The 57,671-nt window shown below is 59.9% G+C and carries 49 protein-coding genes (2 of these 49 cut by a window edge); 24 read left to right on the top strand and 25 right to left on the bottom strand.

Translation table 11 applies throughout. From position 1 onward, the window contains the following. The 3 genes from N434_RS20295 to N434_RS20305 form a co-directional block, all read left to right on the top strand. Positions 1-603: the 3' portion of a carbohydrate ABC transporter permease gene (locus tag N434_RS20295; RefSeq protein WP_225245840.1), read on the top strand. 276 nt of this gene lie to the left of the window's left edge; only the last 603 of its 879 coding nucleotides appear in the window; the start codon falls outside the window, past its left edge; it ends in the stop codon at positions 601-603. Next, complete coding sequence (locus N434_RS20300; RefSeq protein ID WP_065116512.1) at positions 596-1,471, top strand: carbohydrate ABC transporter permease; 876 nt, start codon at positions 596-598, stop codon at positions 1,469-1,471. Before N434_RS20295 ends, N434_RS20300 begins: the two co-directional genes overlap by 8 nt. 91 nt (positions 1,472-1,562) lie before the next feature. Then, positions 1,563-2,636 carry an ABC transporter ATP-binding protein gene (locus N434_RS20305; RefSeq protein WP_110760060.1) on the top strand — a complete coding sequence of 358 codons (1,074 nt, stop codon included), beginning with the start codon at positions 1,563-1,565 and terminating at the stop codon, positions 2,634-2,636. Between the two features lie 174 nt (positions 2,637-2,810). Here N434_RS20305 and N434_RS20310 read toward each other — a convergent pair whose 3' ends face one another. From N434_RS20310 to N434_RS20325, 4 genes are read right to left on the bottom strand one after another with little or no spacing between them, the layout of a single operon-like run. Further along, positions 2,811-3,593: a sugar phosphate isomerase/epimerase family protein gene (locus tag N434_RS20310; protein ID WP_110760061.1), complete on the bottom strand. Its 783-nt coding sequence runs from the start codon at positions 3,591-3,593 to the stop codon at positions 2,811-2,813. Continuing rightward, entirely contained in the window at positions 3,590-4,606 is a 1,017-nt protein-coding gene (locus N434_RS20315; protein ID WP_110760062.1) for a hydroxyacid dehydrogenase, read from the bottom strand. The genes N434_RS20310 and N434_RS20315 overlap by 4 nt, the downstream gene beginning before the upstream one ends. Continuing rightward, positions 4,603-6,480 carry a DUF2264 domain-containing protein gene (locus N434_RS20320; protein WP_110760063.1) on the bottom strand — a complete coding sequence of 626 codons (1,878 nt, stop codon included), beginning with the start codon at positions 6,478-6,480 and terminating at the stop codon, positions 4,603-4,605. The genes N434_RS20315 and N434_RS20320 overlap by 4 nt, the downstream gene beginning before the upstream one ends. Then, entirely contained in the window at positions 6,473-7,537 is a 1,065-nt protein-coding gene (locus tag N434_RS20325; protein WP_110760064.1) for a LacI family DNA-binding transcriptional regulator, read from the bottom strand. Before N434_RS20325 ends, N434_RS20320 begins: the two co-directional genes overlap by 8 nt. Positions 7,538-7,648: 111 nt before the next feature. Here N434_RS20325 and N434_RS20330 point away from each other — a divergent pair, with 111 nt between their 5' ends. The 7 genes from N434_RS20330 (at position 7,649) to N434_RS20360 (ending at position 15,868) form a co-directional block, all read left to right on the top strand. After that, complete coding sequence (locus N434_RS20330; protein WP_110760065.1) at positions 7,649-8,941, top strand: ABC transporter substrate-binding protein; 1,293 nt, start codon at positions 7,649-7,651, stop codon at positions 8,939-8,941. Positions 8,942-9,100: 159 nt separating this feature from the next. Beyond that, on the top strand, positions 9,101-10,030 hold the full coding sequence (locus N434_RS20335) for an ArsR/SmtB family transcription factor (RefSeq protein ID WP_110760066.1): 930 nt from the start codon (positions 9,101-9,103) through the stop codon (positions 10,028-10,030). Positions 10,031-10,150: 120 nt separating this feature from the next. Next, complete coding sequence (arfA, locus tag N434_RS20340) at positions 10,151-11,662, top strand: arabinosylfuranosidase ArfA (RefSeq protein WP_110760067.1); 1,512 nt, start codon at positions 10,151-10,153, stop codon at positions 11,660-11,662. A 7-nt stretch (positions 11,663-11,669) separates the two neighbouring features. Continuing rightward, entirely contained in the window at positions 11,670-12,743 is a 1,074-nt protein-coding gene (locus tag N434_RS20345) for an ABC transporter ATP-binding protein (protein WP_110760068.1), read from the top strand. A 72-nt stretch (positions 12,744-12,815) separates the two neighbouring features. Continuing rightward, positions 12,816-14,090 (top strand): extracellular solute-binding protein, encoded by a 1,275-nt coding sequence (locus tag N434_RS20350; protein ID WP_110760135.1) that lies wholly within the window; start codon positions 12,816-12,818, stop codon positions 14,088-14,090. A 69-nt stretch (positions 14,091-14,159) separates the two neighbouring features. After that, entirely contained in the window at positions 14,160-15,044 is an 885-nt protein-coding gene (locus N434_RS20355; RefSeq protein WP_065116501.1) for a carbohydrate ABC transporter permease, read from the top strand. Continuing rightward, a complete protein-coding gene (locus N434_RS20360; RefSeq protein ID WP_046800433.1) occupies positions 15,041-15,868 on the top strand; it encodes a carbohydrate ABC transporter permease in 828 nt (275 codons plus the stop codon). Before N434_RS20355 ends, N434_RS20360 begins: the two co-directional genes overlap by 4 nt. 18 nt (positions 15,869-15,886) lie before the next feature. Here N434_RS20360 and N434_RS20365 read toward each other — a convergent pair whose 3' ends face one another. The 6 genes from N434_RS20365 to N434_RS20390 form a co-directional block, all read right to left on the bottom strand. Then, a complete protein-coding gene (locus N434_RS20365) occupies positions 15,887-17,011 on the bottom strand; it encodes a sn-glycerol-3-phosphate import ATP-binding protein UgpC (RefSeq protein ID WP_110760069.1) in 1,125 nt (374 codons plus the stop codon). Between the two features lie 34 nt (positions 17,012-17,045). Continuing rightward, the gene (locus tag N434_RS20370; protein ID WP_110760070.1) at positions 17,046-17,930 is read right to left on the bottom strand and encodes an ABC transporter permease subunit; all 885 of its coding nucleotides are present in this window, start codon (positions 17,928-17,930) and stop codon (positions 17,046-17,048) included. 7 nt (positions 17,931-17,937) lie between these two features. Beyond that, positions 17,938-18,828, bottom strand: coding sequence for a carbohydrate ABC transporter permease (locus N434_RS20375; protein WP_110760071.1), 891 nt, complete (start codon positions 18,826-18,828; stop codon positions 17,938-17,940). An 87-nt stretch (positions 18,829-18,915) separates the two neighbouring features. After that, a complete protein-coding gene (locus tag N434_RS20380; protein WP_110760072.1) occupies positions 18,916-20,259 on the bottom strand; it encodes an extracellular solute-binding protein in 1,344 nt (447 codons plus the stop codon). A gap of 260 nt (positions 20,260-20,519) precedes the next feature. Beyond that, entirely contained in the window at positions 20,520-20,993 is a 474-nt protein-coding gene (locus N434_RS20385; protein ID WP_065116496.1) for a VOC family protein, read from the bottom strand. A gap of 160 nt (positions 20,994-21,153) precedes the next feature. Beyond that, positions 21,154-21,744, bottom strand: a complete 591-nt coding sequence (locus N434_RS20390; RefSeq protein ID WP_110760073.1) for a methyltransferase family protein — start codon at positions 21,742-21,744, stop codon at positions 21,154-21,156. 299 nt (positions 21,745-22,043) lie between these two features. On the opposite strand from N434_RS20390, the gene N434_RS20395 reads away from it, so the two are divergent. From N434_RS20395 to N434_RS20405, 3 genes are all read left to right on the top strand, one after another. Continuing rightward, positions 22,044-23,828 carry a methyl-accepting chemotaxis protein gene (locus N434_RS20395; RefSeq protein ID WP_110760136.1) on the top strand — a complete coding sequence of 595 codons (1,785 nt, stop codon included), beginning with the start codon at positions 22,044-22,046 and terminating at the stop codon, positions 23,826-23,828. Positions 23,829-24,042: 214 nt separating this feature from the next. Further along, positions 24,043-24,960, top strand: coding sequence for a lytic transglycosylase domain-containing protein (locus N434_RS20400; protein WP_110760074.1), 918 nt, complete (start codon positions 24,043-24,045; stop codon positions 24,958-24,960). A 174-nt stretch (positions 24,961-25,134) separates the two neighbouring features. Next, on the top strand, positions 25,135-25,548 hold the full coding sequence (locus tag N434_RS20405) for a hypothetical protein (protein ID WP_110760075.1): 414 nt from the start codon (positions 25,135-25,137) through the stop codon (positions 25,546-25,548). 75 nt (positions 25,549-25,623) lie between these two features. Here the strand turns inward: N434_RS20405 and N434_RS20410 are convergent, their stop codons facing one another. The 4 genes from N434_RS20410 to N434_RS20425 form a co-directional block, all read right to left on the bottom strand. Beyond that, on the bottom strand, positions 25,624-29,202 hold the full coding sequence (locus N434_RS20410; protein ID WP_286172357.1) for a TonB-dependent receptor domain-containing protein: 3,579 nt from the start codon (positions 29,200-29,202) through the stop codon (positions 25,624-25,626). A 156-nt stretch (positions 29,203-29,358) separates the two neighbouring features. Then, positions 29,359-30,285 (bottom strand): FecR family protein, encoded by a 927-nt coding sequence (locus N434_RS20415; protein ID WP_110760076.1) that lies wholly within the window; start codon positions 30,283-30,285, stop codon positions 29,359-29,361. An 87-nt stretch (positions 30,286-30,372) separates the two neighbouring features. Further along, positions 30,373-30,882, bottom strand: a complete 510-nt coding sequence (locus N434_RS20420) for an RNA polymerase sigma factor (protein ID WP_065116490.1) — start codon at positions 30,880-30,882, stop codon at positions 30,373-30,375. 160 nt (positions 30,883-31,042) lie between these two features. Then, a complete protein-coding gene (locus N434_RS20425; RefSeq protein ID WP_065116489.1) occupies positions 31,043-31,945 on the bottom strand; it encodes a hypothetical protein in 903 nt (300 codons plus the stop codon). A 183-nt stretch (positions 31,946-32,128) separates the two neighbouring features. On the opposite strand from N434_RS20425, the gene N434_RS20430 reads away from it, so the two are divergent. Next, entirely contained in the window at positions 32,129-33,109 is a 981-nt protein-coding gene (locus tag N434_RS20430) for a 3'-5' exonuclease (protein WP_110760077.1), read from the top strand. A 66-nt stretch (positions 33,110-33,175) separates the two neighbouring features. Here N434_RS20430 and N434_RS20435 read toward each other — a convergent pair whose 3' ends face one another. Then, positions 33,176-33,895: a GntR family transcriptional regulator gene (locus N434_RS20435; RefSeq protein ID WP_065116487.1), complete on the bottom strand. Its 720-nt coding sequence runs from the start codon at positions 33,893-33,895 to the stop codon at positions 33,176-33,178. A gap of 235 nt (positions 33,896-34,130) precedes the next feature. On the opposite strand from N434_RS20435, the gene N434_RS20440 reads away from it, so the two are divergent. From N434_RS20440 to chrA, 6 genes are all read left to right on the top strand, one after another. Continuing rightward, positions 34,131-35,216, top strand: coding sequence for an ABC transporter ATP-binding protein (locus N434_RS20440; RefSeq protein ID WP_110760078.1), 1,086 nt, complete (start codon positions 34,131-34,133; stop codon positions 35,214-35,216). Positions 35,217-35,245: 29 nt separating this feature from the next. Next, positions 35,246-36,535, top strand: a complete 1,290-nt coding sequence (locus N434_RS20445) for an ABC transporter substrate-binding protein (RefSeq protein ID WP_065116485.1) — start codon at positions 35,246-35,248, stop codon at positions 36,533-36,535. Between the two features lie 67 nt (positions 36,536-36,602). Further along, entirely contained in the window at positions 36,603-37,514 is a 912-nt protein-coding gene (locus tag N434_RS20450) for an ABC transporter permease (RefSeq protein ID WP_110760079.1), read from the top strand. Between the two features lie 3 nt (positions 37,515-37,517). Then, positions 37,518-38,336, top strand: coding sequence for an ABC transporter permease (locus N434_RS20455; RefSeq protein WP_065116483.1), 819 nt, complete (start codon positions 37,518-37,520; stop codon positions 38,334-38,336). An 11-nt stretch (positions 38,337-38,347) separates the two neighbouring features. Next, complete coding sequence (locus tag N434_RS20460; RefSeq protein WP_110760080.1) at positions 38,348-39,106, top strand: aspartate/glutamate racemase family protein; 759 nt, start codon at positions 38,348-38,350, stop codon at positions 39,104-39,106. A gap of 547 nt (positions 39,107-39,653) precedes the next feature. After that, on the top strand, positions 39,654-40,883 hold the full coding sequence (gene chrA / locus N434_RS20465; RefSeq protein ID WP_502695781.1) for a chromate efflux transporter: 1,230 nt from the start codon (positions 39,654-39,656) through the stop codon (positions 40,881-40,883). A 6-nt stretch (positions 40,884-40,889) separates the two neighbouring features. On the opposite strand, the gene N434_RS20470 is transcribed toward chrA, so the two are convergent. Then, the gene (locus tag N434_RS20470; protein WP_110760081.1) at positions 40,890-41,768 is read right to left on the bottom strand and encodes a LysR family transcriptional regulator; all 879 of its coding nucleotides are present in this window, start codon (positions 41,766-41,768) and stop codon (positions 40,890-40,892) included. A gap of 133 nt (positions 41,769-41,901) precedes the next feature. Here N434_RS20470 and ampC point away from each other — a divergent pair, with 133 nt between their 5' ends. From ampC to N434_RS20485, 3 genes are all read left to right on the top strand, one after another. Next, on the top strand, positions 41,902-43,059 hold the full coding sequence (ampC, locus tag N434_RS20475) for a class C beta-lactamase (protein WP_110760082.1): 1,158 nt from the start codon (positions 41,902-41,904) through the stop codon (positions 43,057-43,059). A 202-nt stretch (positions 43,060-43,261) separates the two neighbouring features. Then, positions 43,262-44,671, top strand: coding sequence for a diguanylate cyclase domain-containing protein (locus N434_RS20480; protein WP_110760083.1), 1,410 nt, complete (start codon positions 43,262-43,264; stop codon positions 44,669-44,671). A 196-nt stretch (positions 44,672-44,867) separates the two neighbouring features. Then, positions 44,868-46,196, top strand: coding sequence for a solute carrier family 23 protein (locus tag N434_RS20485; protein WP_110760084.1), 1,329 nt, complete (start codon positions 44,868-44,870; stop codon positions 46,194-46,196). Here the strand turns inward: N434_RS20485 and N434_RS20490 are convergent. After that, the gene (locus N434_RS20490) at positions 46,193-47,041 is read right to left on the bottom strand and encodes a LysR family transcriptional regulator (protein ID WP_181424034.1); all 849 of its coding nucleotides are present in this window, start codon (positions 47,039-47,041) and stop codon (positions 46,193-46,195) included. The genes N434_RS20485 and N434_RS20490 overlap by 4 nt on opposite strands. A gap of 104 nt (positions 47,042-47,145) precedes the next feature. On the opposite strand from N434_RS20490, the gene N434_RS20495 reads away from it, so the two are divergent. After that, positions 47,146-48,480 carry an aspartate aminotransferase family protein gene (locus tag N434_RS20495; protein WP_181424035.1) on the top strand — a complete coding sequence of 445 codons (1,335 nt, stop codon included), beginning with the start codon at positions 47,146-47,148 and terminating at the stop codon, positions 48,478-48,480. Positions 48,481-48,615: 135 nt separating this feature from the next. Here the strand turns inward: N434_RS20495 and N434_RS20500 are convergent, their stop codons facing one another. From N434_RS20500 to N434_RS20535, 8 genes are all read right to left on the bottom strand, one after another. Then, positions 48,616-49,575 carry a FecR family protein gene (locus N434_RS20500; RefSeq protein WP_286172358.1) on the bottom strand — a complete coding sequence of 320 codons (960 nt, stop codon included), beginning with the start codon at positions 49,573-49,575 and terminating at the stop codon, positions 48,616-48,618. Positions 49,576-49,634: 59 nt separating this feature from the next. After that, entirely contained in the window at positions 49,635-50,177 is a 543-nt protein-coding gene (locus N434_RS20505) for an RNA polymerase sigma factor (protein ID WP_110760087.1), read from the bottom strand. A gap of 365 nt (positions 50,178-50,542) precedes the next feature. Beyond that, complete coding sequence (locus N434_RS20510) at positions 50,543-51,337, bottom strand: ABC transporter ATP-binding protein (protein ID WP_110760088.1); 795 nt, start codon at positions 51,335-51,337, stop codon at positions 50,543-50,545. After that, positions 51,330-52,304 (bottom strand): FecCD family ABC transporter permease, encoded by a 975-nt coding sequence (locus N434_RS20515; protein WP_110760089.1) that lies wholly within the window; start codon positions 52,302-52,304, stop codon positions 51,330-51,332. Before N434_RS20515 ends, N434_RS20510 begins: the two co-directional genes overlap by 8 nt. Next, the gene (locus N434_RS20520) at positions 52,301-53,314 is read right to left on the bottom strand and encodes a FecCD family ABC transporter permease (protein ID WP_502695782.1); all 1,014 of its coding nucleotides are present in this window, start codon (positions 53,312-53,314) and stop codon (positions 52,301-52,303) included. Before N434_RS20520 ends, N434_RS20515 begins: the two co-directional genes overlap by 4 nt. A 35-nt stretch (positions 53,315-53,349) precedes the next feature. Further along, entirely contained in the window at positions 53,350-54,270 is a 921-nt protein-coding gene (locus N434_RS20525) for an iron-siderophore ABC transporter substrate-binding protein (protein WP_110760091.1), read from the bottom strand. A gap of 54 nt (positions 54,271-54,324) precedes the next feature. Further along, the gene (locus N434_RS20530) at positions 54,325-56,697 is read right to left on the bottom strand and encodes a TonB-dependent receptor (RefSeq protein ID WP_286172359.1); all 2,373 of its coding nucleotides are present in this window, start codon (positions 56,695-56,697) and stop codon (positions 54,325-54,327) included. A gap of 195 nt (positions 56,698-56,892) precedes the next feature. Continuing rightward, positions 56,893-57,671, bottom strand: partial view of a ferric iron reductase gene (locus N434_RS20535; RefSeq protein ID WP_286172360.1) — the 3' portion only. 106 nt of this gene lie beyond the right edge of the window; the window shows 779 of its 885 coding nt (coding positions 107-885); its start codon lies beyond the right edge, outside the window; it ends in the stop codon at positions 56,893-56,895.

A 57,671-nucleotide genomic window follows, 5' to 3' on the forward strand; every position in this document is an offset into this window, starting at 1 on the left:
CGCGGCATCAAGGGTTTGACGCTCTACCGGGCGATCTTCTATCTTCCGTCGCTGCTGGGTTCCAGCGTGGCCATTGCCGTGCTCTGGCGCCAGCTTTTCGCCTCCGACGGCCTCGTCAACATGATCCTCTGGCAGGCTTTCGGTTATGAAGGACCGAGCTGGATTTCCAACCCGGATTATTCGATCTACACGCTGGTCATCCTGTCCGTCTGGCAGTTCGGTTCGCCGATGATCATCTTCCTCGCGGGTCTGAGACAAATCCCGCAGGATATGTATGAAGCCGCCGAAATCGACGGTGCAAGCAAGGTGCGGCAGTTCTTCCGCATTACCCTGCCGCTCCTGACGCCGGTGATCTTCTTCAACGCCGTGATCCAGACGATCGATGCCTTCAAGGCCTTCACACCCGCCTTCATCATTTCCGAAGGCACCGGCGGGCCGATCAACTCGACGCTGTTCTACACGCTCTACCTCTATCAGGAAGCCTTTGGTTTCTTCCGCATGGGCTATGCCTCGGCGCTTGCCTGGATTTTGGTGATCATCATCTCGCTGTTCACGGCCTTCTCGTTCCTCAGCGCGAAATACTGGGTGCATTACGATGACTGACGCTGTTACCGCCCCTCGGCCCGGACAAGGCCCGCAACGTACGCCGCTGAAATCGGTGATGCTCCACACCGCGCTGATCATCGCTTCCTTTGCGATGCTCTATCCGATCCTGTGGATGATTTCAGGTTCGTTCCGGCCACAGGATGAGCTGTTCGGTTCTTCCTCGCTCATTCCCTCGTCGGTCGATATCGGCGGTTATATCCGTGGCTGGACCGGGCTGCAGGTGAGTTTCGGGCAGTTCTTCTGGAACTCCTTCTTCATCTCGGTGCTCGCCACCATCGGCAATGTGGTCGGCTGCTCGCTCACCGCCTTCGCCTTTGCAAGGCTGCGGTTCGGTGGGCGCAATTTCTGGTTCGCGCTGATGCTTGGCACCTTGATGTTGCCCTATCACGTCGTGCTCATCCCGCAATATATCCTGTTTCTGGAAATGGGCTGGGTGAACACCTCGCTGCCGCTGATCGTGCCGAAATATCTGGCGACGGATGCCTTCTTCATCTTCCTGATGGTGCAGTTCTTCCGCGGTATCCCGCGTGAACTGGACGAGGCGGCTGTCATGGATGGCTGCTCGCCCTTCCGCATCTACTGGAAGATCATGTTGCCCCTGTCGCTGCCGGTGCTGGCGACGGCCGCCATCTTTTCCTTCATCTGGACCTGGGACGATTTCTTCGGTCCGCTGATCTATCTGAACGACATCAACACCTACACCGTGCAGCTCGGCCTCAGATCCTTCGTGGATTCCACCGGCAGCTCGGACTGGACCTCGCTTTTCGCCATGTCCAACCTGTCACTGGTGCCGGTCTTCCTGTTCTTCCTGTTTTTCCAGCGGCTGCTGATCGAAGGCATCGCCACGACGGGAATGAAACGCTGAACCGAGGGAACCGGACCGAGAACGCATTTTATAAGACCATCAACACTGTCGCGGCCGCCCTTGGCGCGGCGCGACAGTCGGGAGAAACAGCATGGCAAGCAGCATTACTCTGGAAAAAATCGTCAAGCGGTTCGGCGCTTTTCCGGTCGTTCACGGCATTGATCTCAAGATCGAGCCGGGTGAATTCACCGTTTTTGTCGGCCCCTCGGGCTGTGGCAAATCCACGCTTTTGCGCATGATTGCCGGGCTGGAGGAAATCTCCGAGGGTGATCTTCGCATCGACGGCGAAAGGGTCAACGAAACAGCCGCCTCCAAGCGCGGCATCGCCATGGTTTTCCAGTCCTATGCGCTCTATCCGCATATGAGTGTCTACAAGAACCTCGCCTTCGGGCTGGAAACCGCGGGCTACAAAAAACCGGAAGTCGAGGCGCGGGTGCAGAAGGCCGCCGATATCCTGCAGATCGGCCCGCTATTGCAGCGCAAGCCGAAGGCACTTTCGGGCGGCCAGCGCCAGCGTGTCGCCATCGGCCGGGCCATCGTGCGCGAGCCGAAAATCTTCCTCTTCGACGAGCCTCTGTCCAACCTCGATGCCGAACTGCGCGTGCAGATGCGCGTCGAAATCGCCAAGCTGCACCAGACGCTCGGCAGCACCATGATCTATGTGACGCATGACCAGGTGGAAGCCATGACCATGGCCGACAAGATCGTCGTCCTGCGTGACGGCCGCATCATGCAGGTCGGCCGCCCGCTCGATCTCTACAATAATCCCGCCAACCAGTTCGTGGCCGGCTTCATCGGCTCGCCGAAGATGAACTTCCTCTCCGCCAAAGTGGTTTCAGGCGACAGTTCCAATCGCACCATCGAGGTGGCCGGCCAGCGCATCGTGCTGGAAAAGCCGGTTGCTGCCGGCGAAGGCGAACCACTGACCTTCGGCGTGCGCCCCGAACACGTCAACCCGCAGGCGCAATCCTCGCTCGGCGAGGCTTCCATCCAGCTCGTGGAACATCTGGGCGGCTCGACGGTGGTTTACACCAACACCCCCGACGGCCAACCGGCCACCGTGCTGCTGGACGGCCAGCGCCCAATCTGCATCGGCGAGACCATTCCCTTTGCGTTTGATCTGGCGAAGACGCATCTGTTCGGGGCGGATGGGCGGCGGATATGAGAGTGGGTGGGTGAGAGCTGTCTCACCACAGGGCGGCTAACGAAGTCCGCAAAGCTTGCGTTTATCATCCTCGGGCCTGTCCCGAGGATTTTCAAAGTGTTGATTTTGTTCAACGTGATTAGATTCCCGGCGCAGGGCCGAGGATGACGTCGCGTGTGAAGTTGCAATCGTGCACTAATCGGTATGACCTGCGAGGATCGCGCGTAGCGTCACCGCATCTTCCGCAAACTGGCCGACATCGTCACCTTTGACGAATTCCAGCATTGCATAAGCCGGTTTCGTCCATTCGCTCTGCGGTAACGCCTCGATACACGACCGCCAATAATCGGCGCGGTCGGCAAGCGGCAGACGGCTGGTGTCGGCAAGCCATGCAAAGACGTGCAGATGGCAGATGCGTGAGCCGATTTCCGATATTTCAGCGAGAGCCTTTTCGAGCGGCAGGCCGGGTGCCGGCTGCCAGTAGAAAAAGAGGTTGGGCATGGCCAAATCCTGTGCCAGTTGCAGGGCCGAAGACAGGGTGTCCGTCAGTGAATTGGGGTGATATTCGAGGCCAATCGTCATGCCGTAATCTTGCGCATGGCGGGCGATTTCTGCCAGTGCCTCGGTGGCCCTGCGGCGCTCGGCGGGAGAGTAGTCCGTGGAGGGCCGTTTGCGTTGGCCCGGCCAGATGCGGATATGGCCGGTGCCGAGTGCTTTGGCGGTTTCGAGAACGGCGGTCAAATCTTGCCGCGTAAAGTCTGGCGCGAAGATGTAGGAGCCGTAAGAGGAGACAGTGAGGCCCGCATTTGCCGTCCGCTCGGCCACATCCCTTGCATTGTCGAGATCGCCTGCCGGCACATGGATATCCGCGCCCCACTCGATTGCCTTGATGCCGTTTGCGGCGGCAAGGTCGATGACGGCCTGCGGAGACAGGGAGCGGAAGGTGACGGAGCACAGGCCCGGCTCGAAGATTCTCATGCGATCAGTTCCAGATGTTCCGGCCGCACCTGCTGTTCAAGTGCCGCGCCCTGGCAAAAGCGTTCGATTTCCGCGATTGCCATGTCGCCCAGCCTGGCGCGTTCGAGGCCTACGGCGCCGGCGATGTGCGGTGTCAGGAAGACGTTGGGCAGGCTGTAGAAGGCAGAATCGGGTGGCGGCACTTCCGGATCGGTGACATCGATGACGGCTTCGATACGCCCGGTTTTCAGTTCCGCCAGCAGCGCCTCTTCATCGACGAGCGCACCACGTGCCGTGTTGATCAGGGTTGCGCCGTCCTTCATCCGGGCGAGCGCTTCCGCGCCGATCATATGCCGGGTCTGCGGCAGCGACGGCGCATGCAGCGAAATGACGTCGCTCATTGCCATCAGCGCATCAAGCGATACCAGCCGCACGCCAAGGCGCTCCGCCTCTGTTGCGCTCAAAAACGGGTCGAAAAGGATGATGTCGAGATCGAAGGGTTTTAGCAGATTGATGACCCGACGCCCGATGCGCGATGCGCCGACCACCCCGACCGTCCGTCCGAGATTGCCGATGGCCTGCGATTGCAGGCGATCGACGTTTTCCCGCCCGCGATCGTTTCCATAAAGCCGTCGGAAGCTGAATACGCGCTTGCCGGCAAGCAGGATCATCGCCTGCGTAAATTCGGCAACCGGCTGCGCATTGGCTTCCGCCGCGCTGCACACGGTGATGCCGCGCTCAAAGACCGCCTGCGAGAGGAAATATTTCACCGTGCCGGCGGCATGGGAAATCAGCTTGAGCCGTGGCATCAAAGCCAGTTCCCGCGCGCCGATATCGGGACAGCCCCAGCCGGTCAGGAGAATATCCGTCCGTTCCAGCTGGTCTTTTACCGATGGATCGTGAAAGTCGCGGATCCGGCTGATACCGATGATTTCAACGCTCTGCGACAGCCTTTCGAGCGCCTGTGGTGTCAGCACATGCTGTGTCCGCTCCGGGTCCATGGCAAGGCTGAGACGCGGAAGCGGGCTCGTCATCGTGGCTCTCCCGTCGCCGCCATGCTGCTGACCGGGACGCCGTGCTCTGCAAACAGGCGGTCGAGCGCCTTGATATCCGGGAGCGCTGGAACAGCTGCCAGGGCTTTTTTGCTTTCTGGCCCGGCCAGCCCCACAAAGACGGCGCAGGCAAGCAGAGTTTCGCCGGCTGGAATGTCCCCGCGCAATTGCGGCACCGTGGTTTTGGCATTGACGAGGTTAGTATTGGGCAGCGCCTTCAGTGCGATGCCCTGGCGGGATATGGCGGAGCCGAGATCGATGATCGCGGAAATGTCGGTGCCGCAATCCGCCGATGCATGGCCGGCTGTCTCGGTTACGGCATCGCTGTCGCCGTCGTTGCGATTGATGGCGAAGCCGCCTTCGGTCACGGAAAGCGGCCGGGCGGTGGTGATCCGATGCAGCCGGATGTGCCAGTCGCCGGCGGCAACCAGCGTCGTTTCAACCTCGACATCGGGGAATGGTTTCCATGTCGCCCGCAGATTGTCCCCGGCCAGCAGAACCTTTTCGTTGGTTTCGCGCACGCGGTAATGCAGGCCGTCGTCAGAGAAGGCCAGCATATTGTCAAAACCATTGGTCTTGAAGCCGCGCTCATCCACTTCCACACCAAAACCATAACGGGAGGAATAGGCGAATTTGGCATATTTCTCCGACCCGCCGCGCATGGACAGGGTTTCCTGCCCGCTGGAAAGTGCCGTGACGTTGCCTTTGGTCCGCATTATCACCATGCCGGGGTGAATGAGCGGCCGTGGTTTGGTGGAGGTTTCGGGCAGCTTTTCTTCCGCCTGCCAAAAGGGGTGGCTTTCCGGCAAGGCGAGCGGCAGGAAGGCCTTGAAGGCCCAATAGGGCGAACCGGCCGAATTGTAACTTTCCGACATGGTCAGCTGCGGATAGGCGTAACCGATGGAGAGAACGCCGTCGCGATCGGCGATCGGCTTTTGCGCCCACCAGCGCAGATGCTGCAGATAAAGGCCCTTGATCTCGCCCCAGGGCAGGGCCTCTTCACCGGCAAAGGCAAGGCCGGCCCAGAAGCCGCCGCAGGCGAAACGATAGGTCATGGACCGGCCGAAGGCGAGCGCCCCGCCATCCTCATCGAACCAGCTGGCAAAATCCCCGGCAAACAGGCGGGCGCGTTCACGGTAACGGTCGGCATAAGCATCGTCAGGCTTGCTGAGTTTCGCGTAGATCAGGCCGTAAAAATGCATGGCGAAGGCGATATAGTGGTCGATGCGGCGATAATCGCCGTCCCGATACCAGCCGTCAGCAATGTAGAAGCCGTCCAGCTCCGCCTTGAAGGTTTCCGTCAGGCCGCGGTCGAAATCTATGCCGAGATGATCGAGCGCCATGTCGACCATCACCCGGAAGAACTTCCAGTTATTGTCGGCATAATTGCGCTCGCGCGCCGTCAGCAGATAGCGGCGGACATTGTCTTTCTGCGTGTCGGAGAGGGGTTCCCAAAGATGTTGCGGTGCAAGCCGAAGCGCGAAGCCCAGAGCTGCAAGTTCCACCAGCCGCTGATCCTTCTGGCGCACGTCGCCCCAATAATCGGGATGGGCGGGATCGGTGCCGTTGGCGATGCCTTTCGCCAGAAGCGGCCAATGCTCAAAGCTGTCGCCGCTGAGCGCCAGCGGCGCGATGCCCCAGAGCGGCCGGGCAAATCCTTCCAGATCGGCCGCTGCCCGGTCAAAATGCGCGGCAGTGCCGCTAAGTGTCACCCTTGCGCCGCTTTGCGAAAAATAGGGCAGAAGCGGTGCGAAACTGTCATCCAGCGCCTTCCTGACATCGGCGCGGGTTTTAAGCGGATTACCATGGAGCGGATTGAAACGGGTCATCGGATCATTGTTTGCCGCATCATGCATTACGTATCGCCTTTCCCGTCTTTTTCGCCTGTCCGGCGGTCTGTCCTTCCACCAGCTGCACGCCCAGCTGCACCTGCCGGGCATTGGCGGAAGGTTCCGTCAGCCGGCGGCGCATCAGTTCCACGGCCTCGCGGGCAATTTCGCGGCGGTCGACGCGGATGGTGCTGAGGCGAGGGGTGGAGAGTTCGGCAAAGGGCAGATCATCGAAACCGATGATGGAAAGATCATCCGGTACGCCAAGGCCAAGCTCCTGTGCTGCCCCAAGCGCGCCGAGCGCAATCGCATCATTCATGCAGAAAATGCCTGTCAGATCGGGGTTTTTGGCCAGTAGCTGGCGAACCGCGTCGCCCGCCTGTCCAAAGCCGCTATCCACCGTCGTCAGCAGGAACTCCTCATAAATGGCTCCCTCCTGTTCGAGGATGGTGTGGCGGAAGCCGCGCATGCGCTCGCGTATGGTGTGGCGGTGGTGCGGGCCGATATAGGCGACCTTGCGGTGGCCGAGTTCCAGAAGCCGCCGCGCCGCCATCGCACCGCCGTAAAAATTGGAGGGCGAAACACAATCCAGCGTCATCGAGGGGTCGGCGCTGTTGACCAGAACCGGCTGCAGCACACCCTGTGTGATGCGGTGGATGATTTCCTCTTCAGGGTCGAGGCCGATGGCAAGAAGGCCGTCCGCCTCGCAGACCCGCTGTGTCAGCGCGTCATCCACCTGTTTCTGGTGCAGCAGCCGGATATCGAGTTCAAACCCGTCCGTCTGGGCGAGGCTGCGCAACATGTCGAAAATATCGTGATAAAAAGCGCCGATATCGCCGGTTGCCCTCTCGGCGGACATGAGGGCGAGAACCTTCTTGCCCTCCAGCGGCACGCCGCCGGCCTGGCTGATGACCGGCCGCAGCGGATAACCGAGTTCCGCCGCAACCCCCAGAACCTTTGTCTGGATCGAAGCGCTGATGCCTTTTTCCCCGGCGAGAACACGAGAGACGGTGCTGATGGAAACACCGGCGCGCTGGGCGATATCCGACTGGCGCGGGCGGCTGATGTCGGGCGTATCGTTCATGTCGTCTCCTGCGCTTGCAAAAAAATCTATTATGATGCAAATATTGCAAATACAGAAAATTTGCAAGAATTAAGTAGTCAGTGAAAAATTTGCAAAACGCGGGAGGAGCAGATGCAAACTATCGACAGACGTGGATTTTTGGTGACGGCGGCGCTGGCCGGTCTTGGGGTTGCGGCGGGCGGTTTTAGCGCGCTGGCGGCCGAGACACGGCTTCGTTGCGTGTGGTGGGGATCAGCCGATCGCAACAAGCGCACCAATGACGTTATCGCCCTTTACCAGAAGGCCGATTCGCAGACGGTGGTGAGCGGCGAAATGATCGCCGGCTCCGACTACTGGACAAAGCTTGCGACCTCGATGGCCGGACGCAATGTCGCCGATATCTTCCAGCTGGAACCATCCACCATCGCCGATTATTCCGGCCGTGGCGCCTGCATGGAACTGGACCAGTTCGTCGGCTCGGCGCTTGATCTTTCCAGCTTCGGCAAGAGCGAGATCGATCTTTGCCGCATTGACGGCAAGCTTTACGGCGTCGGTCTGGGGCTCAACTCCTTCTGCATGATGTACGATGCCGAGACGCTGAAGGAAGCCGGCGTTTCCATGCCGGAAGGGCAGATCACCTGGACGGCGCTTGCGGAACTGGCGCGCGATTTCAAGAAGAACGGCCCGGCGCGGCGCAATTACTGGGCGGTGCCCTATGGTGCGCGTTACCACTATGTCTTCGATGTCTGGCTTCGCCAGCGCGGCAAGCTGCTGTTTCAGGATGGCACCATCGGCTTCAACAAGGAAGACGCCAAGGAATGGTTCGCCTATTGGGAGAAGCTGCGCGAGGACAAGCTCTGCGTTTCCGCCGATATCCAGACACGTGATGACAACACCATCGAATCCAACGCCTTGACGCTTGGCAATTCCGCCATCGGTTTTGCCTATTCCAACCAGCTTGTGGGTTATCAGGCGCTGAACAAGAAGACGCTGTCCATCGGCATGCTGCCGGGTGAGGGGGCTGGCAAGCCGACCGGGCATTATTACCGGCCGGGGCTCATCTGGTGCATTTCGTCCACCTCCACCAATCCGGAAGCGGCGGCGAAGTTTATCAACTTCTTCGTCAATGATCTCGATGCCGGCAAGGTGCTGGGTGTCGAGCGCGGCGTGCCGCCGGCAAAGAAGGTGCGTGAGGCGGTGTTGCCAAGCCTTAACGAGACCGAACGCAAGACGGTGGATTATATCGAGAGCCTGTCCGGCAAACTCGATCCCTATCCCGAGCCCGCCCCCATCGGCGCCAATGAGTTCGACCGCGGCGTGATGCGTCCGATTGCCGATTCGCTCGCCTTCGGTCGCGCCAGCGTGGATGAAGCGGCGCAGAATCTTGTCGACACCGGCACGCGGACCCTGCGCAAGCGCGGTTGACGACAAAGGGGCGTCGCCACGTGGCCTCCAGGCTGCGTGGCGATGCCTTTTTCATGTCTTTAACCTTCGGATATGCCCGAACGATAAACAACACTGGACAAGTATAGGGTATTTAAGCCAGAAATCCTGATCTGGATCGATAAATCTGAAGATTAGAGAATGGCCCCCAATTTCCTCCTGGTTGATGCTGAAAAAGAATTCGATGTCCTGAAAGCGGCCGCATCTTTGATCCGCGTGCAGATATTGAAGCTGCTGCACGAGACGAGCGGTCTGAATGTCAACGAGATCGCGCAGCGGCTGGATCTGCCGCAATCCACCGTTTCCGCCGGTGTGGCCGTTCTTGAAGAGGCGGGGCTGCTGCGAACCGAGACGCGCAAGGCGCGCAAGGGCAGCCAGAAAGTCTGCTTTGCCACCTGCGACGAACTCATCGTTTCCTTCCGAAAACCCGAGACGCCGGCGGCCTCCAATTACATTGCGGTGGCCATGCCGCTTGGTCTTTACACCCAGAGTTCGGTAACGGCACCCTGCGGCATCTGTTCGCCGGAGGGCATAATCGGGCTTCTGGATGTGCCCGATACCTTCATGGACCCTGACCGCATGAAGACGGCGCTCTTATGGCTGACCTCCGGCTTCGTGGAATATCAATTCCCCAATAATGCCAAGATTCAGGGCCGAAATGTCGAGGAAATCGAGTTTTCGATGGAGGTCAGTTCCGAGGTGCCGGGAACACACAGCAACTGGCCGTCGGACATAACCCTATCCGTCAACGGCAGGGAAATCGGCGTGTGGACCTCGCCGGGCGACTTCGGGGACAAGCGGGGTGTGTTTACGCCCGATTGGTGGAAACTTTCCGGTTCCCAATATGGCATGCTCAAAACCTGGCGCATCACCGCGCAGGGAACCTATGTCGATGGCACCCGCATTTCGGATGTGACGCTGGCGGATATCGATCTGGTGAGCCATCGTTCCATCCGCCTGCGCATCGAGGTCAAGGCCGATGCGAAACATCCAGGCGGGCTGAATATCTTCGGCCGGGGTTTCGGAAATTACGATCAGGACATTGTCCTGCGCCTGCGCACGGCAGACTGAGCCTTCAAATTTTAAAAGTATGATTTTCGCGGTTGACAGGCGCGGATTCCCTCGGCAACTATATTATCAAATATGGTTTATATCATATTTTATGATGTAAATGCGCAGGGAGGAGAGCCTATGAAAGCGCGGGTTTCAGTCCACCGGGACTTCCGGATTGGGCGTATCGACGATCGCCTGTATTCCGCCTTCATCGAACATATGGGGCGTGCGATCTATGGCGGGATTTACGAGCCCGGCCATCCGCAGGCGGATGAGAACGGCTTTCGCAAGGATGTCCTGAAATTCGTGCAGGACCTGAAAATTCCTGCCATCCGTTATCCCGGCGGCAATTTCGTTTCGGCCTATCGCTGGGAAGACGGCATCGGCCCGCGCGACAAGCGGCCTATTCGTCTGGACCTCGCCTGGCGGTCGAAGGAAACCAACCAGATCGGCATCAATGAATTCGCAGACTGGGCCTCTATGGCCGGCATCGAGATGATGCTGGCCGTCAATCTCGGCTCCCGTGGTCTGGATGATGCCCGCAACTTCCTTGAATATGTGAATTTTCCAGGTGGTACCGAGCTTAGCGATCTGCGCCGCAGCCACGGCACCGAGAAACCGCATGGCGTGAAGATGTGGTGCCTCGGCAACGAGATGGACGGCCCCTGGCAGATCGGCCACAAGACGGCGGTGGAATATGGCCGGCTCGCCAATGAAACCGCCAAGGCTTTCAAGGGCTTCGACCCGACCATTGAAGCGATCGTCTGCGGCAGTTCGAATGACGGCATGCCGACCTATCCCGAATGGGAACGCGAGGTGCTGGAAGAATGCTACGAGAATGTCGATCATATCTCGCTGCACAAATATTTCGGCAATAACAGCCGCGACACGCTGAATTATTTCGGCAAGATCGAAGAGACCGGTCGTTATATCCAGACGATTGCCGGCGTCATCGATTATGTGAAGGCCAAGAAGCGCGCCAAAAACGATGTTTCCATCTGCTTTGACGAATGGAACGTCTGGTATCACATTCGCGAAGACGACAGCAAACGCATCAAGAGCTGGGACTGGCCGGAAGCGCCGGCCCTGCTGGAAGAGACCTATAATTTCGAGGATGCGCTCTTCGTTGCAGGTCTGCTGAATGAGTTCATTCGCCGCTCAGACCGGGTGCGCATCGCCTGCATCGCCCAGCTCGTCAACGTCATCGCCCCCATCCGGGCGGAAAAGAACGGGCCGGCCTGGCGCCAGACGATCTATTACCCCTATCAGTTCGCCTCGCTTTATGGCCGTGGCGTTGCGCTGAATGTCGCGGTCGATTGCCCGACCTACGATTGCAACGCGGCTGACGACGTCAAATATCTCGATGTTGCCGGGGTCTTCAGCGAGGAAGAAGGCGTGGTGACGCTGTTTGTCCTCAACCGTCATCTCACCGAGGCGGCGGAGATCAATGTCAGCCTCACCGGATTTTCATCCGCCACCCTCAGCCTGCATCTTGCCATGGCGGGATATGACCTGCGGGTCGGAAACGGCCCCGACCAGCCCGACCGCGTCGTGCCGGTGCCGGGCAGTGGCGTCGCTGTCGAGGATGGGGCGCTCAAAGGCTCCGTGCCGGCCCTGTCCTACCATGTGCTGCGCCTGAAGGTTCAGTGAGGCGGTGATGGGTGTCCGTCTCAACAATATCGCCAAGTCCTTCGGATCGTTCGCAGCGATCCGGGACGTCTCGATGGAAATCCCGACCGGCAGTTTCGCGGTGTTCGTGGGGCCTTCCGGTTGCGGAAAATCCACCCTGTTGCGCATGATTGCCGGGCTTGAGGAAACCAGTGGCGGCCGCATCGCCATTGACGACCGCGATGTCACCGCGGTCGAACCGGCGGATCGCGGCGTTGCCATGGTCTTCCAGAATTATGCGCTCTATCCGCATCTGACGGTGTTCGAGAACATGGCTTTCAGCCTGCGGCTTGCCCGCCGGCCGAAGGCGGAGGTGAATGAGAGGGTGGGTGAGGCCTCCCGTATCCTGCAGCTTGACGAGCATCTGCACAAAAGGCCCTCCCAGCTTTCAGGCGGCCAGAGGCAGCGTGTGGCCATCGGCCGCGCCATCGTGCGGCAGCCGAAGGTGTTCCTGTTCGATGAACCCCTGTCAAATCTGGACGCCGAGTTGCGCGTGCAGATGCGGCTGGAACTGACGCGACTGCACCGCAAGCTCGGCGCGACCATGATCTATGTCACGCATGATCAGGTGGAGGCGATGACGCTTGCCGACAGGATTTTCGTGCTGAAGGGCGGCATCGTGCAGCAGGCGGGCGCGCCGCTGACGCTTTATGACGATCCCGACAATCGTTTCGTGGCGGGTTTTATCGGATCGCCGGCGATGAATTTCCTGCAGGCCGATGTGGTGGAGCAGCGCGATGGCCGCGTGACGCTGGCGCTCGAAGGCGGCGAGCGGCCTCTCGAAGCGCGGTTGTCGCAACCGGTGTCACCCGGCCAGAGGCTGGAAATCGGCATCAGGCCGGAACATCTGGCGATCACGGATGAGGGCGTCTTGCCCGTCATCGTCGAGGTGGCCGAGGAGCTTGGCGATCTGTCTTACCTCTATACCCGCACCGGGGCGGGAAAGGAGCTAATCGTGCAGCGGCAGGGCTCTCGCGAGCAGCTGGATGGCCGGTCCGTCTCGCTCAACGCCTCGCCCGACCGGATTCTGGTTTTCGACAGCGACGGCAAAAGGTTGCGATAGGCGCGAGGAGGCGCCTTTCGATGCAGCAAACCATCCCCTGACGGGGTGTTTCAAGAAACGGGAGGAATGACGATGCGATTGATCAAGACATTGCTTATCGGCACGGTTCTGGGTTTGACCGCCATGCCGGCGCTTGCCAAGCAGGATATCATCTGGTGGGACTTTCTGGCCGGAGGTGACGGCGTGCGCATGAAAGCGCTGATCGAGGCCTTCAACAAGGAACATCCCGATATCCAGATCAAGGGCACGACGCTGGAATGGGGCGTTCCCTTTTACACCAAGGTCAGAACGGCCTCTGCGGTGGGTTCAGGGCCGGATATCATGACCTATCACCTGTCGCGCGCGCCGCTTGGCCTTGAAGAAAAAGTGCTGAGCGAAATCACCGCGAAGGATCTTGAGGATGCCGGGCTGAAGACGGAAGACTTCTTCAGCGCGCCGGTGGAGGCGGCCACCCAGGATGGCAAGCTTTATGCCGTGCCGTTCGATATTCACGCCCTTGTCCTTTATTACAATGCCGATCTTCTGAAGGGCTCTCCCTATCTCGATGCCGAAGGCAAGCTGACGGGCATCAAGACGATCGAGGATTTCGAAAAGGCGCTCGCCTGGGCGAAGGAAAATGGCGTTGAGACGCCGATCACCTATCAGTCGGGCGGTGAAGGCGGAGTGTGGCGGGTGTTTTACACGCTGCTGTCGCAGCAGGGTGGCGAACTCGTCACCGGCAAGGAGGTTCTGGCCGGCGACAATGCCGAAAAGGCCGCAAAAGCCATCGACACCATGTCCAGATGGCGGGAAAACGGCTGGGCGCCGGAACAGGCGGAATATGAGGCCTCGGTGGCGCTGTTTTCCGCCGGCAAATCCGCTTTCCAATTGAATGGCGTCTGGGAAGTGCCGACTTACAAGGATCTGGAAAAGAACGGCAAGCTCGGTTTCAAATGGAGCGCGGTGGAAGTGCCGCCTTTGATGGGCAAACGCGCCACCTGGGCGGATTCCCACGCTTTTGCCATCCCCAATGAAGGCGACAAGACGGTTTCCGGCGAAAAACGCGCCGCCGTCATGACGGTGATCGGCTGGATGGAAAAACACGCCATCAGCTGGGCCGATGCCGGGCATATTCCAGCCTATAAATCGATCACCGAAAGTCCCGAATATAAGGCCATGCAGCCCAACGCCACCTATGCCACGCTGGCGGAGGCGGCGGTGTTTGACCCCAAGACCACGATTACCGGGGTTGCCTCTCCGGCCTATGACGCGGCACTCAACGTCATCGCACCGGCCATCCAGGGTTTTGTCGGCAGCGCGGAGGCCGTCGAGCAGATCCAGTCCGAACTTCAGGGCAAACTCAAATAATCCACGACTGCCCTCCGGCCCCAATGGCTGGAGGGCATCGCGCAATGCGCACAGGCCCGGAGGCATTCCATGGCAATGATTGAAAACCGGCGGAAGAAATCGCTGATCGCGCTGTCGATGGTGACGCCATTCATCGTCGTCTTCGCCACCTTCTTCCTTTATCCGCTGATCGAGATGGTGCGCATCAGCTTTACCGATGCGCCGCTGATCGGTGAGGGAAACTGGGTCGGGTTTGAAAACTACGCGAAACTGCTGGGCGACCGGCTGTTTGTCACCTCGCTGAAGAACAACGGTTATTTCGTTCTCTTGACCGTGGTGCCGACCACCGTCATCGCGCTGATGATTTCGCTTGCCGTCAGCCGGCTGTCGGGCATCGGGCAGACAATCGCCATGAGCCTGTTTTTCCTGCCTTACGTGCTGCCGGTTTCTGTGGTGACGGAGATCTGGGCCTGGATGCTCGATCTGCAGTTCGGTGTTCTGCAGCCGGTCATTTCGCTGCTGGCGGGCAAGCCGGTCGCCGTCTTCAAGAACCCCTATTGGGTGATGCCGATGGTCGCTGTCGTCACCATCTGGTGGACGAACGGTTTTAACGTGCTGCTGTTCATTGCCGGCCTGCGCAATATTCCGGCCGAGCTTTATGAAGCGGCGGCGCTGGATGGCGCCACCACCTGGCAACGCTTCCGCCGCGTCACCTGGCCGCTTCTGTGGCCCGTGACGGCCCTTGTCCTGACGTTGCAACTGATCCTGCAGCTGAAGATATTCGACCAGATTTATCTTCTAAGCGGCGGCGGCCCGTTCAATTCCAGCTTCGTGCTTCTCCTCAAGGTCTACCGGGAAGCGTTTCAGATGAACAATGGCGGTTATGCCTCGGCCGTCGCGACTGTGCTTTTCCTGTTGATCGTTATCGTTTCCGTTCTTCAGTTCCAGCTGCTGCGCATCCGGAGGAACTCATGAGCCCGACCCGAAAACTCGAGAATATTGTTCTCACCCTTTTGACCTTTTCGGCGGCGCTGGTGTGGATTTTTCCGCTTTACTGGAGTTTCGTCACGTCGCTTCGTTCCGATGAGAATGTTGCCGGCAACACATCGCTGCTGCCGGATGAGTTTCAGCTGGGCGCCTATGTGAACGCCATCTTCAACACGCGGCTGCTGACCTGGTATGTCAATTCCATCGGCACCGCCGTCATCGTCACGGTCTCCGTTCTGTTCATTTCCATGCTGTGCGCCTATGCGCTGTCGCAGATCCGCTTTCCGGGACGGCGGCTGCTCTATGGCATCGTGCTGGCAAGTTTCATGGTGCCGGCACAGACACTTGTCGTCACGCAATTCATCCTGATGAAGAACCTCAATCTCATCAACACCTGGGCCGGCATCATCCTGCCGCAACTCATCACCCCCATCGTCATCATCGTCTACAAGCAGTTCTTCGACAGCGTGCCGAAGGAGATGCGCGAGGCGGTGGTGCTGGATGGCGGCGGCGAATACACGATCCTGTTCCGGGTCTATCTGCCGCTCAACTGGGGGATCACGACCGCCATGGCGATCGTGACCTTCATTTCGGTGTGGAACGCCTTCTTCTGGCCTTTCCTCGTCGTCACCTCGGAAAACATGATGACGATCCCCGTCGGCATCACCCAGGTCAACGACGCCTTCGGTGTCGCTTATGCGCGCCTGATGGCTGTTGCGATGCTCGCAGCACTACCGGTCATCATCGCTTACGTCATCTTCCAGCGCCGTGTGACGGAGGCCATCATGATTTCGTCAGGCGTGAAGGGGTAAGCCGAAAGTCCTTGTCTTTTAGACCGCCAGCAATGCCTCCTTGCCGACGTTATTGGTCTCGGCTGCTCCTTCCGTTTCGATCCGCCTGCCGGTGGCCGGGTCGAAGAAATGCAGGTGCGCGGGTGGCATGGTGAGGTGGATGCGCTGGCCGGGTTTGACCGAAAGGTCTTCGCCGATTGCGGCGGAGAAGGTTTCGCCGGTGATCTCGGCATGCACGATGCGGCCGGAGCCGAGTTCTTCGACGAAATCGACGATTGCCGGTACGCCCGTGCCTTCTTCCGTGCTGACAAGGCACTGTTCCGGGCGAATGCCCACCGTCACGTCGCGGCCGCGCAGTTCAAGGCCGGTCTCCGGGAAGAGCTTGACCGCTGCGCCGCCCAGCATCACGGCAGGTGATTCAACTTCGACCCTTGTCGTGAACAGGTTCATCGCCGGGGAGCCGATGAAGGATGCGACGAAGGTGGTGGCCGGGCGATGATAGATATCGAGCGGATGGCCGACCTGTTCGACATTGCCCTTGTTCATCACCACCAGCCGGTCGGCCAGCGTCATCGCTTCCACCTGGTCATGGGTGACGAAAACGGAGGTGGCGGACAGGCGCTGGTGCAGCTTGCGAATTTCGGCACGCATTGTGACACGCAGCTTGGCGTCGAGGTTGGAGAGCGGCTCGTCGAACAGGAACACCTGCGGTTCGCGGATGATCGCGCGGGCCATGGCGACGCGCTGGCGCTGGCCACCGGAAAGGGCGGCGGGTTTGCGCTCCAGATAGTCGGAAAGGCCGACGATCTTTGCGGTTTCTTCGATGCGGCGCAGGCGCTCGGCCTTGGCCACACCGGCAACCTTCAGCGCATAACCGATATTGCCGGCGACCGACATATGCGGATAAAGCGCATAATTCTGGAACACCATGGCGCAGCCGCGTTCACGCGGTTCGAGCCTGTTGACGACGCGCCCGCCAATGACGATTTCACCTGATGTAATGTCTTCCAGCCCGGCGATCATGCGCAGAAGCGTGGATTTGCCGCAGCCCGAGGGGCCGAGGATGACGACGAATTCGCCGGATTGGAAAGAGAGATCCACGCCATGCAGGGTGGGTGTCTTGCCGTAGGATTTGCGGACCTGGCGGATATCGATCTGAGCCATGATGGGAAACCTTGTTGTTGAAAACCGCGCGCCGTCACTTCTCGGACGAAACGAGACCGCGGACGAACCAGCGTTGCAGGAAGGCCACGACGAGAAGCGGCGGTGTGATGATGATGAGCGAGCCGGCGAGCGTGACGTTCCAGTCCGGTGTGCCGTCTTCGGCGGGCAACAGCGCCCGCAGCGACATCATTACCGTCTTGTAGGAAGGGTCGGTGACCATCAGCAGCGGCCAGAGATACTGGTTCCAGGCATAAACGAACATGATGGTGGTGAGCGCCGCCATGTTGGTGCGTGACAATGGCAGGAGCATTTCCACGAAGAAACGTATCGCGCCCGAACCATCCATGCGCGCGGCCTCCGCCAGCTCGTCCGGGATGGTCATGAAGAACTGCCGGTAGAGGAAGGTGCCGGTGGCGGTGGCGACCAGCGGCAGGGTGAGCCCGGCATAGGAGTTGAGAAGGTTCCACTCCACCGTCACCTCGATGCCGAACAGGCCGAGAATGGAACGGAACGGCTGGAACAGATCGGCGGCCACCGAATAGGTCGGCACGACGCGCACTTCGAGCGGCAACATCAGGGTGATGAACACCGTCCAGAAGAACAGATGTTTGAGCGGCGAACGGAAGAAGACGATGGCGAAGGCGGTACACGCCGAAAGGGCTACCTTGCCGATCGTGACGAGCGTTGCCATGATCATGCTGTTCCACAACGCGTTGCCGAGATTGGCACGTTTCCAGGCCGTCTCGGCATTGGCGAAAAATTCGCCCTGCGGCATGAAGTTGAACGGTACGCTGTTGACCTGGGTTATCGTCTGGCTCGCTCCGGCGATGATGACGACGAAGGGGCCGATGAGCAGAAGGAAACCGGCGACCATCAGGATATAGGTCAGTGCGTCGGCATAGGGGGTGCGCTGGATCATCGCCGCCTCACTTGTAATGGACCTGCCGCTCGACAAAGCGGAACTGGATGAAGGTGAAAACCATGATGAGGCCGATGAGGACGAGGCTCTGCGCCGAGGCGCCGGAATAGTTCAGCCCCTCGAAGGCTTCGCTGACGATGCGGTAGACCATCACTTCCGTCGCGCGGTTGGGGCCGCCTTCGGTAGTGGTGGCGACGATGCCGAACGTATCCGCCCCGACAAAGCCTTCGGTCATCATGATGACGGTCAGAAAGAATAGTGTGGGCGCGAGCAGCGGCACCTGGATGTCGATAGCGCGACGGATGGGGCCCGAACCGTCCATGGCGGCGGCTTCCGTCAGCGAGCGCGGCACGGATTGCAGGCCAGCAAACAGGAAGATGAAGGTGTATCCCGCCCATTTCCAGATGAAGATGACGATGACGAGGATCAGCGCATGTTCGCCGTATTTGGCCGGGTTCCAGATATCCGGCCACCAGGCGTTGAGGGAGGCGGCAAGGCCGCGCTCGGGCGACAGGATGAAGCGGAAGGCCATGCCGGCGGCAGGACCCGCGATGGCATAGGGCAGGATATAAAGCACCCGGAAGAAACCGGAGCCGGGCAGGGCGCGATCGACGCACAGCGCCAGCACGAGGCCGATGAGGATGGTGAAGAACGGGCCGGCAACGGCGAAAACCATGCTGACCAGCACGGATTGCCAGTAAAGCGGATCGAGGAAGGTTTCCTCGAAATTGGCAAGGCCGACAAATTCCGCAGCGCCGCCGAAGGGTGGTTCGAGCGTGAAGGCCCAGTTGATGACCGCTGCCACGGGCCAATAGAAGAACAGGAAGATCAGCAGAAGCTGCGGCAGGGCGAACAGCACGGGCAACCACGTGCTTTTGAAGACGGCGCGCTTTTCCATGAAAAAACCGGCAATACTGGAGAGATGGGCGAACTTGCCCGCAATGCGCGAGGCGGTGCGGGCAAGTCCTTCGAAGGCGACGCGAGCTTAGTTCAGCTTGGCACCGGCATAGGTCTTTTCGAAGCGGCGCAGGCCGGCGTTGGAGCGCTCGACAGCCTTGTCGAGTTCAGCCTGGACGTCGGCATTCTGCATGAAGATGGCTTCGAGCGAGGTGGCGACTTCCTTGCGGATCTGCGTGAAGCCGCCAAGGCGGATACCGCGGGTATATTCCGAAGGCGGCGTGAAGGTCAGGCTTTCGATCGCCTTTTCGCGGCCCTTATAGGGAGCCTTGTCATAGAAGCCATTGGCTTTCATGGCGTCGAAGCCGGTCTTGGTGACCGGAATGTAACCGGTGACCGTAGACCACCACTGAACCATCTCCGGCTGGGCGATGAAGTTCAGAAACGCGGCTGCACCCTTGTATTCGGCATCCGGACGACCGGCCATGACCCACAGCGACGCACCGCCGACCAGCGAATTGTGGCGCTCGGTGCCTTTCCAGACCGGCAGCATCGCAACGTCCCACTTCACGCCTTCCGGCATGGTCTTGGCGACGGTGCCGTGATTGGCGATCGAGGTCATGAACATCTGGCAGGTCTGCGAGGTGAAGGCGGGCAGGATGTCCATGCCGAGCTGCTTGGTCTTGACGACGAACAGCTTCTCGTCCTGCATCTTCTTGAAGAATTTCACGTGATCGACGAATTTCGTCTTGTTGATCGTCAGTTCGGCGTCGAGGCCCTGGTAACCGTTGCCCTTGGTGGCGATCGGCTGGTTATGGATGGCGGAGAACTGCTCCATCAGCATCCAGGTGTCGAAGTTGAAGGCCAGCGGGCATTCAAAGCCGGCGGCCTTGAGCTTCGTGGCGGCTTCCTGAACCTCTTCCCAGGTGTCCGGCTTGAAGGTGATGCCGGCCTTCTCGAAAGCGTCGACATTATAATAGAACATCGCGGTGGAGGAGTTATAGGGGAAGGAGTTCAGCTCGCCCGCAGCGGTGGCATAATAATTGGCGATGCCGGGGAAATAATTGTCCCAGTCGATCTTGTAGCCGTTGTCGGCCATCAGCTTCTTGGCGGGAACGAAAGCCTTGGACAGCATCATGTCCAGCGTGCCGGCGTCGTAGATCTGGGTGATGGCGGGCTGCTTCTTGGCGCGGTAAGCGGCAATGGTGTTCTGCAGCGTGGCGTCGTAATCATTCTGCGAGGTGCAGACGATCTCGAATTCGGCCTGCGAGTCGTTGAACTTCTTGCAGGTATCCTGAACGCGGTCGCCAAGGTCGCCGGAAAGGCCGTACCAGAATTCGAACTTGGTCTTTTCTGCGTGGGCGGCTGTTGCGCCGAGAGCGGCGGCAATGGCGACGCCGGCCGCGAAAGAAGTCAGAGCGGAAGATTTCATGAGTTGAGCCCCGTTGATGGAATGATGGCCTGACCGGCAGGGACGTCATATCCTCAGCACGAAGCCACGGGCTCTGCTAACAGCCGTCTTTGACGGATGGCTTACACTTTGTTGAACGTTTTATGATGACTGGCCGCGCAGGACGATCTGCGCGGCAAAGCGAAAGGCAGAAAGGCTGCGAACCGGAATTTCCCGTTATCTTTCAGGTTATTACGGGGTCACGACCGTTTCTCTACTTGCTGCTGAACAGCTTGCCCGCATCAACCCCGACGTGCTGCCTCGATGGTGGCGACGTCGATCTTCTTCATGTCCATCATCGCGTCGAAGGCGCGTTTGGCCTCCGCGCCGCCGGCCGCCATGGCGTCCATCAGCACGCGCGGGGTGATCTGCCAGGAGACACCCCACTTGTCCTTGCACCAGCCGCAGGCGCTTTCCTCTCCGCCATTGCCGACGATGGCGTTCCAGTAACGGTCGGTTTCTTCCTGGTCTTCGGTCGATATCTGGAACGAGAAAGCCTCGGTCTGCTTGAAGACCGGGCCGCCATTGAGGCCGATGCACGACACGCCGGCAACAGTGAACTGCACCGTCAGCACATCGCCCTTCTTGCCGGAGGGATAGTCGCTCGGCGCGTGGTGAACCGCGGTCACGGCGCTGTCGGGAAAGGTCTCGGCGTAGAATCTGGCGGCGGCCTCGGCGTCCTTGTCGTACCAGATACAGATCGTGTTCTTTTTCATCTGCGTGCTCCTCCACGTTGGAACTGATTTTCGTATTGCCCCCGAAAGGGCAAGAAAATTCGCCAGCCACGGCCGGCCCCCCATCCGGCATAAAATGCCTGCGGGGGATGAATGTTCCGAAAAAGCCGAAGAGCCGCGGTCGGTCCCGGTCAGACGGCCGCTACAGCCAGCGCCTCACCCTGCGCCGATAGGCGTCATATTCCGGGCCAAGCTCTTTCGTCAGCACCCGTTCTTCAATAGTCACCTGCAGCGACACCGCGATGACAAGGGCGATGGCGACGGCAAGCTGCAGAATTGATGGAAACACCAGCACCAGCCCGGCAAACAGCACGATCTGGCCGACAAAGACCGGATTTCTGGAGAAGCCGAAAGGACCGCTATCCACGATCGTGCCGAGATGGCCCTCGGCCGCCCCGATGCGCCATGACCTGCCCATATGGTTCTGCGCATAAAGTGCGATCAGGCCGCCCGCCAGCACCATTACCATGCCGCCGATACGGATTGTCGCGCCGGGATTGCCGCGGCTCAGAAGCCAGACCGTCTCCTGTGGCTCCAGCCACAGGGTAACGAGAGGCAGAAGAGCGCCGAGCAGAAAGGCAAGGCGAAAGAGCGTGGCGGGCAGGGTTTGCCGCTCGCGGCCTTTTGCGAAAAGCCAGATCGGCTCTCCCGTCTTTCTTGCCAGCCGCGCCGTCAGAAACAGAAATCCGGCAATATAGGTCCATACGGCAAGCGCGGTTACGGCATCAATCATGGTTCCTCCCGAAGATGACGACAGGCCGGATCGTCTCGGCGAAGGACAGCCCTATCCGATTCGTCCGGCGTCTGAAGTATAAACAGCAATAATGCGTGATTGTTACGTTGCGTCTTCGCGCTTTATGCCGGACGGATAAAACTGCGAAAAGAAATGCAATACGGTTTGATGCTGGCACTCGCCTGTCGAACAAGTTTTCGAATGTCAACTTTATCATTAAATATTGTTTAACGATGTAATCGTAATATTATTGAATGATTTTCAACAGAAATCATTTATCTGTCATCGGAGAATTGCTCGTGAGTTTCATTGATCGTGGTGCCAATGCTTTCGCGGTTCTTACCGCGCTTTCCAAGTCGCAAGCCATCATAGAATTTGACCTTTCGGGGAAAATTCTCACCGCCAACGAGAATTTCTGTCGCGCACTCGGTTATGAGCTTTCGGAAATCGTCGGCAGGCATCACAGCATGTTCGTTGAACCTGCTGTTGTGTCTTCGCAGGATTACAAGGCCTTCTGGGCAAAGCTTTCGGCCGGTCAGTTCGACCAGCAGCAATACAAGCGCATCGGCAAGGGCGGCAGGGAAGTCTGGATCGAGGCTTCCTATAATCCGGTATTTCGCCGTGGCAAGCCGGTAAAGGTCATCAAGATCGCCACCGATATCACCGGGCGCAAACTGAAGGCGGCGGAAGATGCGGGCAAGATCGACGCCCTCTCGCGGGCGCAGGCCATCATTGAATTTTCTCCCAATGGCGAGGTCCTGACGGCCAACGAGAATTTTCTGGCGGCGCTGGGTTATTCGCTGGCGGAAGTGCAGGGCAGGCACCATTCGATGTTCTGCGAACCGGCCTATACGCAGTCCGTGCAATACAGGCAGTTCTGGGAAAGGCTCGCCGGCGGCGATCTCGTGGCAGATGAATTCATGCGTCTGGGCAAGGGCGGCCGCAAGGTCTTCATCCAGGCCTCCTACAATCCGATCTTCGATCTCAACGGCAGGGTGTTCAAGGTCGTCAAATTCGCGACAGATGTGACCGGCCGTGTCGAGAATGTCGAGAAGCTCGCGCAATGCCTCACCGATCTCGCCGAGGGTGATCTGTCGCAGAGCATCGACAAGCCATTCATCCCCTCGCTTGAGAGATTGCGGACGGATTTCAACGCGGCCTCGGAAAAGCTGAAGAGAGCGATGACGCTGGTATCGGAAAATGCCGGCGCGATTTCCTCCGGCTCGAACGAGATACGCTCCGCTGCCGATGATCTCGCCAAACGCACGGAACAGCAGGCCTCCTCGATCGAGGAGACGGCCGCCGCGCTGGAGGAAATCACCACGGCCGTCAACGATTCCAGCCGGCGTGCGGAAGAGGCCGGCAAGATCGTCGCCCGGGCCCGCGACCATGCCGAACATTCGGGCCAGGTGGTGCGCGATGCGATTGGCGCCATGGACCAGATCGAAAAATCATCGCGGGAAATCTCCAGCATCATCGGCGTGATCGACGAGATCGCCTTCCAGACCAACCTTCTGGCGCTGAATGCCGGCGTGGAAGCGGCGCGAGCCGGCGAGGCGGGCAAGGGCTTTGCCGTCGTGGCGCAGGAAGTACGCGAACTGGCGCAGCGTTCGGCAACGGCAGCGAAGGAAATCAAGAGCCTCATCAACGCCTCGGGGTCGCAGGTGGAAAACGGCGTCGGTCTGGTCACCAGAGCGGGATCGGCCCTGCAGGAAATCGCGGAGCAGGTGCGAGATATCAACACTAATGTCGTGGCGATCGTCGAAGCCGCGCGTGAGCAGTCCACGGCGCTTGCGGAAATCAATCAGGCGGTCAACACGGTCGATCAGGGCACGCAGCAGAATGCTGCGATGGTGGAGGAGCAGACCGCCGCCAGCCACAGCCTTGCCCGGGAAGCCACCGCCCTGTTCGAGCTTCTGGGGCAATTCAGGTTCGATGAGGCGCCGCGTTCGGCTTCGTCTTCGCGAAGCGTCCCGGAGGCGCGGCCGGCGCCGGTCCATCCGCGCCGTCCGGTATCCCGCCCCGTCGCGTCGCGTGGATCCGCCGCGCTGGCGGTCAATCATGACGAGTGGCAGGAATTCTAGAAGATTTCCTGTTAAAGCGGGTAAACCAGAGCTTCCAGCCAGTCCGGTAGCCGGGCTGGCTGGTTTTCTGTGACGAGCCCTACAATCGGTGCGGATGTCCGTTGATGGCGCCCGAAACAGAAACTTCCATTGAACAAGACCGAAGGTGCGGGCATATTTTCGCAATTGCCCGATAATCGGTGCTTCGCGTCAGGAATTTGCGGGGGTCGTTCGCTTGGCAGGGATATGGACAGGCCGTGTCGCTCTTGCCTTCTGCCTGCTGGCGACAGCCGGCGGCGGCGCTCGGGCCGGGGAGCCGGCGGAGGCGAAAAACGCCTGTGCCTACAGCCATGCCATTGCGCCGGAACTGTGCATTCGGGCGGACAGCTACAATAGTGACCTGTGCCGCGCGATCGAGGTTCTGGCCGCCCGCCATTCCGTTCCGCCGGATTATTTCGCCCGGCTCATCTGGCGCGAAAGCCTGTTCCGGGCCGATGCGGTCAGTCCCAAGGGTGCCGAAGGCATCGCCCAGTTCATGCCCGGAACGGCAAGGTTGCGTGGCCTCGAAGACAGCTTCAACATCATTGCCGCCCTTGAGGCATCGTCGCGTTATCTTTCCGAGCTGAATGCCCGGTTCGGCAATTTCGGCCTTGCCGCCGCAGCCTATAATGCCGGCGAGGCGGGCTTGCGGACGTTCATCGCCACCGGCCGCCTGCCAATGGAAACCCGCGATTACGTGTTTGCCATCACCGGATATCCCGTTGAAAACTGGAAGGACAATCCGCCGGAAAAGGCCGCCCCGGCGCTGGATGACAGCCGGTCCTTCATCGATGCCTGTCTGCGTCTGGCAGACACCCGCACCATGAACGATCCGGTCCTCGTCTCCTCGGCCGACTGGGCACCCTGGGGTGTGCAGCTTGCCGCGCACTACAATCCGGCGGTGGCGAACCGGCTGTTTACCCGCGCGATCGGCGGGTTATCGGAGCCGCTCAATGCGGAGCGGGCCCTCATCATCAGGCAAAGAGGCGGGAATTTCGGTTCACGCCCGCGTTATGCCGCCCGCATCGGCCGCGAGACCCGCGCCGAAGCCAACCGGCTTTGCGGGGAGATCCGGCAGGCGGGCGTGCCGTGCACGGTGTTCCGCAACCGGTAGCGGAGGGCCAATGTCCGGCGTGGACCACCACCGCCCCGTGCAAGCCGATCATAACAAGTTGATCGGCATTTCGTTCGCCGCTTCTTTCGGCGCAAAACGATCATGCCTAGATTTGCACTTTCGTGACGGCCGCAACGCCTGTGGCCGGCAATCTTTATGAGGGGATGACGTGGCATGAAATGGGTTGAAACTGGGTGTCTGGCTGCCGTGCTTGGCATTGTTGCGGCGTGCACCAGCGTTGGGGAAACCGAGATTTCCCGCACGGTCGCCGGCTTTGTGGGCCAGCCCCGTGATGCCGCCATCGCAAGGCTCGGCCGCCCCAACAAGGTCATCATCGAAAACGGCGCGACCGAATCCTACTGGCTGAAGGTCGATGTGGAGACTTATGCCGGCCTCAGCAACCGGCGCGAATACAAGACGGTGAACGGCGAGACCCGCATGACGGAAACGGAGGGCATGAAAATCAAGGAGCATCGCCGCGATTGCATCATCAAGATCACCGCGGATACGGGCTCCATCATCAGGACGAGCGAGATCATCGGCAATCCCGCGAGTTGCGAAACTATTCTCAATCGTCCGGCTTCGTGAGCGACCTTATGTGCCTGTGGGACACGAGCCGCGCACCCGGCAGGCGCACGGCTCGAAAGATTGCGGAGATTGTCCTTAGAACCGATAGTTCAGCCCGACCTTGATGGCATGCAGGTTCAGCGAGTTGGAAGCGTTGCGGCCATTGGTAATTCCGGAAGTCCCGACATGATCGACATATTCGTAGATCGGCGATTCATAGGGCTCGCAGACTTCCGGCATGGAATCGCAAAGCCAGGCCATGTTCGGATCGCCCTTTAAACCGGGATCGACCATCTCCGTGCCCGTCTGCTCACTGGTGCGATAATCCTTGCCGGTGCCGGCGCGGGCGTCCTTGAACTTGAACGATTTGGCACGGAAATGGCTGTAGCTGTAATCCGCACGGATCGACCAATTGTCGTTCAGCGCATATTCCGCACCGAGGCCGATGGTGAAGCCGGCACGGGTTCCGGAAGCCTTTTCCACGAAGAATGCCGTCGTTTCGGAGCCGAGAGGATTGGTCGCGCTCGCGCCGTCTGAAATATACTGGTCGCGCCACTGGGTTTCTTTCGCCAGCGCCAGGCCGGCGGTAGAGTAAACGAGCAGCCTGTCATTCACGGCATAACCGAGCTTCGCCCGCAGACCGGCCGTCCAGTCGATATCGTAGCTGGTCGTTGCGTCCACGTGGCCGCTCTTTGCCAGCACCGGATCGGTGGAACCGAACTTTTCGAGGCCACGAAGATAGGTCTTGGTGTAATCGGCCTCGACGCCGACGACAAAGCCGTTTTCCAGCTGCCGGTCATAACCGGCCTGCAGTCCGAACGCACCGCCCCGCAGGTTGAAATCGGCCGATTCCCGTGCGGCGGCATCGTTGAATGTGCCATCCAGCGAGGTCGTATTTCCGGCAAAATTCAGGAAATCGCCGCCGGCATGGGCACCCACATGGAAGCCGGTCCAGTCGCGCACGAAGGATGCGTCCGTCGGGCTGCTGAAGGGGGAAAGGCCGGGCAGGGCCTCGCCGCCGCCGATCGTCGCGGTAAGGCTGGCATAGATGGTGCGGCCGGGACCGGGCTGCGTGACGAGGCCGAGCGGATCGACATAAAAACGGTCGAACAGGTTCTCCACCCGCAGGCTCGCGGTCATGTTGTCGTTGATCTTGTATTCGGTAAACAGATCGACCAGCGTATAGGGCTCCCAGTCGACAAGTGCGATGAATTGCGACGCGCCCTGCGCGGTGACGTCGCCGTGGCCGATGGCGCGCGGGCCGACATAGGAGACGCGGCCGCCGACCGTCAGCCGGTCCTCGAGGAATTTCTGCGAAAGCGTCAGGTCGACCGTATATTCCGGCTGAACATGGTTCGTCGCGTAGTCGCCATAGAGAGACTTGCTGTCGCAGGTCTGGGTCGTGCGGCAATATTCGACATTCAGGAAGTAGTTGGCGGAAAGATCTGCCGAAAATCCGCCATTGGTATAACGGCCGGAAAGTTCGAGACCGGAAAATTTGGCGCGCGGAATATTGCCGATATTCAGGGTCAGCTGCGGTTCGGTCACGACGGTGCGCGAGATGTAATTCTTCACATCCCAGTTGAAATAACCGAACTTGATCATGGCGGTATCATCGTCGGAGAAGATGCTGTCGCGAATGATGTTGGTGCCGATTTCCCAGTTGCTGGAGCGCTCCGGCAGGACGCCGGCATTCGCGATGACGCTGTTGAAAGCCGAGACGGATTCAATGATGGATGGCGAGCGCAGCGTATTCGAATAATTGACGTAGAACTGGGTGTTGTCGAACGGTTCCAGCGTCACTCCGGCAGATGGGCTGAACCCGCCGTCATCCACTTTCAGGCCAACCGGCTTGTCCCGCGCCTGATAACGCTCATAGGGATCAAATCGGTCTTCTACCCAGTAATGGGAATATCGCAGGCCGCCATTAAGGGTAAGCCAGTCCACCGGCTTGTAAGCTGCCTTGGCAAAGGCTGCACCTTCATGGCGAATGGCGTCGCGCGGGGTCAGCCAGCCCTCCAGAACGGCGGTATGGTCGCTGCCCTTGGTGTCTTCGGCGCGGTAGGAAAATCCGTAATTCAGGTCGAAATCGCCGTAATCCAGGCTGAACTGCGAGCGGTTGGTAATCTCCGCTCCCCACATATTGGTATCGGTGCCGACCCGGAAGCCTGATGGCAGGCCGATCTTCTCCGGCGTCAGGCCACGCCCGCCGCGCACGGGGTTGCGGACTTCGAGATGGTTGAAATAGAAATTCGACTTGAAGTCGATGAGTTCGTTGTCTTCGGGGTTCCAGTTGTATCTGGCGGTAAATGTGTCGAGGCTGGTGCTGACGGTCTGTTCCTGCTGCTGCGCCTGTCCGGTATTCGAGGTCAGCCGCGAGGCAAGCCTGTCGCCGGCCTCGCTTCTGTATCCCATGTAACCGATCTGGAATGTCTGGTCGTCTGAGAGACGCGCCGTGACCTTCGCCAGAAGCGATTGCGTTTCCAGCTCGGTATTGAGGATTTCCTCGCCGCCGCGATAATTGGCCAGACCTTCATTGATCATCGTGTTGGGCAGAGTGCCGCCCCAATATTTCGTGTCGCCGATGTTTTTCGGGGACGCGACAGGACCATGACTGCCGGCGTGATAATTGCCCTGACGGCGATGCGCATATCCGGCGACGACATCGATATCCTCGCCCTTGTAAGCGCCGATGACGCTGCCGGAACCGGTCGTCGGTTTGAGGAAGGCGGGTCTGTCCATGCCATCGGCAGACGGGGTCGCGGTGCCTGCGCCAGACTGGTAGCTGTAGCCGCTCAATGCGCCTTCCGTCGGACTTGATGAATTGGTGCCGAAGCCGCCCTTGACCTTCAGCCCCCATTTCTCGCCCGGCTTGACGATGTCGTCGGCGCCGACCGTTCGCATCGCCACCGATCCGGCATTGCCGAAGGAAGCGGCATCGGCCCCCTTGGTAATGTCGACACCGGCGATGAAATCGGGATCGACATAGGTGCGGTTTGAGACGCCCTGATAACCCTGATAGACCGTCACGGAATTTTCGGCGCCGTCGACCGTCGTGGCGACGCGGCCCATTCCCTGCATGCCGCGAATGTTGACGTCGATGGCGCCGGCGCCGTTTCGCGCTTCGCCGGACATCACGCCGGCCGTGCCGCGAAACATGTCGGCCGGGCTTGAGCCGCGGAAGCGCTCGATATCCTCGCCCGAAATGAAGGCGGTCGGGGCATCGTTGCCATAAGGTGCGTCCGGGCTGCCATATCGTCCGGTCTTGCCGGTGACGGTGATTGTTTCGAGAACCAGCGAGCCATCCGCAGAGGTTGCTTCCGGTACCTGTGAGGCGTTGGAAACCGTCACGCGATCGGGCGCGGTGAAGCGGAAGCTGAGGCCGGTGCCGTCAAGCAGCCTGCCGAGCGCTTCCCGCGGCGGCAGGGAGCCGGCTGCGCCGGAGGTCTTGAGCCCTCTCGTCAAGGATGCGTCGTAGAAAATCTGTATGCCGCTTGCGGCGCCAAAGCGCGTCAGCGCCACATCGAGGGACCCGGCTGGAATGGAAAACTGGCGCAGCTCCTGCGCAACGGCCTGGGTATGGGCAACCAAGGATACGGAGCAGGCCAGTGATGCGCAGAATGCTGCAAGCCTCAAACGCCGTTCGCGACCACCGGATTTATGTCCCGTCGCCAATAAAGTCATCCCCGTATTCCCTTCCATTTCGCCGCCTTGCTGCGGCCTCTGATAGGGAAGACGACCGAGGCGCATGAACCCGAAAAGATTTGTGGAGTTTTTTTGTAATATTTTCGGATCGTCCGGAATCCAGCGCTGTCTCCGGTTCGAAAGACTTCAGACGAGCAGCAGGATTCCGCCTGCGCCGACCGCATGAAGATGCAGGGTTTCTTCAAGATGGGCGATAATGTCCTGCGGCCGGTTGAGCTGAAAGACGCCCGAGACGTGCAGGGAGCGCAGGCTTTGACGGGTAATGATGATCCTGCCGCGCCGGTGGCGGTTCAGGCTCGCAACGATGTCTTCCAGCGGACGGTTGTTGAAGACCAGCATGCCTTCACGCCATGCCGATGCCGTTTCGAGGTCGATCGCGGATTTTTCCCCAAGGCCAGCGTCCGAATAGACGATTGCCTCTCCGGGAAGCAGCTGCGCATCGCCGAGACAGTGGACGCTGAGCGGGCCGGACAGGCATTCCACGGTTACGCCGCTGGCATTATGGGTGACGCTGAAGGCACCGCCGGAGGCCTGCACGCGGCCATTGCCGGCTTTGACCACAAAAGGACTGTTCGCCGCCTGCTGGACGGTGAAGACCGCAGCACCTGCGGTGAGATCGAACTGCCGTTCGCCGCGCTCCAGCGACAGGGCGGAGCCGCCATCGAGAAAAGCGGTCGATCCATCCGGCAGGCTGACATTCTGCTGCTCGCCGACACCAGTTGAAAAATCCGCAAGCATTGCGCCGATGGAGGGCAGGTAACCGAGTTCCGGCAGCGCGACGGCAATACCGGCAAGGCCGGCGGCAAGGCTGCCGCCCACCAGAAAGGATCGTCTGGATGTGGCTTTGGCGCGGGTCTGCGCCTGCGCTTCCAGGGCGGGGCCAAGATCGCGCCAGAGCGCCGACGCCTCGACGAAGGCGCGTTCGTGATCGGCGCTGAGGCTGCGCCAGTGGCGGAGCGCCTCCGTATCCTCAACCGTGGCCGCGCCGGAGCGCAGCCTGACGATAAAGGTCGTGGCCTTTCTTCTGAGCGCATCGGATCCTTCGTTCAACACGCAACCCCTATCAAAAAAACCGTCTGGATGCCGGAATTTCACATGAACCTCATTAGCTCTAACGATCACAAACGGTAAATCCGAAAATTATCTGCGCCGCTCATGTCCCATTTTCTCGATGCAGTAGTTGAGGGCGCGATTGATCTCCATTTCCACCGTGCGGGTGGAGACATGGAACTCTTCCGCGATCTCGGCATAGGGACGAAATTCCAGCCGCGCCGCGACCAGCATCTTTCTCTGTCGATCCGGCAGCTCACCGATGACCCGCATGAGCTGCCGGATCTGGTCACGGTCGATCACCTGCTGGTCCGGACCCGGGCGCTCGTCGCGAATGGAAAGGGCATCCTCGATCTGTTCGGTCGTGGCGCGGTGCCTGCGGCCCCGCCCGTGATCGATGGCCAGCGACCTGGCGATGCGCTTGAGATAAGGCACCGGCGCGGCGGATGCGTTCGAGCTGTTTCTCGCCAGCTTGATCCATGCCTCATGGGCAAGATCCTCGGCATCCTCGCGCGAGCCCGTCATCCGCGTCAGGTATCGCTTGATATCCGACTGGGTTTTCAGGAATGCCGAAAGGAATTTGTCGTCGCGCTGCGTCATGACCGACCTGGAGATTGGACTTCAGGCGATACCCCGTGGCAGATGCGAATTCAATACTTAACTTAAATAATCATGTTAAGGCGCATGATCGATGATGGCGGCAGCGTGATGATACCGATGCCCATGCGGGGCGACGGGTCGCCCCCGGCTTCGGAATGCGTCACAGCTGCATCTTGATCGTCAGCATATATTCGGTGCCCTTTGCCCGGTCGCGGGTGCGGGACACTTCCAGGGTGATCTTTTCCAGCTTGTGTTCGAGGCTTTCCTTGATCGTTCCGCCGGGCGTGTCCTCACGGCGCAACGAGGTGTCGCCATAACCAAGGCCGATTTTGCGCGTGATGGCGTTTTCCGTATAGGTTCTTCCGAACATGGCTGAGGCCTGTCCGCTGCGGACGGTGGCTTCGAAACCACGGGTATCGATATCCCGGTAGGCCGAGCCGCTGATCGAATTGTCCGACTGGCTATAGCTGCCGCCCGCGCTTATTCTGGCAAGCCGGTGTCCGTCGTGCTCAAGCGAGACATTGCCGTCGGCCGAAGGTCCGAAAAGCCCGCCATTCATGCTGTCCTTGTAGGTGAAGCGGAAGCGGCCGCTGCGGGCATCGACCTGATAATTGTAGGAGGCGTCGCCGCTGCGCACCTGAATACCCGGGGCCGGTTCGCTGCCGAGGATCGGCGAAACCTTGTCGGCGAAATTAAAGAGGGGTCTGGTGACCTGTTCGAATTCCGTCTGCGACAGCTGCACGGTCTTGCCTTCCGCATCGAAACCGCCGACGGCGAGGCATGGGCGCTGATTGATGACGCTTTTCAGGGCAAACAGCGTGCAATTGTCGCTGGTCATGCCGGCAATGGCGGCGTGGACGGAGTTGCGCAGCGTATAGCTGCCGCAGCAGGAGAAGGCGTCGTTGTCCGCGCTCGCATCCCTCGTATAGCCGGTGAAAACGATGCCGCTCGCCCCGGTGGAGATATTTACATTGGCGAATTGCGGGCCGCTTTGCAGCGGAAACAGCTTCAACCGGCTCTGGTCAGCAAGCGTCTTCGGGTTGGAAAGCGATGGAATCGGCATTCTTCTTCTCTCCTGAAACACGGAACGGTATTTCCCTTCTATCATCGCAACGTGAAGGTGCAACCCGCAACCTGTGTGGGTCAGTTTCTGTGGATGAGAGCAACCGCTGTTGTTACCGTGAGCCTCTGCACATATGCTGGAGTACTTAAATCTCGATTTCCGGGCACGACGGACAGGCGCATAATGACCTCCCAGTTGGATTTTTTCGCTTCCGCGACAGCACGGCTTCCCCAGGGTGAACGCGGGCGAAAAGCGGCTGGTCGCGATACGGCAAAGACGAGTGTTGCGGATGACGAGACGCTTGCCGGGTATCTTGAATCCACAGGCAATTACCGCGTCTTACGCAGGCTCATGCCACGACCGGTCATCGAGCGGCCGCGGCCGGAGTTCCCCCGTCAGGGCATTATCCTCGATACCGAAACCACGGGCCTCAATCATCGGACCGACGAGATCATCGAGATCGGCGTCATCGCCTTCACATTCGACGATCACGGCGCGATCGGCGATGTTACCGGCGTTTATGGCGGCCTGCGGCAACCCGGTGTCGCCATCCCGGAAGAGATCACACACCTGACCGGGATTACCGACGAGATGGTCGCCGGACAGGCAATAGACATGGACCGGCTGAGCGCGCTTGTTGGCCGGGCGGATCTGATCATCGCCCATAATGCCGGCTTTGACCGCCCGTTCTGCGAGGCTTTTTCACCGATTTTCCGCGAGAAGGCATGGGCCTGTTCAGTGTCCGAGATCGACTGGCGGGCACGGGGTTTTGAGGGCAGCAAACTTGCCTATCTGATCGGGCAGTCCGGCTATTTTCACGACGGCCATCGCGCTGTCGACGATTGTTTCGCTCTTCTGGAGGTGCTGGGGCACGCGCGCCCGGGGCAGGGCGAAGCGCCCTTCGCGGAACTGCATCAGGCCAGCCAGCGCTCCCGGGCTCGCATTTATGCGGAAAACAGCCCCTTCGATATGAAGGATCACCTGAAAAAACGCGGTTACCGCTGGTCGGATGGTTCCGATGGCCGGCCAAAAGCCTGGTGGGTGGAAATACCGGAGGAAAAGCTGGACGAGGAACTGCATTTCCTGCGGACCGAGATTTACCGCTGGGAGGCTGATCCCCCGGTCAAGCACCTTACGGCCTTTGACCGGTTCAGGGCCAGCTGATCTGCCCGTATCGGGCCGGTGACGACAACAGGCGCCGTCTTACGTCGACATGCGGTGACTAAATGGTCACGATAGCGGTGTCAGAGCATTTTTCAGGCTGACGCCCTGCTTCGGCTGCAGGTCGAGATCGGCCTCGATATGGTCGAGATGATGGAGCATGAGGTCTGAGGCGCTTTTCGCGTCGCCCTTTGCGACGAGCTCGAGAATGGCGAGGTGCTCGTTGTGGCCGCAGCTCGAAACGCCTGAGCGGCCATAAAGGGCCACGACCAGTGAAGAGCGGGCGACCAGTTCGTCCATGAAACGCTGGAGGATGACATTGCCGGACAGCGCCGCCAGCATGAGATGGAAATCGCCCGAGGCCTTGATTTCCGCCCGGCGCGCGGCCGGCCCGCGCTCATTCATATATTGCGCTTCTTCGACCAGATGGTCCCGGAACCGCGCAATATCGGCAGGCGTGATGCGCCCTACCGCCGCTGCGATGATGCCCGGCTCGATCAGGCGGCGCGACGCGAAAATCTGGCGCGCCTCTTCCGGCGAAGGTGTGGAAACGAAGGCGCCACGGTTGCGCTCGGTCTTCACCAGCCCCTCGAAGGCGAGGATTTGCAAAGCGGCGCGCGCCACCGTGCGGCTGACATTAAAGAGCGCACCAACCTCGGCTTCCGACAGTTTGGTTCCCGGCGCCAGCCGCCGGTCGATGATGGCATTGCGCAGGGATTCTCGGATCACAAGCGAACGATCTTCGATTGTGGCATCCACGGCGGCAGAGGTTGTTTCTAGCAAGGTCATGTCACGGATCCGGTGTCGCTTCTTCTAACCCGGCGACGCCCATTTTCCTAGGGCGATATTTCGCAATCGATTGTTTAGATCGCATACAATTTGGCCAATAAATCGAAAACAATCGATGTAAATTTGAGCAGCTGTTTGCTGCCTTTCGCAAGCGTTTCAAAAATACTCTTTTATATCAATGGTAAAGCCGATTGGCACGCCGCCTGCATGACAAAGTCGTCGCAGGAGAGTGTTCATGAGCAAAGCCGCAGCAATCGACATCGCTTCCGTTTCCAAGGTTTATGGCGCCACCACCGCCGTCCATGCCATAAGCCTCAAGATACCGGCGGGAAGCTATTGCTGCCTGCTCGGCCCTTCGGGTTGTGGCAAGACTTCAACACTCAGAATGATTGCCGGCCACGAGAGCATTTCCAGCGGTGATATCAGGCTTGGCAATCTGGTGGTTACCGATCTGCCGCCTGCAAAACGCGGCACGGCGATGATGTTCCAGTCCTATGCCCTGTTTCCGCATCTCGATCTCATCGACAACGTCGCTTTCAGCCTCAAGATGAAGGGCGTGGACAAGGAAGCGCGCCGCGCCAAGGCGCTTGAGATGCTGCAACTGATGCAGCTTGAGCCCTATGCCAGCCGTCGTCCCGCCCAGCTTTCCGGCGGGCAGCAGCAGCGTGTGGCGCTGGCGCGCGCTTTGATTACCGATCCCGAAGCCCTTTTGCTGGATGAGCCGCTGTCGGCGCTCGATCCCTTTCTCAAGATTCGTATGCGCGCCGAGTTGAAGAAGCTGCAGACGTCGCTGGGCATCACCTTCGTTCACGTCACCCACAGCCAGGAAGAGGCCATGGCGCTGGCTGACGTCATCGTCGTCATGAATGACGGCCGCATCGAACAGGCGGCGACGCCGCGTGAGGTTTTCGAACGCCCGGCCACCGCTTTCGTTGCCCGTTTCATGGGTGACCACAATGTCATTTCCGGACGCTACCGGGAAAAGTCGGGGGGTCTCGTTACGCTGGAAGTGGCGGGCGGTGGCACCTTCACCGCAAGTGGCGATGCTCCCGATGACGGTGCGGTCGATATTGCGGTGCGCACCGACCGTGTGCGGGTGGGCGAGGCGGATCAGCCGGGGCTCGGTTTCACCGGCATCGTCTCGAATGTCGAATATCGCGGCGCGAGCGTGAAAATCGCCGTGACCGGCGCGGGCATCGAGGATTTCAACGTCATTCTCAGCGACGCCGCCTTTTTTGAAAGGCCGGTCAAAACCGGTGACGCCATACCGCTTTCATGGAATGCGGCCGATGCCATCGTGCTCGGCCGGGTAGAGAAGTGACCCCAAAATAACCAGAGGAGAACTTTGCAATGACCGATAACTCCAAGAACATGAAGGGCCTGTCCCGCCGTGGCCTGCTAAAAGCCGGCGCGGCCGCCACGGGCGCGGCGATAGGTTCCGGCCTCATCACCGGTTTCCCGACCATCTGGGCGCAGAACCCGATCACCATCCGCCAGTTCGGCACCGGTGTTTCGAACCTCAACGCCATTGCCGAAAAGTGCAAGGCCGACCTCGGCATCACGCTGGAGATGACGGCGACGGATTCCGATGCCGCCGCCCAGCGTGCCGTGACCCAGCCGAATTCCTACGATATCGCCGACATCGAATACTGGATCCTGAAGAAGGTCTATCCGGCGGGCGTCATCCAGCCGATGGAAATCAAGAAGCTCAAATATTACGACAAGATCGTGCCGCTGTTTAAAAACGGCAAGCTGACGCCTGACAGCGTCGTGGCGCAGGGCACCGCCCCGCATACGGTCGGTTTCGTCGAAAAGCCCGGCGACAAGACATTTGCGAAGGGCGAGACCGATTATTTCACCATGGTTCCGACCATCTATAACGCCGATACGCTCGGCATCCGCCCCGATCTCGTCGGCCGCGACATCACCAGCTGGGCCGATATCATGGACCCCAAGTTCAAGGGCAAGACCTCGATCCTCAACATCCCGTCCATCGGCATCATGGATGCGGCGATGATCATGGAAGCCATGGGCAACATCAAATATGCCGACAAGGGCAACATGACCAAGGAGGAGATCGACAAGACCATCGACTTCCTCATCAAGGCCAAGAAAGACGGCCAGTTCCGTGCTTTCTGGAAGAGCTTCGACGAAAGCGTCAACCTCATGGCCTCGGGTGAAGTCATCATCCAGTCCATGTGGTCGCCCGCCGTTGCCGCCGTCCGTTCCAAGGGCATCGCCTGCAAATACCAGCCGCTGAAGGAAGGTTATCGCTCCTGGGGCGGTGGCCTTGGCCTTGCCAAGCACCTTTCCGGCGCCAAGCTCGATGCGGCCTACGAGTACATCAACTGGTACACCTCCGGCTGGGTCGGCGCCTACCTCAACCGGCAGGGCTATTACTCCGCCGCCATGGAAACGGCGAAGGAACATATGTCCGCCGACGAGTGGGGTTACTGGGTCGAAGGCAAGCCCGCGCAGGGCGATATCATCGCTCCGGATGGCAAGATCATGGAAAAGGCCGGCGCGGTGCGTGATGGCGGCTCCTTCGAGGAGCGCATGGGCAAGGTCGCGTGCTGGAACTCCGTCATGGACGAAGACCGCTACATGGTTCGCCGCTGGAACGAATTCATCGCGGCCTGATGTCTCACGGACAAAACCGGCGGCCTTTGCCGCCGGTGCTTCAGCAAATCCAGCGAAAGGCATAACCATGGTGACGGTCAGACTCATCGGCGTCAGCGACAAAAAGGACAGGCCGCCCCGCAGCTTCGCGCTGCCGCAAAAGCTCGTATCCTATGTTCAGGCCACGCCGCTTTTCCTGATCTTCGGCTTTTTCTTGGCTCTGCCGATCGTCATGATCGCCATCGTCAGTTTCTGGGATTATGACTTCGCCCAGATGTATCCTGATTTCGTGACCTTCAACTATCTGGAAACGCTCGGTTCCTGGGTCACGTGGCAAACTTATGTCAATACCCTGAAATACGCCGCCATCGTCTGGGCGATCACGCTGTTCTGCGGTTTCTGGGTCGCCTATTTCCTGGCTTTCCATATTCGCACCACGACAATGCAGATGATCCTGTTTCTCGTCTGCACCGTGCCGTTCCTGACATCGAACATCATCCGCATGATTTCGTGGATACCGGTTCTGGGGCGCAACGGGCTGGTCAACGGCGCGCTGGTCAATGCCGGCATCGTGCCCGCGCCCGTCGAGTGGCTGCTCTACTCGGATTTCGCCGTGGTGCTGGCCATGGTGCATCTCTACACGCTGTTCATGGTGACGCCGATCTTCAACACGCTGATGCGTATCGATAAATCGCTGATCGAGGCGGCGCGCGACGCTGGCGCGACGGGCTGGCAGACGCTCTCAAACGTCATCATTCCGCTTGCCAAGCCCGGCATGGCCATCGGCAGCATTTTCGTGGTGACGCTGGTCATGGCCGATTTCTCCACCGTTCAGGTGATGTCCGGCGGGCAGAGCGCTTCCGTGGCGCTGATGATGAAGAACCAGATGTCGCTGCTGCAATATCCGGCGGCCGCCGCAAATGCGGTCATCCTGCTCATCCTCGTTCTTCTGATGGTCGCGGGCATCCTGCGCATCGTCGATATTCGCAAGGAGTTGTGAGCCATGCATCAGGAAAAACGCGGCCGCGAATTCTACGTCCTCGCCTTCTTTTTTCTTCTCTTCGTGCTGTTCCTTTACGGGCCGCTGTCGGCGATCCTCATCCTTGCGTTTCAGGGGCCGAATGGCGGGCTGACCTTTCCGCTGAACGGCGTTTCGCTACATTGGTTCGGCAATCTTTTCGAACAGCAGGCGGTGGGTGATTTCGGCGGATCGTTCCGCCGCTCTTTCGGGCTCGGCCTGATGGTCATGGCGGTCACCGTCATCGTTTCGCTGCTGGCCGGCCTTGCCTTCCGGCGAAAATTCATCGGTGCGACGCCGCTATTTTATCTCTCGGTTGCCAGCCTCGTGGTGCCGTCGATTATCATATCGCTCGGCATTGGTGTTCTTTTTCAGCAGCTTGGGCTTGAACCCTCATGGTATACATCAGCTTTCGGGGCGCATCTCACCTGGACATTGCCCTTCGGCGTGCTGATCATGCTGGCCGTTTTCAATCGCTTTTCACCTTCCTACGAGGAGGCGGCCCGCGATCTCGGCGCATCGTCCTGGCAGACCTTCGCCCATGTGGTACTGCCGATGATTGCGCCAAGCCTCATCGGTGTCGGCCTGTTCGGTTTCACGCTCTCCTATGACGAGTTCGCCCGCACTTTGATGACGGCGGGCACCTACAACACCCTGCCGCTGGAAATCTACGGCATGACCACCAATGTCACGACGCCGGTGCTTTATGCGCTCGGGGCTGTGACGACCCTGTTTTCCTTCCTGGTGATCGCGGCCACGCTTGGCCTGATCGTTACCCTGAACCGCCGCCATTCCCGCGGCTGAAGAAGCTGAACATGCGCATCCTCATCATCAATCCCAATACGACGCAATCCATGACGGCAACCATTGCCGATGCCGCAACACGGGTGGCCAACGCCGATACGCAAATCCTCGCCGTCACCTCGTCCATGGGTCCCGTCTCCATCGAAGGATATTACGATGAGGTTTTCGCTGTGCCCGGCCTTCTGCTGGAACTTGCCAAGGCCCCGGCGCTTGGCGCAGATGCCGCGGTCATCGCCTGTTTCGACGATACCGGGCTCGATGCCGCCCGGGCGCTCGCCGATATTCCTGTCATCGGCCTCTGCGAGGCTGGGGTTTCGAGCGCCGCTTTCATCGCGCAGAAGTTCACCATCGTGACGACCATGGAACGGTCGCGCCTGCCGCTGGAGCATCTCGTCCATCGTTATGGCATGTCCGCCCGCTGCAATGTGCGGGCCGCCGATATTCCCGTTCTGTCACTGGAAGATCCCGCTTCGAATGCCGGTGAAAGGCTGCGTGAGGAAATCTCGATGGCGCTGAGGCAGGATCGCGCCGAGGCGATCGTGCTCGGCTGTGCCGGCATGGCGGATCTTGCCGCCGAGCTTGGCGACGAATTCGGCGTGCCCGTCATCGACGGCGTCGCGGCCGCCGTGAAACAGGCCGAGTCGCTGGTGAGGATGGGGCTTTCGACCGCCAAACGCGGCGCTTATGCCGCGCCACTCTCCAAGCCCTATCGTGGATTGCTGGAAGCGTTCCAACCGGACAGGCTTGCCGGGGCATCCGCAAGTCCCTGATCCCGTCAGGTCCTCAAAGCCTCCAGCCACAGGACGACAAATGCCAGCTGGCAGGCCAGATCACGCGCACATTGTGAAGCGCGACCTCACTTGGAATTATCCTCGATCCGTTTCTCCTGGGGATATCCAGCCGCTCGGCCCTGGCCAATATGCCCGTGGCGTGCGCGCGACTGACCCCATAGGTCCGCGCGGCCGCTTTGCGGGAAAACTCGACAATCGCCGCATCGACGTCGCTGGTTTTGACCGCAAACACCCGCCCACAGCCCCGATGAGGCCCCTTATCGCGATGCACGCTTGCTCCGGCCCATCCGCTGCCGGCTTCTCCGGCGGCACAGGTGAGCGGGGATGGATATCCCATTTCTCTGAATTGCTGCCTCTAAAATAAGCTGTTCCCGTCGCATCACAGCGCGCCGGAAAGTCAGAACGACCATCTGGCGTTCATGCAGCCAGCCCCTTCATATCCCTGTCGTAATAGTGTCTGATATCGAGATCGTTTTTCGAGGCATATGTGTTGACGAACAGCCGTTGCACGCTCAGGGAGTTTGTCGTGAAGCCGTCAACGCAGGCGATAGGGACTGAAGTGGAAAACCGCGGGAACGGCACGCCGGGGGAAGTCTTTGCCGCCTTCCTGAAGCTCGGCGTCACCTCGTTCGGCGGTCCCATCGCCCATCTCGGTTATTTTCGCGATGAGCTTGTCGTGCGGCGCAAATGGATCGATGAGGCCGGTTACGCCGATCTCGTGGCGCTGTGCCAGTTTCTTCCCGGCCCGGCTTCCAGCCAGGTGGGGTTTGCGCTGGGGCTCCTGAGGGCGGGGCCGCTTGGCGCTCTGGCGGCCTGGACGGCTTTTACCCTGCCATCCGCCATTTTGCTTTTGCTGTTCGCCACCGTTGCCGCTTCGATCGAGGGGCCGGTCGGTACCGGACTGCTGCATGGCCTCAAGATCGTCGCCGTCGCTGTGGTGGCGCAGGCGGTCTGGGGCATGGCGAAAAGCCTTGCGCCGGATCGGCAGCGGGCCAGCATCGCACTTGCCGGCATTGTCTGCGTGGTTTTTCTGGCCGGAGCATTCGGACAAATCCTGGCGCTTGCCGTCGGTGCCATCGCCGGGCTTGTCTTCTGTCGCGACGGTACGGCGCGGGAATCTGCCCATCTTCAGTTTCGGGTGCCAAAAAACGTCGGATATATCGCACTCGCGGCCTTCATCCTGCTTCTCGGCCTGCTGCCGTTGCTTGCGGCGGTGGCGGGATCGCAGGGCCTCTCCTTGTTCGATGCGTTTTATCGTGCCGGCGCACTGGTCTTAGGCGGCGGGCATGTGGTCCTGCCGCTGCTGCAATCCGAAGTCGTCGCCACTGGCTGGGTGACGGAGGATGCATTTATCGCTGGCTACGGCGCGACACAGGCCGTTCCCGGCCCGCTATTCACTTTCGCCGCCTATCTCGGCGCGGTGGTGGGGCCGCAGCCGAACGGCGTTTTCGGTGCGGCCATCGCCCTTGTCGCGATCTTCCTGCCGGGCATGTTGCTTCTCGTCGGCGCCCTTCCTTTCTGGGAAGGGTTTCGCCGTCATCTTCCGGCGCAGGCCGCCATGCGCGGTGCAAATGCCGCCGTCGTCGGCATTCTTGGCGCCGCACTTTATGACCCGGTGTGGACGAGCGCCATCTTCACGTCGAAGGATTTCACGCTGGCGCTTGCGGGTTTCATCCTGTTGACGGTGTGGAAGACGCCGCCATGGGTCGTGGTGGTGATCTGTGCTGCCGGCGGCGTTCTGCTGGCGCTGTTTTAAGCCAATTCAGGCAGAGTCCGCATGGGCAAAAATCCAGTCCGAGAAGGCCTGCATGGCGGATGTCTGCGGTTTTGATTGCAGCCGGGTCAGCCAGTAGCTTCCAAGCGATATGGTGACGGGGAAGGGCTGAATGATTGCCCCGGACGCCAGATGCCGCGAAAACATCGACGGCGGTGCCAGCGCCACGCCCAGCCCCTGCAGCGCGGCCTCCATCATGCCAAGCGAGGTGTCGAAAACGATCCCGGCATTCACCTGCGCTGACGGTGTCACGCCGGCGGCCGCAAACCATGTGCTCCATTCGTCGGACCTGTAGCTGCGCAAAAGCGTCGCCTCGACAAGATCGGCGGGCGTTTTCAAAGTCTCCGCCAGTTTGGGCGTGCAAAGGGGTGAAAGCGGCGCATCGAAAAGCCGGAAGGCATCGGTGCCGTGCCACGAGCCCTGACCGAAACGAATGGCGAAATCCAGCCCTTCGGCCGCCATGTCCACCCGGTTATTGTTGGTGGAAACCCTGATATCGATGAAGGGATGCTGCTTTTGAAACTCCTGCAATCGCGGCAGGAGCCAGCCGACGGCAAATGTGCCGACGACCCCCAGAAACAGCAATTCGCGCACCTGTCCGGCCTCGATCCTGTCGAGCGTGGTCGCCATCTGGTCGAAGGAACTGGTGACGGTGGGCAGAAGCGCTTCACCCTCGGCAGTGATTTTCAGCCCGCGTGGAAGCCGTTGAAACAGCGAGACGCCCAGCCGCTTTTCCAGCACCTTCACCTGCTGGCTCACCGCCGCCTGCGTGACGCAGAGTTCGATGGCCGCGCGCGTGAAGCTCAGGTGTCTTGCCGATGCCTCGAAGGCCCGAAGACCGTTCAGGGGAAGAAATTGCCGAACCATTTGAGACCTAGATTTTCTTGTATCTCTTCCGAGATATCATGGTTTGTTCGTGCAATGTAGGGCAGCTAAAGCTCTTTCGCTGGGGACGGCGCAAATGCCGGTCATCTACCTGAGGTTTTGGAGAATGCGAAAGATGAAACTCAATCACGGACATATCGCCCTTGCGGCACTGCTCTCGGCCGGCCTGTTCACACAGGCTTCTGCCGCCGATGAAGCGAAGCTGAAGGCGATAACGGATGCCGCGATAAAGCCAGTCATGCAGAAAAACGGCATTCCGGGTCTTGCCGTCGCCATCAGTGTTAATGGTGAAAACCACGTCTTCACCTATGGCGTCATGTCCAAAAGCACCGGCCAGCCCGTTACACCACAGACCTTGTTCGAGCTTGGCTCGATCAGCAAGACATTCACGGTTGCGCTCAGCACCTATGCCGAGATGAACGGCCAGCTGTCGCTGTCCGGCAAGGTCGCGGATTATCTTCCGTCGATGAAAGGCAGGCCGTTCGGCGATGTCGCGCTGATGCATCTCGGCACGCACACCGCAGGCGGATTCCCGTTGCAGGTGCCGGACAACGTCAAGACGGAACAGCAGCTGCTCACCTATCTCAAGGCCTGGAAGCCTTCATACAAGGCCGGAACCCACCGCACCTATGCCAATCCCAGCATCGGAATGCTCGGTTACGTCACCGCAAAGGCCATGGGCCAGAGTTTTGATGACGCGATGCAAGGCACGCTGCTGCCCGGGCTGGGGCTGAAGAACACCTTCACCGTGGTGCCCAAGGCAAAGATGGCGGATTATGCCCAGGGCTATAAAAGAAATGGCGACCCGGCCCGCGTGACACCGGCCATCCTTTCTTCGGAGGCTTACGGCGTCAAATCATCGGCAAGCGACATGATCCGTTTCGTCAACGCCAATATGGGCCTTGAGACACTGGACGGAAAAATGCAGCAGGCGCTTCTCAATACCCATACGGGCTATTTCAGTGTCGGCGCGATGGTGCAGGATATGGTCTGGGAACAATATGCCTATCCGGTTGCCCTGAAGACGCTGGTGGATATGAACTCCGGCGCCCTTTTGAAGACGGTACCGGTCTCCGAAATCACGCCGCCGATGAAGCCGCGTCAGGATGTCCTCATCAACAAGACGGGCTCCACCAATGGTTTCGGGGCCTATGTCGCCTTCATACCGAAGCAGAAACGCGGCGTCGTCCTTCTGGCCAATAAAAACTATCCCAATGAGGATCGTGTCGCCCTGGCCTATGAGATTTTGACGGCGCTCGACAAGGCGGAATAATACCCGTCGGCCGGTCTGCTGTCCGCCACCCCGACGTGGGAGCTGAATTGCTCCCGCGTCAAGGCGGAGTACGCTTTCGTCGAAAACGCCCGCCGGCCCCGGGAACCATGCGTTAACCGACCCATCCGAAATTCCGGGTGTGGTAACTGCGGTGAAACGTGGCGTGTCGAAAATGACATCCGACAAATAATCGGAACATAAAATGACGACGCGCTTCACCCAACTCAGGCTTGCCGGACCTGCCGCAGTGCTTATCGCCATATTGCTGGCGGGGCTGGCGGCCATTCCCTATTACGGCGTTGCGCGTCTTGATGCTGAAATCCGCCTGCGACAGGAAACGCTGGTCGGCCGCAACATCTCGATATGGATATCGGATGTGGAATTTGCGCTGACCGCGTGGACGATCTGGGATGAATCCATCGCGAAGATTGACAATTCATTCGATCTGGAATGGACCGACCGGAACATCGGACGGTCGCTCATCGGCACTTCGCGCACGCGTTTCGTCAGCATTCTCAACGGCGACGGTGATCTCATCTATTCGAAGACGGATGACGAGGTACTGCAACGCCCGTTTTTTGCCCGAAAGGCAGAGGTGATTGCGCAGGACGCTCGCTCACTCGTGGATGCCGTTCGCGAAAAGGAACGTGGCGAAAGGCCAGAGGGTATTCCGCAGCCGATCGCCTTCAGCAAGATTGAGGTGATCGGTGACGATGCTGTCCTTCTGACGGCAAGCCTTTTTCAGCCCGATTTCAGGACGGCAATGCCTCGCGGTGAACGCGCGCCGGTACTGGTTTCCGCAATCCCCATTGCTGGCAGCCTGCAGGAATTCCTCGGAAACCGCTTCCTTCTGGACGATGCTTCCGTTGGGCCGGCCGGCAGCGTTCCGGCAGACCGCGCAAGGGTGGAAATTGCCATGGGGCCGAATGGTCAGACACAGGCGCTGTCCTGGCAGCCGCTGACCCCGGCGCGGGATCTGCTCCGTCAGTCCATGCCGCTTGCCGTCACGGTTCTTGTCGTGCTCATAGCCGGTGGCATCTTCGCGGTGCGGATTTCCCGCCGCGCGGTTCATTCGCTTGTCGAGGCCGAAAGACAGATGCGGCACGCTGCCACCCATGATTTCCTCACCGGGCTGGCCAACAGGTCGCTCGTCGCATCCGAATTCACCCGGTTGTCGCAGCAGGGAGACCTGACTGTCGCCTGTCTTGATCTCGACGGTTTCAAGGCCATCAATGACAGCCACGGACACGCCGCCGGGGATGCCTTGCTCAAGGCGGTTGCCACCCGCCTTCGCGCAGCCTGTCAGGACCGCGACGTGGCGTTCCGCTTGGGCGGGGACGAGTTTGCAGTGCTGATGCCCGCCATTTCCCTTGCCGAAGCCGAGATGCGCTGCCGGCAGCTGTGCCTGCTTCTCTCCGAGCCCTATGTTGTCGATGACAGCATGATGATCATCGGTGCGTCCTTCGGGTTGAGCAGCGTCATCGGGGCGGAAACGTCCTGCGATGAGGCCTTCCGCTGCGCTGACGAAGCGCTTTACCGCGCCAAGGGTGAAGGGCGCGGCAAGGTGATGACATCGATCTGTGAGATTGAACCCGTTCGCCGGTTTGGCTGAACTGAGGGGTGGGTAACCCCTTGATGCCCGATGACAGCAGTCGGCAATCGCGCTACCGAAGACAGGATGCGCCGCCACCGATTCGGCCCGGAACGACGGTCGCATATCACATAAAGACAAATCTTTTATGCGGCTGCGATCTGCAACGGGGACGTTCGCCAAATCGCGCCGGCCGCTTTCTGGGGGACAGACGACGATGAGCGATACAGGTGGCTATTTTCCGCGCTGGCGACTGAAAACCGAAGGGCGCATCATGCCGGATGAGCGGTTGCCCGCCGGGCAGACCGCGGTTCTCGGTCTGCAGCATGTTGTCGCCATGTTCGGCTCCACGGTGCTTGCGCCACTGATCATGGGGTTCGATCCGAACGTCTCCATCCTGTTTTCCGGCATCTCGACGCTGATCTTCTTTATCGCCGTCGGTGGCCGCGTGCCGAGCTATCTCGGTTCGTCCTTCGCTTTCATCGGTCCCGTGCTGGTGGCAACCGGTGCCGCAGCCGGTGCGGCGAGCCCTAATATCGCGCTTGCGCTTGGCGGCATCATTGCCGCAGGCGTGCTTTATGCCCTGATCGGCGTCATCGTCATGATTGCCGGCCATAACTGGATTGAACGGCTGATGCCGCCGGTCCTGACCGGTGCCATCGTTGCGGCAATCGGTCTGGTGCTTGCGCCGATTGCCATTGCCAGCGCCTCCGGCACCGGCCCCGGTAATCCCGATGGTGACCAGCTGTCGCGCTGGATTGCGATTTTGACGGTCACGTCCGTCGGTGCAATCGCGGTCTATGCGCCCGGCATGGCGCGGCGTCTACCGATCCTTCTCGGTGGCGCCATTGCCTACATCGCCTATCTGGTGCTGGCCAACGGCCTCGGTCTCGGCAAGCCCGTGGATTTTTCAGGCGTTGCGGCCGCATCCTGGTTTGGACTGCCGACATTTACCACACCGGTATTCTCCGCTTCGGCAATCGCGCTGATCGCGCCTGTCGTCGTCATTCTGGTGGCGGAAAATCTCGGGCATATCAAGGCGATCGGCGCGATGACCGGCCGCAACCTCGATCCCTATCTCGGCCGCGCCTTCATTGGTGATGGCATCGCCACCATCTTTTCCGGCGCGTTTGGCGGAACCGGGATGACGACCTATGCCGAAAACATGGGCGTCATGGCGATTACCCGCATTTTCTCGACGCTGGTTTTCATCGTTGCGGCGCTGGTTGCCATCATTCTCGGCTTCTCGCCAAAATTCGGCGCGCTGATCCAGACGATACCGGGGCCCGTCATCGGCGGCCTGTCCGTCGTGGTGTTCGGCCTGATCGCGGCGACCGCCGGGCGCATCTGGGTCGAGAACAAGGTCGATTTTTCCGAGCCGCGCAATCTCATCACCGTGGGCATCGCGCTGGTGCTGGGTGCCGGCAACTTCAAGCTCAATGTCGGCGGTTTCACGCTGGATGGCATCGGCACGGCGACGATCGGCGCCATCGTCTTTTATCATCTCCTCAGCCTCGGCGCTCCGGCCCAGGGGAAATCCCGCTAAAGACTGAGGCCCGGAAGAACCGCACGAATGTGATCGCCAAGCGCCCTGGCCGCCGATGATGTCTGGGGATCGGAAAATGCGATGGCTATTCCGATCGTCGGCAGCGGCGGCAGGCCATCTTTGACGATATGAAGGTCGGGCGGAACGGCTGTTTTCGTCAGCACGCTGATGGCGTGGCCGGAGCGGGCGATGGCGATGAGGCCGGCAAGGCTGGTGCTGGCAAAGGCGACACGGTAGCGGCGATTGGCGCTTTCCATGGCGTCGCAGGCCGCGCGGTGATCCAGCGTCGCCGGTGCCGAGAGCGCCAGCGGCAACACGTCCTTGGCCAGCAGGTCGGGTTCCGGTCTGTCCGCCACCCAGACGAAACTCTCCCTTCGCAGAACCTCGGGATGATCAGGATCGGCCTGTGAGACCAGCGCCATGTCGATCTGGCGGCGGCGCAGCAGCGGATGCAGCTCTATGGTCGGCGCGCAGACCATCCGCAGGTCGACTTTCGGGTAGGTTGCGCAGAAGCCCCGCAGCAGTTCCGGCAGGAAGGCGATGGAATAATCCTCCGGGCATCCAAGGCTGACGGTCCCCTGAAGGATCGCCTCGCTCATATCCGCAAGGATTTCATCGTGCCGGGCAAGCAGCGCATTGGCATGCGCAAGCAGCTTTTCTCCCGCCGCAGTCACCCGCACCCCGGAACCCGTTCGTTGCAGCAGGCTGTGGCCCACCTGGTCTTCCAGCCGCTGCATCTGTGTGCTGAGTGCCGATTGCGTGCGCCCGACCTGCATGGCGGCGACGCTGATGGAGCCGGCGCGGGCGACGATGACGAAGTTCTTGAGAAGCGTAAGGTCGAGCATATAGATATCAAAATTATCGATATCTGCTTCAGATACTATCAATTGGACTGCCTGCGCAAGGGCCTGTTACCGTTCTTCAGGATCACCTCTTTGGGGAACGTGCCATGGACAACATTTCGAAAAACGCCATTTCGCTGAACGATGAACCGGCCTTCTGGGCCGCCGCCAACAAACACCTGACCCGCTATGGGCCGGCCTTCGAAGACATCATCGTCGAACGCGCCGCGGGAAGTTTCGTTTATGATGCGGATGACCGCGCCATTCTCGATTTCACCTCCGGGCAGATGAGCGCCCTGATCGGCCACACCCACCCGGATATCGTCGCCACCGTCAACCGGCAGATGGCCTCGGTTGCGCATCTCTTCTCCGGCATGCTGTCGCGCCCCGTCGTCGAACTTGCGGCACGGCTGGCGGCGCTGGCGCCCGGTCTCGACCGTGTGCAATTGCTGACGACAGGGGCGGAATCCAATGAAGCGGCGATCCGCATGGCAAAGCTTGTCACCGGCGGCCATGAGGTCGTGGCGTTTGCCCAGAGCTGGCATGGCATGACCGGCGCTGCGGCGTCTGCCACCTATAGTGCCGGCCGCAGGGGTTATGGCCCGGCAACGGCCGGTTCGCTCGTCATTCCGGCCCCGAATGCCTATCGCCCACGCTTCCGCAACCCGGATGGATCGAATGACTGGCAGGCCGAGCTTGACGATGCCTTCGAACTGATCGATCGCCAGTCGACCGGCAATCTCGCCGCCTTCATTGCCGAGCCTATCCTCTCAAGCGGCGGTATTCTCGAATTGCCGCCCGGTTATCTCGCCGCCCTGAAGAAGAAATGCGAGGAGCGCGGCATGCTGCTCATCCTCGACGAGGCCCAGACCGGCGTTGGCCGGACGGGGCACATGTTCGCCTTCCAGCGCGATGGCGTGACGCCCGACATCATGACGCTCTCCAAGACGCTCGGCGCCGGCCTGCCGCTCGCAGCCGTGCTGACAAGCGCCGAGGTGGAGCAAAAGGCCTTCGAGAGGGGTTTCCTGTTCTATACGACGCATGTGTCCGATCCGCTGCCGGCGGCTGTCGGTGTGACGGTCCTTGACGTGGTTGCGCGTGACGGTCTTGTGGAACAGGCGATTACCCGCGGAAACCGCCTGAAGGACGGGCTTTTATCCCTGCAGCAGCGGTTTGAATGCGTCGGCGACGTGCGCGGTCGCGGGCTGCTGCTGGGGCTGGAAGTCGTGGCCGACCGGCATACGAAGGCTCCGGGTTTCGAACTCGGTGCGCGCATCATGCAGGAAGCGATGCTGCGCGGCATGAGCATGAATATCGTCAAGCTGCCCGGCATGGGCGGCGTTTTCCGCATCGCTCCGGCGCTGACCGTGTCGGATGCCGAAATCGACCTTGGGCTGGATATTCTGGCGGATTCCATCAAATCCGCGCAGGCCGTGCGATAGGCCGTGATGCGCGCCTGACGGTCAGATTTCAGGCGAGCGGGTGGGGCGTGATCCACTCCTTTCAGAAGTGAACGCCATCCGATATCCCCACGGAAAAATCGGGGCTACGGATAGTCCGCAGCCCAGCCAATCGGCTCAGGACGTTACGACGATGATGGGGCCAATCTTGTATGTCTGAACCTTGAGGGCGGTGCGCAGGAAGTTCAGCGCCCCCTCCGTATCGGTAACGAAGAGCGTGCCGCTGACGACCCGTCGAGCGGTCGCTTCATCTCCTATGACGATGCGCCCGCGGAAATGCCGCTGTATTTCCTCGATAACATAGGAAAGTGGCACGTTGTCCACGGTGAGCTGGCCGCGACGCCAGGCGAGAGCAGTCACGGCATCGGTTTTCCGGATCGTGCTTTCGCCTGTCTCGTTCAGGTGAAGCATTTCTTCACCTTCCGCGATTTTCACCGGGGTACTGCCCTCTGTCTTGAACTCTACCCTTACGGAATGTTCCGTCACGGCAACACGCGTGTCCGTCGCGCTTTGGCGAACATCGAAAGCCGTGCCGAGTGCTGTGACCAGCGTATCCTCGGTGCTGACGGAGAACGGACGTTTTTCATCCGGAGCCACCTGGAAGAACGCCTGCCCGCGCAGGAGCCGAACCGTCCTTCGACTGCCGGTGAAATCGAGTGCGATTGCCGACGATGCGTTCAACTGGACCCGTGAACCATCTTCCAGCGTGACTTCCGGCATTTCGCCGGCGCCGGACATGACATCCGCGCTCAGACGCATGGGGCCATCCAGGGCAATGAAGAGTGCACCGGCCGAAATGATTGCCACGATTGAAGAGATGATCGCGTTGCGCCCGCGTGGTGAGGTCTCAACCGGCATGTCACGAAGCCCGGCATCGGAGCGGATCGCAGTTCTCGCTTCGCCGAGAATGCGCTTCGCGGCCGTGTAGGCCCGACAGTTCTCCGGGTCCTGCTCCATCCAGCGACGGAACTCCGCCCGCTCCGTTTCGGGCTGCTCTGGGTCGCGGTTGCGAAAGACCCAGTCGGCCGCATCTCTGTTTCGCTTGCGCTGGTCGCGCGTCAGACGTCTACGTTGCACGGAACGCTCCAATTATGCTCTCCAATGTGTAGACGAATGAACTGCGTGGATTGGGATGTTTACTCCATTTCGAAAAGGCGGTCGAGGCAATGGCTGAGCGCACGCCTGAGGTGCCGGTCGACCATATTGCGCGAAATTTTCAGCTTTGCGGCAATCTGGTCCGGTGAAAGATGATGCAGCCTGTGCAGCACGAATGCCGTCCGCCGTTTTTCGGGCAGGTCGGCAATGGCCTGTTTCAGGATCGCCAGCCGCGCCTCGACCGCCAGTCCCTGATCGGGAGCGCTGTCCATCGCGACGACTGCCCTTGCATCTTCATCGGAGCCGGAGAAAAGCCGGGACTCGAACTGCTCGCGTCTGATCCTGTCAATCCGCATATTGGATGCGGCGCGGCACAGAAATGCTTTTATCGACCGTTTGCCGGAGAGCGCGTCCGGCTGCAATGCCAGTTTTACATAGAGATCGTGGACGATTTCCCGCGCGGCCCCGTCTGACCGGCTGCGTCCGCCCACTGCCTTGATGATGTCGCCGTAATGCTCGACGATCGCCCTGTTCAGCAGGTCGGTTCCGTCACTTTCATTGAGGCTGGCCGTCGACGTCCGCATCGCTTTCCTGATCCTCCGCAAGCTGCAATCTGCGACAACTGAAGGGGCGAACAAGGAGCGCAAACCGCAGCTCTCCAAGGCCTTCGTCCGACCCAAGTCATCATCCGGCAGCAGAGTTTTGACCCATCATCGCCGTGGAGGAATTTCTACTGGTGGGTAAAAAGCGATGCAAGTGCAATGATTTACGGTTTGTGCCGAGAAAAAATCCTTCGCCGCACAAAAGAGGATATTTTTTATCATGTTTATGTCTGGATTCATTACATCTTTTGGCCTTGCGGAGGAAGGCGTGGGGATGCGTGAGGCAGGATTGTAATTTACGAAAAAGCCAACCAATGTTGCGAGGCCGCCACAGGTCGCAGCTCGCCTCAGCCGCGGGACGGGACGGGGACACACATCGGCGTTCCCGAAAGCGGATCCGGCATGATGACGGCGTTGACGCCGAAGACATCGAGAACATTCCTATCCGTAATGACGGCGCTTGGCGTTCCGGCGTCAAATATCTTGCCATCCCTGATGAGAACAATCTCATCGGCGTAACGGGCAGCCTGATTGAGATCATGGAGCACCGCGACGATGGTGCGACCCCGATCATGAACAAGCTGCCGGATCAGATCCAGTATCTCGATCTGGTGGGCGAGATCGAGGAACGTCGTCGGTTCATCGAGAAGAAGAATGTCCGTTTCCTGGGCGAGCGCCATGGCGATCCATGCGCGTTGTCGCTGGCCGCCTGACAGGGATTCCACCTGTCGGCCGGAGAGCGACGTCATGTTGGTCAGATCAAGGGCATGGGCGCAGGCATCCTCATCACGGCTGGACCATCGTTCGAAAAGCCTGCGATGCGGATAACGCCCCTGACGGACCAGCTCGGCGACCGTCAACCCTTCCGGGGCCTGCGGCCCTTGCGTGAGGACGCCGATCTGTTTTGCCCGTTCCCGTGATGGCATTTTGCGTGTCGGCCTGCCATCGAGAAATATCTCTCCCTTCATCGGGGCGAGAAGCCCGGCAAGCGCGCGCAGTATCGTGGATTTGCCGCAGCCATTTTGGCCGACGAGAACGGTGAAGCGCCCGGATGGGATTTCCAGGTTCAGGTCGTCGACGATGACGGAGCCGTTATATCCAAGGGAAAGCGCTCGTGTCGCGAGGCGATAGTGTTCAGACATGCCTGCGGCCCTTCAGAAGATAGGCAAAAAACGGAGCACCCAGCAGGGCCGTGACGATACCGGCCGGTAGCTGCGCCGGTGCGATGACCGTGCGGCCGACAATATCGGCAATCAACAGCAGAAGACCGCCCGTCAGCCCGGCAACGGGAATGAGGGCTCGATGGGAATGGCCGGCGATCCGCCTTGCAATATGCGGGGCGATCAGTCCGACAAAACCCACAAGCCCGACCATGGCGACGGTCGCTCCCGATATCAACGTGCAGAGCAGTATCAGGAATGCCCGCATGAGATTGACCCTCTGTCCCAAGCCCGTTGCCACATCGTCGCCGAAACGGATGAGATCCAGTTGCCGGCAGGAGAACCAGCTCAGCGCGAGCGGAGCGGCGAGCCAGATCAGGAGACTTTGGACCTTGCTCCAGTCGGCGCCGTAGACACTGCCCGAAAGCCAGATCATCGCGCGCTGAACATCAACGACATTGCCGAATGCGGTCAGAAAGCTGGTTCCCGCGCCGGCGAGCGCGCTTAAGCCGATGCCGACAAGGATGATCCGCAGAGAGGAGGTTCCGCGTTTACAGGACAGGGCGTAAACCGCCGCCGCCATGGTGACGGCCCCCGCAAAGCCGGCCCACGGCAGAACGGCTGGTGAAACATCGGTAAAAACGATGATCACCACGCTTGCGAAAAGCGCTGCGCCGGCATTGATGCCGAGAACGCCGGGTTCCGCCAGGGGATTGCGCATGACGGTTTGCGAAATCGTTCCCGCAACGGCAAGGCCTGCCCCCGCAAGCAGGGCCAGAATAGCCCTCGATAGCCGGAATTCGATGACGATCATCTGCAGGTCGGGTGAGGCCCCACCGATGACTGCATTGGCAACGTCACTCCAGGCAATCGATTGGTCGCCCCACATCATTGCAGCAACCACGGCCAGCAGGTTGAGAATGATCAGAACAGTTATCGCGCGTGTCACGGCTTGTCTGCCCCCGTGCGATAACGCGCCAGCCAGAGGAAAAACGGCGCTCCAATCAGCGCCATCGTGACGCCAACAGGAAAACTCTGGTTGGCGAGGATGATCCGTCCGGCGAGATCGGCGACGACCACGATGATCGCTCCGATGACGGCGCTGAAGGGAACGACCCAGCGGTAATCGACGCTGATTGCCAGGCGCACGATGTGCGGCACAACGAGACCGACGAAGCCGACCGGTCCGGCAAGTGCGACGGCGCTGCCGGACAGGAGAATGACGACGACGACCGACAGGCTGCGCCATAGGGCCGGGTTCTGGCCAAGCGCGGTGGCGACATCGGTTCCAAGGCTCAAGGTCGTCAGATGTCGGGCAAGGACAAGTGATCCGAACAGTCCGGCAAGCGAGTAAGGCATGACGGTGAAGACCTGATCCATCGTCCGGCCGCTCAAGGAACCGACGGTCCACAGGCGCACCGCATCGAGTGTCGTCTGGTCGAAGATCAGAATTGCCGTGGTAAGCGAGGTGAGGAATGTTGCGACCACCGCCCCGGCCAGCACCATCGCTAGCGGGGTCGCGCCGATGCGGCCAACGGAACCGATGAAGAAAACACACAGTGCTGCCAGTGCCGCACCGGCAAAAGCATACCAGACCTGCGCATTGCCACCCGAAGTGCCAAGGATCGTCAGGCTGGCGACGACCGCGAAGGCTGCACCGGCATTGATGCCAAGAAGACCCGGCGACGCCAGAGGGTTTCTTGTTACCGCCTGCATGATTGCGCCTGATACTGCAAGGCCGGCTCCGGCGATCATCGCCGCTGCAACGCGGGGCAGGCGCAGCAATGTCACGACGAGATGATCGCGCGAGCCGTCAAAGCGGAAGATTGCAGAAAGCACCGTTGACGGCGACATGGGGTTTGGCCCGGCCGTTATGGCCACGACCGCAGAAACCAGCAGGCATGCGATTGCAAGAATGAGCAGTGCCGCACAGGAAAACTCTGCACGGCGGGAATGGATCGGTGTGTCTGCTCCTGACGGTCTGCGAAACGGTATCACGGTTTGCCCGGCAGATATTGCTCGATGTCATCGAGAACCCTGTTTGCGGAGCCGATGCCGTTGAAGCCCATCCATGTTTCGCGCGTGACCCGGTGGGCGTTTCCAGAGGCGACCGCCGGCAACATTTGCCAGAACGGGTTGCTGGTCGTGCGCGCGGCAAGCGCATCGTCCTGGTTCGCGTCATATCCGGCGGCAACGACGTAAAGGAGGATGTCGCCGTCGAGAAGGGCGAGGTCTTCCCATTCGGGCCGCTTGAAGACGGTATTATCCTGCGTCGTTTCATAAGCGCTTCGCTTGACGCCGGCATCACGCAGAACCGCATAGGGCGCATAGGCGGCCGGGCCGTCGAGATAGAGATGAAAGCCGCTCGGCGTTACCCGCAGAACCGACATCGTGCGGGAGCCTGTCTTGGTTCTGATGGCGGCGACCCGTTGTTCGTAGCCCGCCAGCATTCGGGTCGCATCGTCGCTTTTTCCGGTAATCAACGCCAGGGTGCTGAAATGTTCCTTCCAGTCCTTTGCGTCGATGAGGGCGGTCGGCGCGATCTTGGCGAAGTTCTGGTAGGATTGGCCATGCAGCGTTGCGTCGCCGATGATGAGATCGGGTTTGAGGGCGACGATGCGTTCCAGGCTCGGCTGACGTGCGTCGCCTATATCGGAAACGGAGGCTTCCTCGGCCTTTTTCTTTAGATCGCGGTCCTGAACGGTCAAAAGCGGCGCGCCGACCAGCGGCAGGCCCAGCTCTAGCGCCATTCCCAGATTGTAGAACGGATCAAGCGCGACGATCCTGCGTGGTGCATCCGGCACACAGAGGGGGGCGTCATAAACCCCTGATGTAACCGACTTGCCCGGACATTGCGCCGAGGCACCGGAGGCAAAAAGCCCGATCAGCAAGATGACAAACGATCGCAGGATCATTCTTTACTCCAGAAATGGAAGCCTGCGCGGCGTGGAAACCGCGCAGGAAATGGATCAGAATTTGACCTTCAGGTTCAGACCGACGCTGCGGCGCTCGCCGAGCGTGGCGGCGACATCATTGTCGTTGTAGACAAAATATTCCTCGTCCAGAAGGTTTTGTGCGAAGGCGTTGAGTTCCCACCGCTCGGTCTTGTAGCCGGCCTGCAGGTTCACGATCCAGCGGCTGTCGAGATAGTCGTGCGGCAGGCTGCCCAGCCGCGCCAGATAGCTCGACGTATATTTCGCGTCCGCGCCGACATAGACGCCATTATCGAAGGTGTAGCGGGCGCCAAGGCCGAGTGACCACTCAGGCGCTTCCGGGAAGGGCAGGCCGGACAGATTGCCGTAGGCAAGGTCGTTGAAGTCCTTGAACTCGGTATGGACATAACCGAGCGAGGCGAAGGTCTCGAGATTGTCGGTTACCTTGAACGATGGCTCGAACTCGAAGCCCCATGCTTCCGACGATGCGGCATTGATGATGCGGCGGGTCGTTGCGTCCGTGGGATCGAGCTGCATCTGGACCTGCTGGTCCGAATATTTGGTGTAGAAGATGTTGGAGTTCAGGGTCAGCCGGTCGTCCAGGAATGTTCCCTTGTAGAAGAGTTCATAGGTGGAGGCCGTTTCGGGTTCGTAGGTGTAGGAGGTGCGCCGGAAGGAATCATAGCTGGCGCCACCTGTCCGGAACCCCTGGGAATAGGTCACCCCGACAGTCTGGGTGTCCGTCAGTTCCTTCGACAGACCGATTTTCGGTACGAAGTTGGTTTCGTGGAAGGATGCCGCATAGTCCGTCAGAACCGTCCGGGTGCCGCCAAGCGGCTGCGTCCGCAGAAGATACTGCGTTATGTCCTGATCCGTATAGTCCAGGCGTCCGCCAAGGGTGATTTTCCACGTCGGAACAAATTCATATGTCGCCTCTCCGAACAGGGCGGCATTGAACGATTTCTGCGTGTTGCGCTGGAACTGGTTGCGGTTGACGGTGGCGCTTAGCGGAATGGTACGGTCGTAGAAATTCTTCTCGTCTTCATAGGAAAAATAGACGCCGCCGACCCAGTCCCATCTGTCGCCTTCATAGTTGAGGCGCAGCTCCTGCGAGGCGATAAATTCCTTGTAGTATCCATGATAGGTGTTGATTTCGCCCGCGGTCCCATAGTTGGGCGAGAAGCGGTCGGTGTCAGAATAGCTGAAGGTTGAAAGGGAGGTCAGCTTCAACTCGTCTGAAAAATCATGCGTGATTTCCAGTCCGACATTATGCACTTCGGTCGGGCGATATTCTATGTAGGCAGGGATTTGATAATCGCCGCGTTTCTCATCGAAACGGAAGCGTGACGCGCCTGCCGGGCCGCCAATGTCGCGGACATAGGGGTCGTCATGGGAGAATGAGTAACTGAAGAGAGCGCGTGTTTCCGGCATTTCCGCCGGTTCGAACAGCACCTTGCCGCGGATCTGGTAATAGAGGTCGTGCGTGAAATCGTTATATCGATCGTAACCCACAAAGGTCGGATAGTTGATGTCGTTTTCGCTTCTCTGGATTTCGCCGGAGATGCGAACGGCAAGCTGGTCGTCCATCAGCGGCGTATTGACCATGAATGCGGTGCCGTAGAGATTGCCGGTGCCGATCGTGGCCGAAACCTCGGCTTCCTTCTCGAAGGTCGGATCCTTGGTCTTGATGTAGACTGCACCGGCCATGGCGGCGCGTCCCGAAAGGGTCGACTGCGGGCCACGATAGACCTCGACCTGCTCGACGTCGAATAGTCCGCGCGCGCCACGCCGTGCGCCGCGCACCGTCTGCTGAACGCCATCGACGTAAAGCGATGCCAGCGGCGCTCCGCCGGGAACCAGGCCTTCCGAATTGACGCCACGAATGATGAAGCCGCCATCCACCCAGTCGGCATCCATCACGTTCGCCATGCGCCGGAAGCTGTCGCGAAAACTGTGTATCTGTCCATCGGCAATTTCCTGCGCGGTGACGATACCGATGCTCGAAGACGTGCTGGCCAGCGTCGTGGCATTGCGGGCGCCATAAATCGTAATCGCCTGCAGCACCGTCGTGCCGTCGCTGCCGACCGCATCGGTATTATTTGCGGCAACGCTGAGGACGATCTGATTTTGACCGGCGAAACGCGACTGGACGCCGGTGCCGGCAAGCACTGCGTCAAGCGCCTGCGACGGCGTGAGATTGCCGGAGGCACCACGGGACCTTTTGCCATTGGCAACCGATCCGTCAAACATGATCTGCAGGCCGGTTTGTGTGGCAAGCTGATTGAGGGCGGAGGTGAGCGGCCCGGCGGCAATCGAAATCTGTCGCGGCGAAGCGCTTGCCTGGCCGGTGCCCTGCGCTGCGGCCGGCACATGCATGGCCAGAGCAGAAACCGAAGTTGCGAGCAGCATCGCCACCCATCCAGCCAGACCGGTTCGAGCCGTTCTGCCGTTAATTCCCTTGCATTCCATTGAAGCCCCCGCTCCCGCGCGCTCGATAAGCTATTCAGACAAAAGGCGGCAATATCCGCCCACTCATGCTGAAGACGAACAGGGAAGGGGCTATGGGACTCTCAAGTCGAAATAAATTTATGAAAAATAATAATTCTACTTCAGGCAGAAATGGGCACGCATTTCCTGCAGCAGACAGGCGTCCCGTTCATCGCTCGACTTCAATACGCAGGTCGGGCACTTTTCCGCACCCTCAACGGTATAGTACCGGCAGCATCCACCCCGCGCGCGAAACGTGTAGGTGAATGGTTCCTTCAATGCGGTGTCATGCAGGGTAAGGTCAAAATACCCCAGCTGACGGTTGTTCAGCGGCGACCCCTGTACCTTGACGATCGCCATTGCCGTCGACAGTGCATCGGCGAGACAGCCGAACCGTCTTCCGACGTCAAGAAATCTGCCGGCGATGGCGTCTCCCACCAGCCGCCACTGCGCATTCTTCGAAAAGCCGGTTCTTTTTGCCAATGCTTCCACTAGCGGATGGAAATGTTGCTCGACGCCCATCCTGAATTGCTCGCAGAGGCCTGCGTGGTCCGTGACCGTCGAATGCGGCCCGTCATCCCGATCCGCAAAGATCTGCGGTGACAACAGCCTGACGCGGGCCCGCCGCACTGTCATCGGCTCTCCGTCATGCTCGCCATGATGGGTGTAGAACTGCAGCGAAAAGGCATCAGGCGACATATCAGGCACGATGCCGCGGCCAACCAGCAACGGCACGGTGGCCATGAAGAAGATGTAGCAATAGTCGCTCATCAGAAATGCGGCGCGGCTTTTGAGGTCGACGCCGGGATCGAACGACCCTTCATAATCCAGGAACTCCTGCAATGCCGAAGGGTTGGAAAACAATTCGGCAGCGGTTGTCCAGCCGGGAAGCATTG

This window comes from Rhizobium sp. UGM030330-04 (assembly GCF_003208455.1).
Lineage (GTDB): Bacteria > Pseudomonadota > Alphaproteobacteria > Rhizobiales > Rhizobiaceae > Agrobacterium > Agrobacterium rhizogenes_A.

Coding starts and splice junctions, on each gene's coding strand:
- N434_RS20445 (WP_065116485.1), top strand. CDS start 35,246: ATGACCGATAACTCCAAGAACATGAAGGGCCTGTCCCGCCGTGGCCTG.
- N434_RS20530 (WP_286172359.1), bottom strand. CDS start 56,697: ATGCTGCTCGCAACTTCGGTTTCTGCTCTGGCCATGCATGTGCCGGCC.
- N434_RS20430 (WP_110760077.1), top strand. CDS start 32,129: ATGACCTCCCAGTTGGATTTTTTCGCTTCCGCGACAGCACGGCTTCCC.
- N434_RS20385 (WP_065116496.1), bottom strand. CDS start 20,993: ATGAAAAAGAACACGATCTGTATCTGGTACGACAAGGACGCCGAGGCC.
- N434_RS20310 (WP_110760061.1), bottom strand. CDS start 3,593: ATGAGAATCTTCGAGCCGGGCCTGTGCTCCGTCACCTTCCGCTCCCTG.
- N434_RS20320 (WP_110760063.1), bottom strand. CDS start 6,480: ATGCATGATGCGGCAAACAATGATCCGATGACCCGTTTCAATCCGCTC.
- N434_RS20510 (WP_110760088.1), bottom strand. CDS start 51,337: ATGTCTGAACACTATCGCCTCGCGACACGAGCGCTTTCCCTTGGATAT.
- N434_RS20405 (WP_110760075.1), top strand. CDS start 25,135: ATGAAATGGGTTGAAACTGGGTGTCTGGCTGCCGTGCTTGGCATTGTT.
- N434_RS20480 (WP_110760083.1), top strand. CDS start 43,262: ATGACGACGCGCTTCACCCAACTCAGGCTTGCCGGACCTGCCGCAGTG.
- N434_RS20365 (WP_110760069.1), bottom strand. CDS start 17,011: ATGGCTCAGATCGATATCCGCCAGGTCCGCAAATCCTACGGCAAGACA.
- N434_RS20315 (WP_110760062.1), bottom strand. CDS start 4,606: ATGACGAGCCCGCTTCCGCGTCTCAGCCTTGCCATGGACCCGGAGCGG.
- N434_RS20490 (WP_181424034.1), bottom strand. CDS start 47,041: ATGCTCGACCTTACGCTTCTCAAGAACTTCGTCATCGTCGCCCGCGCC.
- N434_RS20305 (WP_110760060.1), top strand. CDS start 1,563: ATGGCAAGCAGCATTACTCTGGAAAAAATCGTCAAGCGGTTCGGCGCT.
- N434_RS20420 (WP_065116490.1), bottom strand. CDS start 30,882: ATGACGCAGCGCGACGACAAATTCCTTTCGGCATTCCTGAAAACCCAG.
- N434_RS20470 (WP_110760081.1), bottom strand. CDS start 41,768: ATGGTTCGGCAATTTCTTCCCCTGAACGGTCTTCGGGCCTTCGAGGCA.
- N434_RS20460 (WP_110760080.1), top strand. CDS start 38,348: ATGCGCATCCTCATCATCAATCCCAATACGACGCAATCCATGACGGCA.
- N434_RS20375 (WP_110760071.1), bottom strand. CDS start 18,828: ATGGAAAAGCGCGCCGTCTTCAAAAGCACGTGGTTGCCCGTGCTGTTC.
- N434_RS20330 (WP_110760065.1), top strand. CDS start 7,649: ATGCAAACTATCGACAGACGTGGATTTTTGGTGACGGCGGCGCTGGCC.
- N434_RS20345 (WP_110760068.1), top strand. CDS start 11,670: ATGGGTGTCCGTCTCAACAATATCGCCAAGTCCTTCGGATCGTTCGCA.
- N434_RS20390 (WP_110760073.1), bottom strand. CDS start 21,744: ATGATTGATGCCGTAACCGCGCTTGCCGTATGGACCTATATTGCCGGA.
- N434_RS20440 (WP_110760078.1), top strand. CDS start 34,131: ATGAGCAAAGCCGCAGCAATCGACATCGCTTCCGTTTCCAAGGTTTAT.
- N434_RS20425 (WP_065116489.1), bottom strand. CDS start 31,945: ATGCCGATTCCATCGCTTTCCAACCCGAAGACGCTTGCTGACCAGAGC.
- N434_RS20455 (WP_065116483.1), top strand. CDS start 37,518: ATGCATCAGGAAAAACGCGGCCGCGAATTCTACGTCCTCGCCTTCTTT.
- N434_RS20370 (WP_110760070.1), bottom strand. CDS start 17,930: ATGATCCAGCGCACCCCCTATGCCGACGCACTGACCTATATCCTGATG.
- N434_RS20525 (WP_110760091.1), bottom strand. CDS start 54,270: ATGATCCTGCGATCGTTTGTCATCTTGCTGATCGGGCTTTTTGCCTCC.
- N434_RS20350 (WP_110760135.1), top strand. CDS start 12,816: ATGCGATTGATCAAGACATTGCTTATCGGCACGGTTCTGGGTTTGACC.
- N434_RS20505 (WP_110760087.1), bottom strand. CDS start 50,177: ATGCGGACGTCGACGGCCAGCCTCAATGAAAGTGACGGAACCGACCTG.
- N434_RS20450 (WP_110760079.1), top strand. CDS start 36,603: ATGGTGACGGTCAGACTCATCGGCGTCAGCGACAAAAAGGACAGGCCG.
- N434_RS20360 (WP_046800433.1), top strand. CDS start 15,041: ATGAGCCCGACCCGAAAACTCGAGAATATTGTTCTCACCCTTTTGACC.
- N434_RS20300 (WP_065116512.1), top strand. CDS start 596: ATGACTGACGCTGTTACCGCCCCTCGGCCCGGACAAGGCCCGCAACGT.
- N434_RS20335 (WP_110760066.1), top strand. CDS start 9,101: ATGGCCCCCAATTTCCTCCTGGTTGATGCTGAAAAAGAATTCGATGTC.
- arfA (WP_110760067.1), top strand. CDS start 10,151: ATGAAAGCGCGGGTTTCAGTCCACCGGGACTTCCGGATTGGGCGTATC.
- N434_RS20485 (WP_110760084.1), top strand. CDS start 44,868: ATGAGCGATACAGGTGGCTATTTTCCGCGCTGGCGACTGAAAACCGAA.
- N434_RS20325 (WP_110760064.1), bottom strand. CDS start 7,537: ATGAACGATACGCCCGACATCAGCCGCCCGCGCCAGTCGGATATCGCC.
- N434_RS20495 (WP_181424035.1), top strand. CDS start 47,146: ATGGACAACATTTCGAAAAACGCCATTTCGCTGAACGATGAACCGGCC.
- N434_RS20355 (WP_065116501.1), top strand. CDS start 14,160: ATGGCAATGATTGAAAACCGGCGGAAGAAATCGCTGATCGCGCTGTCG.
- N434_RS20380 (WP_110760072.1), bottom strand. CDS start 20,259: ATGAAATCTTCCGCTCTGACTTCTTTCGCGGCCGGCGTCGCCATTGCC.
- ampC (WP_110760082.1), top strand. CDS start 41,902: ATGAAACTCAATCACGGACATATCGCCCTTGCGGCACTGCTCTCGGCC.
- N434_RS20435 (WP_065116487.1), bottom strand. CDS start 33,895: ATGACCTTGCTAGAAACAACCTCTGCCGCCGTGGATGCCACAATCGAA.